The 48,491-nt window shown below is 59.3% G+C and carries 35 protein-coding genes; 20 read left to right on the forward strand and 15 right to left on the reverse strand.

Features of this window, described 5'->3' with window-relative positions:
- A partial coding sequence (locus tag BGRAMDRAFT_RS29635) for a thiamine pyrophosphate-dependent enzyme (protein WP_044021966.1) occupies nt 1-1,123 on the forward strand: 1,123 nt, incomplete at its 5' end.
- A 461-nt stretch (nt 1,124-1,584) separates the two neighbouring features.
- Here the strand turns inward: BGRAMDRAFT_RS29635 and BGRAMDRAFT_RS29640 are convergent.
- The 7 genes from BGRAMDRAFT_RS29640 to BGRAMDRAFT_RS29670 form a co-directional block, all read right to left on the reverse strand.
- Nucleotides 1,585-2,043: a VOC family protein gene (locus tag BGRAMDRAFT_RS29640; RefSeq protein WP_006052588.1), complete on the reverse strand. Its 459-nt coding sequence runs from the start codon at nt 2,041-2,043 to the stop codon at nt 1,585-1,587.
- A gap of 108 nt (nt 2,044-2,151) precedes the next feature.
- Nucleotides 2,152-3,039, reverse strand: a complete 888-nt coding sequence (locus tag BGRAMDRAFT_RS29645) for a DMT family transporter (protein WP_044021967.1) — start codon at nt 3,037-3,039, stop codon at nt 2,152-2,154.
- A gap of 171 nt (nt 3,040-3,210) precedes the next feature.
- Nucleotides 3,211-4,590: an amidase family protein gene (locus BGRAMDRAFT_RS29650; protein WP_006052590.1), complete on the reverse strand. Its 1,380-nt coding sequence runs from the start codon at nt 4,588-4,590 to the stop codon at nt 3,211-3,213.
- A 648-nt stretch (nt 4,591-5,238) separates the two neighbouring features.
- Complete coding sequence (locus BGRAMDRAFT_RS29655) at nt 5,239-6,441, reverse strand: sugar ABC transporter permease (RefSeq protein ID WP_006052592.1); 1,203 nt, start codon at nt 6,439-6,441, stop codon at nt 5,239-5,241.
- Between the two features lie 20 nt (nt 6,442-6,461).
- Nucleotides 6,462-8,063 (reverse strand): sugar ABC transporter ATP-binding protein, encoded by a 1,602-nt coding sequence (locus tag BGRAMDRAFT_RS29660; RefSeq protein WP_006052593.1) that lies wholly within the window; start codon nt 8,061-8,063, stop codon nt 6,462-6,464.
- Between the two features lie 4 nt (nt 8,064-8,067).
- Nucleotides 8,068-9,144, reverse strand: coding sequence for a sugar ABC transporter substrate-binding protein (locus tag BGRAMDRAFT_RS29665; RefSeq protein WP_006052594.1), 1,077 nt, complete (start codon nt 9,142-9,144; stop codon nt 8,068-8,070).
- A gap of 577 nt (nt 9,145-9,721) precedes the next feature.
- Nucleotides 9,722-10,924, reverse strand: coding sequence for an acyl-CoA dehydrogenase family protein (locus tag BGRAMDRAFT_RS29670; protein ID WP_006052595.1), 1,203 nt, complete (start codon nt 10,922-10,924; stop codon nt 9,722-9,724).
- Between the two features lie 629 nt (nt 10,925-11,553).
- On the opposite strand from BGRAMDRAFT_RS29670, the gene BGRAMDRAFT_RS29680 reads away from it, so the two are divergent.
- From BGRAMDRAFT_RS29680 to BGRAMDRAFT_RS29690, 3 genes are all read left to right on the forward strand, one after another.
- Nucleotides 11,554-12,762, forward strand: a complete 1,209-nt coding sequence (locus BGRAMDRAFT_RS29680; protein WP_006052596.1) for an acyl-CoA dehydrogenase family protein — start codon at nt 11,554-11,556, stop codon at nt 12,760-12,762.
- Between the two features lie 32 nt (nt 12,763-12,794).
- Nucleotides 12,795-13,334 (forward strand): flavin reductase family protein, encoded by a 540-nt coding sequence (locus tag BGRAMDRAFT_RS29685; protein ID WP_006052597.1) that lies wholly within the window; start codon nt 12,795-12,797, stop codon nt 13,332-13,334.
- Between the two features lie 528 nt (nt 13,335-13,862).
- A complete protein-coding gene (locus tag BGRAMDRAFT_RS29690) occupies nt 13,863-17,372 on the forward strand; it encodes a pyruvate carboxylase (RefSeq protein ID WP_044021972.1) in 3,510 nt (1,169 codons plus the stop codon).
- A gap of 196 nt (nt 17,373-17,568) precedes the next feature.
- Here BGRAMDRAFT_RS29690 and BGRAMDRAFT_RS29695 read toward each other — a convergent pair whose 3' ends face one another.
- A complete protein-coding gene (locus BGRAMDRAFT_RS29695) occupies nt 17,569-18,405 on the reverse strand; it encodes a TetR/AcrR family transcriptional regulator (protein ID WP_006052600.1) in 837 nt (278 codons plus the stop codon).
- A gap of 86 nt (nt 18,406-18,491) precedes the next feature.
- Between BGRAMDRAFT_RS29695 and BGRAMDRAFT_RS29700 the strand changes: the two genes are divergently transcribed.
- The 9 genes from BGRAMDRAFT_RS29700 to BGRAMDRAFT_RS29740 all read left to right on the forward strand — a co-directional run bounded on the left by BGRAMDRAFT_RS29700 (nt 18,492) and on the right by BGRAMDRAFT_RS29740 (nt 29,616).
- Nucleotides 18,492-19,292 (forward strand): enoyl-CoA hydratase/isomerase family protein, encoded by an 801-nt coding sequence (locus BGRAMDRAFT_RS29700; RefSeq protein ID WP_006052601.1) that lies wholly within the window; start codon nt 18,492-18,494, stop codon nt 19,290-19,292.
- 25 nt (nt 19,293-19,317) lie between these two features.
- Nucleotides 19,318-20,850 (forward strand): class I adenylate-forming enzyme family protein, encoded by a 1,533-nt coding sequence (locus BGRAMDRAFT_RS29705; protein WP_006052602.1) that lies wholly within the window; start codon nt 19,318-19,320, stop codon nt 20,848-20,850.
- Nucleotides 20,840-22,621, forward strand: coding sequence for a CoA-transferase (locus BGRAMDRAFT_RS29710; protein WP_006052603.1), 1,782 nt, complete (start codon nt 20,840-20,842; stop codon nt 22,619-22,621). The genes BGRAMDRAFT_RS29705 and BGRAMDRAFT_RS29710 overlap by 11 nt, the downstream gene beginning before the upstream one ends.
- A gap of 61 nt (nt 22,622-22,682) precedes the next feature.
- Nucleotides 22,683-23,486, forward strand: coding sequence for an enoyl-CoA hydratase (locus BGRAMDRAFT_RS29715; protein ID WP_006052604.1), 804 nt, complete (start codon nt 22,683-22,685; stop codon nt 23,484-23,486).
- A gap of 81 nt (nt 23,487-23,567) precedes the next feature.
- Entirely contained in the window at nt 23,568-23,882 is a 315-nt protein-coding gene (locus tag BGRAMDRAFT_RS29720; protein ID WP_006052605.1) for a DUF485 domain-containing protein, read from the forward strand.
- Nucleotides 23,879-25,558: a cation/acetate symporter ActP gene (actP, locus tag BGRAMDRAFT_RS29725; RefSeq protein ID WP_006052606.1), complete on the forward strand. Its 1,680-nt coding sequence runs from the start codon at nt 23,879-23,881 to the stop codon at nt 25,556-25,558. The genes BGRAMDRAFT_RS29720 and actP overlap by 4 nt, the downstream gene beginning before the upstream one ends.
- Nucleotides 25,559-25,637: 79 nt before the next feature.
- Nucleotides 25,638-26,588: a polysaccharide deacetylase family protein gene (locus BGRAMDRAFT_RS29730; RefSeq protein ID WP_006052607.1), complete on the forward strand. Its 951-nt coding sequence runs from the start codon at nt 25,638-25,640 to the stop codon at nt 26,586-26,588.
- A 32-nt stretch (nt 26,589-26,620) separates the two neighbouring features.
- Nucleotides 26,621-27,631: a zinc-dependent alcohol dehydrogenase family protein gene (locus tag BGRAMDRAFT_RS29735; protein ID WP_006052608.1), complete on the forward strand. Its 1,011-nt coding sequence runs from the start codon at nt 26,621-26,623 to the stop codon at nt 27,629-27,631.
- Nucleotides 27,632-28,509: 878 nt separating this feature from the next.
- Nucleotides 28,510-29,616 (forward strand): porin, encoded by a 1,107-nt coding sequence (locus tag BGRAMDRAFT_RS29740; RefSeq protein ID WP_006052610.1) that lies wholly within the window; start codon nt 28,510-28,512, stop codon nt 29,614-29,616.
- Between the two features lie 635 nt (nt 29,617-30,251).
- Here the strand turns inward: BGRAMDRAFT_RS29740 and BGRAMDRAFT_RS29745 are convergent.
- The 5 genes from BGRAMDRAFT_RS29745 to BGRAMDRAFT_RS29765 all read right to left on the reverse strand — a co-directional run bounded on the left by BGRAMDRAFT_RS29745 (nt 30,252) and on the right by BGRAMDRAFT_RS29765 (nt 37,909).
- The gene (locus BGRAMDRAFT_RS29745) at nt 30,252-31,214 is read right to left on the reverse strand and encodes a LysR family transcriptional regulator (RefSeq protein ID WP_006052611.1); all 963 of its coding nucleotides are present in this window, start codon (nt 31,212-31,214) and stop codon (nt 30,252-30,254) included.
- Between the two features lie 685 nt (nt 31,215-31,899).
- On the reverse strand, nt 31,900-33,102 hold the full coding sequence (locus BGRAMDRAFT_RS29750) for a sugar ABC transporter permease (protein WP_006052613.1): 1,203 nt from the start codon (nt 33,100-33,102) through the stop codon (nt 31,900-31,902).
- Nucleotides 33,103-33,122: 20 nt separating this feature from the next.
- Nucleotides 33,123-34,670 (reverse strand): sugar ABC transporter ATP-binding protein, encoded by a 1,548-nt coding sequence (locus tag BGRAMDRAFT_RS29755; protein ID WP_044021975.1) that lies wholly within the window; start codon nt 34,668-34,670, stop codon nt 33,123-33,125.
- A gap of 40 nt (nt 34,671-34,710) precedes the next feature.
- Nucleotides 34,711-35,787: a sugar ABC transporter substrate-binding protein gene (locus BGRAMDRAFT_RS29760; protein ID WP_006052615.1), complete on the reverse strand. Its 1,077-nt coding sequence runs from the start codon at nt 35,785-35,787 to the stop codon at nt 34,711-34,713.
- Between the two features lie 1,141 nt (nt 35,788-36,928).
- On the reverse strand, nt 36,929-37,909 hold the full coding sequence (locus BGRAMDRAFT_RS29765; protein WP_175130978.1) for a helix-turn-helix domain-containing protein: 981 nt from the start codon (nt 37,907-37,909) through the stop codon (nt 36,929-36,931).
- A 182-nt stretch (nt 37,910-38,091) separates the two neighbouring features.
- Between BGRAMDRAFT_RS29765 and BGRAMDRAFT_RS29770 the strand changes: the two genes are divergently transcribed.
- The 7 genes from BGRAMDRAFT_RS29770 (at nt 38,092) to BGRAMDRAFT_RS29800 (ending at nt 45,764) form a co-directional block, all read left to right on the forward strand.
- Complete coding sequence (locus BGRAMDRAFT_RS29770; RefSeq protein WP_006052618.1) at nt 38,092-39,060, forward strand: polysaccharide deacetylase family protein; 969 nt, start codon at nt 38,092-38,094, stop codon at nt 39,058-39,060.
- A 236-nt stretch (nt 39,061-39,296) separates the two neighbouring features.
- Complete coding sequence (locus BGRAMDRAFT_RS29775) at nt 39,297-40,928, forward strand: AMP-binding protein (RefSeq protein WP_006052619.1); 1,632 nt, start codon at nt 39,297-39,299, stop codon at nt 40,926-40,928.
- Nucleotides 40,929-41,043: 115 nt separating this feature from the next.
- The gene (locus BGRAMDRAFT_RS29780; protein ID WP_006052620.1) at nt 41,044-41,820 is read left to right on the forward strand and encodes an SDR family oxidoreductase; all 777 of its coding nucleotides are present in this window, start codon (nt 41,044-41,046) and stop codon (nt 41,818-41,820) included.
- Nucleotides 41,821-41,836: 16 nt separating this feature from the next.
- Entirely contained in the window at nt 41,837-42,328 is a 492-nt protein-coding gene (locus BGRAMDRAFT_RS29785) for a MaoC family dehydratase (RefSeq protein WP_006052621.1), read from the forward strand.
- Entirely contained in the window at nt 42,325-43,248 is a 924-nt protein-coding gene (locus BGRAMDRAFT_RS29790) for an SDR family NAD(P)-dependent oxidoreductase (protein WP_006052622.1), read from the forward strand. Before BGRAMDRAFT_RS29785 ends, BGRAMDRAFT_RS29790 begins: the two co-directional genes overlap by 4 nt.
- A gap of 15 nt (nt 43,249-43,263) precedes the next feature.
- Nucleotides 43,264-44,448, forward strand: coding sequence for an acetyl-CoA C-acyltransferase (locus BGRAMDRAFT_RS29795; RefSeq protein WP_006052623.1), 1,185 nt, complete (start codon nt 43,264-43,266; stop codon nt 44,446-44,448).
- A gap of 122 nt (nt 44,449-44,570) precedes the next feature.
- Nucleotides 44,571-45,764 (forward strand): OmpP1/FadL family transporter, encoded by a 1,194-nt coding sequence (locus BGRAMDRAFT_RS29800; protein ID WP_232292383.1) that lies wholly within the window; start codon nt 44,571-44,573, stop codon nt 45,762-45,764.
- A 497-nt stretch (nt 45,765-46,261) separates the two neighbouring features.
- Here BGRAMDRAFT_RS29800 and BGRAMDRAFT_RS29805 read toward each other — a convergent pair whose 3' ends face one another.
- Together BGRAMDRAFT_RS29805 and BGRAMDRAFT_RS29815 are read right to left on the reverse strand one after the other, a co-directional pair.
- On the reverse strand, nt 46,262-47,464 hold the full coding sequence (locus BGRAMDRAFT_RS29805) for an acyl-CoA dehydrogenase family protein (protein ID WP_006052626.1): 1,203 nt from the start codon (nt 47,462-47,464) through the stop codon (nt 46,262-46,264).
- A 58-nt stretch (nt 47,465-47,522) separates the two neighbouring features.
- A complete protein-coding gene (locus tag BGRAMDRAFT_RS29815) occupies nt 47,523-48,152 on the reverse strand; it encodes a TetR/AcrR family transcriptional regulator (protein WP_232292384.1) in 630 nt (209 codons plus the stop codon).
- Nucleotides 48,153-48,491: the final 339 nt, after the last annotated feature.

The following is a 48,491-nucleotide window of genomic DNA, read 5'->3' on the forward strand; positions in this document are numbered from 1 at the left end:
CGCTGCTGATGCGCTGGCGCGAGCAAAGCGGCCCTACATCTACGTCGGGGGCGGCGTAGTACTTGCGGACGCGGCTGATTCGTTAAGGGAGCTCGCCGAACTTCTCAAATTTCCAGTGACAACGACGCTAATGGGGCTCGGCGCCTTTCCTGGAACAGACCAGCATTATGTGGGCATGCCGGGAATGCACGGGACATTCGAAGCTAACATGGCAATGCATAACTGCGATGTTCTGCTTGCGCTCGGCGTTCGCTTCGATGACCGCGTTATTGGAAATCCAGTTGAATTTTCGAGCAGGAACCGCACGATTATTCACATCGATATCGATTCATCTTCGATCTCCAAGCGCGTGAAAGTGGACATCCCTATAGTCGGGGACTTGCGTAATGTCATTCCGCAACTGACATCTAAACTAAAACGCATTGCGACCAGTCGGGACCTTTCACATTGGTGGAATGAGATCAATGCATGGCGGGCACGCGAGTGCCTCGCTTACGACAACGCCGGTGAGAAATTGCGTCCGCAATTTGTTCTTGAGCGGCTTCGTCAACTGGTCGATGACGATACCATCATTTGCTCGGACGTCGGCCAGCATCAGATGTGGGTCGCGCAATACTATAAGTTTGGCAAGCCACGTCGCTGGATTAACTCGGGTGGTCTGGGAACAATGGGTGTAGGACTACCGTACGGGATCGGCGCCAAACTGGGGAAGCCTGAATCGGACGTCATTGTTGTCACCGGCGATGGCTCGATCCAGATGTGTATCCAGGAGTTATCGACTTGCATGCAGTACGGAATCAATGTGAAGGTGCTCTGTCTGAACAATCAAAGTCTCGGCATGGTAAGGCAGCAGCAGCACGTAGATCATCGGGGCCGCTACGCTCATTCCTACATGGAGTCGCTTCCAGATTTTGTAAAGCTGGCAGAGGCATACGGACACGTGGGGCTTCGAGTGGAGACAAAAATTGCACTCGACGAGGCGTTGCGCACGTTGTTGGAAACGCGGGACAGAACCGTATTTATGGAAGTGTTGATTGATTCCGGTGAACGTGTCTGGCCAATGATCCGGTCGGGTACGGGATTGACCCAGATGCTATTGAGCGAAAGCGACATCGATGGATGATGGCTACGAAAGCGTACGCCCGCCAGGCTGCACATCATCCTGAATCTGCGGTTAGGATGATGTCTCACGAGCTTCCCGTGCGCACCCCGTGAGTCTGTTTCCGATGAGGACGCGTGCCGCTCCCTGAAAAACTGTCCCAGAACATCGATGCGTCGTTACGCCGAAGGCATAAAGAACTGTCTGCTAATCTGGACAGCAGCGTTCGATGCCATCTCCACGAGTGCCATCGCACACGAGAAGTCACCATCGACTTCCCGATGAATCCGTTGACCAGGCGTGCTTCCCTCGGCGACGGTGTTCCAGACTCCGTGACCGGTGCCCGATTGAGGTCCAGAACACCGTCCACGCGACAATCGATGATTCTCCAGGGTTCAACGAGACGACAACGTGAGGCGATCGATAACGATGGCGCTTCGCCACCGTTTCATGCCTTACCGTTGCCGCGCTATGCCAAAGATAAATCAGGCGTCAGCTCCCTCGTTTTCATCTAGAAACGGGAAGTTCAACTCGACTACCAGACCAGACGGATCTTCCAGGAACATCTGATGCACTTTTAGAGTGGGGACGGTGCGTTCGCGGTACGGAACCCCCAGCCGGGTTAAAGTCTCACGCACCTCAAGCAGATTCACGGCGAAGAACGCGATGTGATCGACGGCGCCACTTCCATGAAGGGATTCAATATCTCTATCGCCCATGGCCTCGATAAGACCGGATGGGTCGACCGGATCGACACCGATAAGATGGACCGAACCTTGATCGCCCTCGAGGCCGTCCTTCTCGTCGAGATAAAGCCAATGGCCTGGAAAGTTGAATGGCGGCCGCCAACCGTTTCTCAACCCGATCACCTCGGTATAGAACTTCAGCGAAGCAGGAAGATCGGTCGTGCGTATTGAATAGTGAGCCAACTTTGAGATGTTCATATCGAGTCGAGTATGTGAAGGAAAGGGAAGGGACGCTATCTGCCCGCGTCGTCGGGCATGTCACAGCATGGAAAAGAAGTCCGTTGCTATACCGAGTTGATATATGAATCATGCGGCCGGAACCGGCCTCGCTCGAGACCGGTCAAATAAGACGATAGCGACGCCGCTGACGATCACGAGTACGATTCCGGAGATCGCCATGGAATTCGGCAACGTTCCAAACACCATCACGCCCGCGATCAACGCCCAGACGGTAAAAAAGTAATAGTATGGCGCGACGATCGCTGTTGGTCCGAGGCGATAAGCCGTGAAAAGCAGGTAGTGACCGGCGAACAGGAACAGGCCGGATCCCGCGAGCAGCAGAACATGCGTCGTGCTGGGCACGATCGTTTTCTCGAGCGTGAGATGTATTGCGATGGAGCCGATCAGAACGAGTACAGACGCGCCAAACGCCACGAGAATTCCAGGAACCGTTGCCGGCACCCGACGGCCCACGAGGTCGCGTATCGCTCCGAAAATTGCATTTCCCAGTGCGAGCAGCGCGAACAGAGAAAGCCCTTCCTTCGTGGGTTGTGCAACCATGATCGCGCCGACGAAGCCGATCATGATCAGCGTCATTGACATGCCGCTGAGACGCTCTCTGAAGAACAGCGCTGCGCCGACCAGTACGATCAATGGAGTGATCTGTGTGAGGGCCGCGACATTCGCAATCGGCATATTGGCGAGGGCGACGATGTAACAAAGAACGGAAGCCAACTCGATCAGGTTCCTTAGCGACACCCATCGGTTAAAGATCTTTGGAACGACATGCCATTGTCTTAGGAAGCTAAGTAGAAACATACCGCAGACCGTCGCGGAGACGCCGCGTAACAGCAGCACTTCGTACGGCGGAAGGCCAGCAGTTGCCAATTTCATAAACGTGTCACTGACGATATAAGATCCAGTTGAGCACACCATGAAAAGAGCGCCACGATACGAAGGCGTTGACGAGAACATAACTAAAAGAAACCTTTGAGTTGGATGTTTTTTAAGCGACCCGTTTCATCGGGAAGAGAGGTGCAAGGACGAGAGTTTGGCCGATCACCCCTCCAAAGATCGCCGGCGTCACAGTCAGGCTCAACCGCGAACGACATCGCGTCTTGCGCTGTGAAACCAGCGTCGATTGGATCAGCACATTTCGGGTGGCCAGCCGCTGGTTTCGATTGCCTCACCTGCGGCGAGGCACAGATCTTCCCGGAAGCGGGCCGCCACAAGTTGCACGCCCACTGGAATTCGTCCGATTCGTCCAGTCGAAACCGAGAGCGCCGGTACGCCAATCAGAGGGATAGCGACCTGCGGCAACTGGGCGTGCCACACGCGTTTGAACGACGCCTCATCCTTGAGGTCAAGATTGTCGGGAAATGGTAGTTCACCTGACACGGGCATCAGCACCACCGGATATTTGTCGAGGAAGGCGAACCATTCGCGTGCCAACATATCTCGTCTAGCCAATGCCTCGGACAGATCGAATGGATGCACCTGATCGCGGACACCTCGCAAGCAGGCGAGCGCGCCCAGATCGCCCTCGCGTTCAGCCATTTCGAGTTGAGCCTCGTAACCGTCGCCGAGCCATAGCCTGGTGAGTATTTCGGCGGCCTCCTGCATGGGCGGCGTGTCGTCGATCTGCTCAACAACCCAGCCGGCGCGTTGCAGTCGCTTGCCTGCGTCCACGACCGCGGCAATTACTTCGGGCACCGGATCAAGGCCATCGGGATTGACGCACATGGCAACCCGCTTCGGTCGAAGCGGCCCATTGAGTGAAACCGGTGCGTACCAGGGATCGTGAGCGTTGGGTGCGGACATCGCCGCCAGCGCGATTCGAAGATCATTGATGGTGCGTGCCAGGGGACCGGAGACGGCGCCGATCTGGCCACCGATCGAACGTCCGCCAAAGCTCGGATTGAAGTGGGGGACACGACCGAGACTGGGGCGCAACCCATGTACGCCGCACGCATATGCGGGATAGCGGATCGAACCTGCAATATCGCTACCGTGGGCAATGTGCCCGATTCCAGCTGCGACCGCCGCACCCGCACCACTCGACGAACCACCCGGCGTGATACCCGGATCGTGAGGATTGCGGGTATCGCCGTGAAGCAAGTTCGATGAAAACCAGCGATAAGAGACAGTAGGGCAGTTTGTCCGGCCGAGTAAAATTGCACCGGCCTTGCGTAGATTGGCGACTGCCGGGTTGTCGAATGTCGCGATGTGGTCGTGCAGCAATCTCATGCCGTCCGTGGTGGCGAAGCCGGCCTGATCCGCACCGATCTTGATCGTGACCGGAACGCCCGCCAGCAGTCCCGGCTCATCACCGCGCGCGATCGCCGCATCTATCGTTGCCGCCTGCGACAGCACGTCTTCAGGTCGGTAATCAACCACTGCGTTGATTTTCGGATTGACTGCATCAAGTCGGGCAAGGGCGGCCTGTGCCGATTCTTTCGCGGAGATTTTTTTAGATCTGATGAGGTCGGCCAGTTCAGCGGCCGATAGGCGCCAGAGTTCCTCCATGAAATGCTCTCCTGTTCCTGATTCTAAAGCGGGAAAATTGGCAATGTAATGCTCACGACTGCTTTGCGCTCACGACCTGATCTGGCTAGAAGCTCTCGAAATCGCGGGCGATGCTCGAGTCGTGCGGTGGTAAAACCCGTCGCAACGCGATACTTGCATGACCTGGCTGTTGCTCCGGCCAGACTATCAGGCCGGGATCGCCATTTAGACGCATCGAGGACAGCACGCGCCGGGCTTCTTTCACTCTTGCTGGTGTAACACCGAAGGCAACATGCAGATCCACTGTCAATGAGCCTGCTGGCGAACCCAGTAGACGTGTCCAGCAGCGGGTCGCGCGAGCCCTCTCTGGTCGCGTCTCGCTGCCTGGCCGTATTCTGAGTTCGATAGCTGATCCATACCAGACAGCGTCGCCGTCGACTCGCATTCTCGCTGGCCGGTTGTGCAGGATCAGCGTGCCTTGTGGACCTGGCTCAATGTCCCCCCACGAGGGCGGCCTGCGGATTTCAAGCGGGCCGTGGTGGACAGCCAGCCAGTCCAGTCTGAGCGCGCGTCGGGCCGCTCGCCAGCGCAGACGAACGCTGCTGGCGGCATACCCGTAGGCGAATGCCGCGGCCATTGCAGGCATGAGCAGAATGCCAGCGATAAATTTCAGGGGCGCACGAATAGCTTGCCTCCACGCTTGGAGAGGACATCGACATAAACGGCGAGCATGAGGACGATACCGCTGACGATGTTCTGGTAGGCGGTTGGCACATTGAGCAGCGAGAGGCCGTTCGAGAGACTCTGCATGAGCAGCGCGCCGAGCAGGATGCCCGGCACGGTGCCGGTGCCGCCGTAGAGACTGGCCCCGCCGATGACGACCGCCGCGATCGCGTTGAGCTCCAGGAACAGGCCCGACTCGGGCGGCGCCGATCCCAGGCGGCCCACGAACATGAGCGTGCCGAGTCCGGTCAGCACCCCGATGAGGATGAATGAGGTCATCAGGTGCCGGGTGATCGGAATGCCTGCGGAGCGGGCCGCGGCACGGTTACCGCCCACGGCATACACGTGACGCCCCCATACCGTATTGGTCAGCATCCACGAGAGGATGGCCGCGGCAACCAGCGTGATGGCCACCGGCATGGGCAGGCCGAGATAGGACAGCGTCGACCATGAGAGCAGCGCGACACTGGCGAAGCCCAGGGCAGCGCGGACCAGTGCCTGACGGCGCCGGCCGGGGTCTTTCAGCTGGCGCAGCGGCAGCAGCGAGATGAGCGCGGCAATGGCCAGAAACACCCAGAGCACGGGGCCGCTCAGAAACGCGTCGCCGAAGAAGCGGATGCCTTCCGAGATGCCCGAGATGGTGCGCCCGCCGGACAGGGCCAGCGCGATGCCGCGAAACAGCATCAGGCCACCGAGCGTCGCCACGAATGACGGCAGGCCGAAGCGCGCCACCCAGGTGCCATTCCATACCCCGACCAGCACACCCATGCCGATCGCCGCGGCCACCGTCACCCATGGGCTGACCAGATGGCTGGCCTCGAGCAGGGCGACGACGGTTACGCAAAGGCTCATGAACGAGCCCACGGACAGATCGATTTCGCCCTGCGCGACCACCACGAGCATGCCCAGGGCGACCATCGCCGTGATGGCCGTCTGTCGCATGAGGTTGGTCACGTTGCGGTCGCTGACGAATACGCCATCGGTGAGGAATGAGAAGGCGATCCAGACCAGGGCCACGGCCACCAGCAACCCGGCGGCGGAGCGGGCCACGGAGATGATCGAGCTCGCGCGGTTCGGGGCCGCGGCCTTCGCTTCCGGAGCGGGCGCCGCAATCGCGGGGGTGTTCGTTTCAGCTGTGTTCGATTTCATTGCTGTTCCAGTTTGTCCATTTATTGCAGTCCACCCGCGAGCGCAAGCAGCTCGTGCGGGTTGGTGTCTTTCGTGTCGAGCAGCGCTACCTGTTTGCCGTCGCGCAGCACCAGGATCCGGTCCGAGAGCTCCAGCGCCTCCGATTCCTCCATCGTCGCGTAGAGCACAGCGGTGCCGGTTGCGGCGACCTTGCGGATGAGCCGGTAGACGTCCTGCTTTGCGCCAAGATCGATGCCGCGCGTGGGTTCATCGAGCAGCACCAGACGCGGCTGGTTGATCAGGGCGCGCGCGAGCAGGACCTTCTGCTGGTTGCCGCCGCTCAGATTCGCTATCGGCTGGGCAGGTCCCTGCGTGCGGATGGCCAGATCGCGGATGTACTCCCGGCACAATGCTTCCGCGCTCTGCTCGTCGACCACGGGGCCTTTCCAGCGCGGCGCGCCGCGATGCCAGCCCAGCATCATGTTCTGCAGGACGGAGAGATGGGCGACGACGCCGTCGCGCTGCCGCTCGGCCGAGACATAGGCCACGCCTGCGAGGATGGAATCGCGCGGGTTGCGCGGGCGCAGCGCGGCGCCCGCGAGCTCGAGCACACCGTCGCTCAGCTCCGGCAGCAGGCCATAGAGCGACTGCAGCAGCTCGGTCTTGCCCGCGCCGAGCGGGCCATACACGGCCACGATCTCGTTGCGCGCCAGCGCAAGGTTGATCGGGGCGAGATCGCGCGGATTGTCCAGCGACTTCGAGATACGCCAGTCGCGGATCCTGACGAGCGTGCCCTGCGTCTTCAGGCGCGAGTCCTGGGCGAGCGGCGCGAGCGTGTCGCTGCGGCCATCGCCCAGCATGCCGCGTACGATCGAGGCATGATCGAGTTGCGCGCGTGGCGCGCAGACGGCGACACGGCCATCGCGCAGGATCACCACACGGTCGCAGACCTTCAGGATTTCGTCGGTCCGGTGGGAGATGAAGATGATGCCGGCGCCCTGGGCGGCGAGTTCGCGCATGCGTCGCAGCAGCACCTCGATCTCGCCGGCGCCCAGCGCAGAGGTCGACTCATCGAAGACGAACACGCGGGCGCCGCTCGCGATGGCGCGCGCAATCTCCACCTGCTCCATCAGCGCCACGCCACCTTGGCCGGCCAGTGGCTTGCGCGTATCGATGTCCAGCCCGAGTTTGCGCATGGCGGTGTCGGCCTGGGCATACAGGCCTTTCCAGTCGATGACACCGAACCGCGAAGGCTCGATCGTGAGCATCACGTTCTCACCGATCGTCAGCTGGGGGACAACGGAGCCCTCCTGGTGAACGAGAGCCACACCTGCACGATGAGCGTCACGCGAATGACTGAACGCGGCGGGACTGCCATTGCAGGTGACGGTTCCCCGGTACGAGCCGAACGCAATCTCACCGACGATGACCTTCGCCAGCGTGCTCTTGCCGGCGCCATTGGCGCCCATCAACCCGACGACCTCTCCAGGCGATACGTTAAAGCTGACATTGTCGAGGGCGCGCGTGGCTCCAAACTCGACGGTGATGCCGTCGAGGCGGAGCAGGTCGTGGGCGGGCTGGGTGGCTTGGGCGGTGTGCCCGCTCAGGGGCGACGGCGCGACGGACGCTTCCATGTTCATCATCTGTTCAGCCCTGCTTCAGACCGATATCGGCCGGCTTCAGCCAGTCGGTGCGTTTGAGGAAGTCCGGCAACGTTGTCCTGTTCACGCCGAGCGAGCCGATGCGCATTCCGGGGATCTTCCTGCCGCTCACGGTGATGCTGTCGTTGCCCGGGGGGACCTGCCCGTGGGTGAGCGCGAAGGCCGCATCGGCGGCAACGCGGCCCATCTGGATGAGGTCGGTCCAGGCACTCATGTTGATGCGCCCGGCCACGATCTCCCTGGCCACCTCGGGCCAGCAGTCCTCTCCGCAGAGCCAGACCTTGCCGGCCAGCTTCTGCTCGGCCAGAGCGCGCAGCGCGCCGAGGGCCATGCCATCCTCGTTGGAGATGACGGCCTGGATGTTGTTGTTGTGGCTCGTCAGCGCGTCCTCGACCTGCTTGAGCGCCCCCTCCGGGCTCCACGCATCGTGCCATTGATGCGACACGATCCTGATCTCGCCGGAATCGATGTGCGGCTTGAGCACCCTGAGCGCGCCTTCGGTCTTCTGGCGGGCCACATCGATGCCCTCCGGTCCGCTGACGATGACCCAGTTGCCCTTCTTCGCTTCCTGCAGGGCCTGTCTGGCCTGCAGTTCGCCGACGAAATAGTTGTCACGCCCGGCCCAGTAGTCGACGGCCGTGGAGGGGATCACGTAGTTATACGAAATGATGGGGATCTTTGCCTCGCGCTTTACACGCTCGACGATCTGCTTGCCGGCGTCGACGTTCACCGGAATGATCACGAGCGCCTTGATGCCCTGGGAGAGCATGGCGTCGACCTGGGAGTCCTGGGTGGCGACGTCCTCGTTGGCGCCCTGGATGATGTAGCGCAGCCCGAGCTCGTCGGCGCGTTTCTCGAAGTAGTGGCGGTCGTGCGGCCAGCGGAACGCATCGAAGCTGGGAAAGCTGAAGCCGATCAGCGCGCCGTTACCGGCGGCACGCGCATAGCCGCCCGCGCCAAGGGTTGCGGCCGCGGCGCCGTAGGCGGCGGCCGTCTTCATGAAGCCGCGACGGGAGACACGGCCGTCCACAAGCTGCTGGGTCAGGGAAAGCAAATCGCGCATGGGTCCCCTCCGGGGGAAAAATGGTGAACTGTTGAAGGCGGCTGGCCCGCAGTGGGGCGAAGCCTCCGATGAACATTTCTGATCAGAACTGCGGGTGCTGCCACGGTATATAGAACAACCTATCTAAAAAAAACTGTCAAGCGGGATCTCCACTAGCCGTTACAGCCTCACTCTTTTGTGCGCTGCATCGAAATAAGGGTCGTTTGTTAGCGTTGGGGTTATGGATAATGCCGTGGGCAACGCGGACACGAACGTGCCGTGTGGCGCCGGTTTCTCGGCTCGGTGCGGTGACGCGATGTCAAAGCGCCCTGATGGTCGTTGTCTCCGCTTTTTATCGTTCAAATAAGCTACTGGAACCGCTACGGTATATAGAACAACTTATCCAAATAAAGTTGTCAAGATGCCCGAGCTAAACAGACGCATTTTTTAGGCGGCCACGACGTAGACGTAATCTGTTGCGCTGCAACCAAACGACAGGCCAATAGACCAGGGCGACGGCTTGATCAACGGAAGAATGAGTTGCTTGCGAGCACGGTCCGTCGGATGCATGCAACACCCGAGAGGCGGACCGGCTGGCTTACAGCGATGGATTCGTGAGGGGCAGGCGGAGTCGGGCGCGACCGTGTTCCGTCGCATTGACTTCCCAGTTGATCGCGGTGTGGCGCGATGCCACAGCGATGTCCCGATAGTATCGCGCAATGAGATTGGTCGCGTAGGCGCCGCGGGCACCGATAAGATCCCAGACGACCTCGGCCGCGCGCCGGGCGAGCTGGCCTGCATAGGCTGCGTTCGAGCGGTAGTTTGACCGCTCCATCGGCGAATAAGCGCTGTCAGCCGCAGCGGATTCCATGATTTCCCTGCAGTCGGCGCGGATGAGCATCTCGGCTGCCTGCAGCGATGCCGATACTTCACCGACGCGCATCTGATGGGTCGGATAGCTCACTGTGTCATCGCTGGTTCTAAGCGCTTTGCGTCCGCGCGATTGCAGCAGGAAATTTTCAAACATTGCTTCGGTCATGCCGATTAGGCATGCGGCGGGAAGAATGCCGCTGATCATATGAAGAGGAGGACGGAAGAGTGCGCTCCGGTTAAGAGCCTTACCCGGGAAGTCGCCACCCTTCATGTGGTTGATCGACAAGGTGAGATGTTCGGGTACGAACAGTTTCTCGATCTTGACGTCGTGGCTACCCGAGCCGTGCAAGCCGATCGGATTCCACGTATCGAGAATCGTCACCGAAGCGGTGCGAACCAGGAAATAGCGTTCCTCGTCCGGGGCGGCGTCCTGCTCCACCATGCCGGCCAGGATGCACCAGTCGGACGCCTGCACGCCGCTCACAAAGGGCCACTGTCCCGACAGCTCGTAGCCGCCGTCGACCTGCCGGGCCGTGCCGAGACGCGGTACGAGGATGCCGCTCACGAGATTGGTCGGGTCGCTCCAGACTTCTTTTTGCGCCGTCACCGGCCATCGGGCGATCATGTAGTTGTGGAACAGGTACTGGGCCAGACACCAGGCCGTGGAGGGGCATCCGCTTGCAATCGGGATCAGCACGTCCACGAGGTGCTCGAGCGAACCCTCCGCGCCACCGAAAGATTCAGGCTGCAGCAGGCGCGCGATCCCGGTACGGCGCAGATCAAGGCTGGTTGCTTCGGGCAGGCGGCGATGGCGTTCCGCTTCCTCCTCCCGTTCTCTCAGGGTTGGGATGAGGTTGCGTGCGGTGGTAATCAGAGTGCGGCTTTGCACGCGCGCGCCCCTGAAATCGTCGGGGTAAATGACAGTCAACGATTATCCTCCCTGAGGATGGCGAAGTAGGACAGGCGACGATGCATCATCCAGCAAGGATGTTTTCGTATCACGCAATTAATTTACCGCACCTGCATTGCTTTTGCCGAGGGGGCCATCGCCTGGCGAGCGACCACCATCGGCATACAAAGCCCGAAAGCGTTACTGATGAATTTGATGGCGATATCGAACGGTTTGCCTTCGTCAACACCAGCCTCAGATCAGTCTGACAATGACTTCGGCATAGCGACAGTGAACCTTCTGCGCCTCTACCTGCGGCGCGCCGTCAAACGGCACCCTCCCGAACAGTCTTAGCAAGAGCCGCCATTCCGGGATGCCGGCGGTAGACAGACGGCTTGCAGCGTCGCTGATCGCGTCCAGTCGTTGGTCAACGGGATATGGATCACGGCATCCATTACCTGCCGACGGCGGATCGCCTCCATTCCCAATTTCGGCATTTTTCGTCCCTTTTACGCTGCATCGAAACAGTCATTCTAACTTACCAGCATTGGCGTGGTGGGGCAATCAGGACTTTCTGGCAGGGTAGATCCTCAATGTGAAAGGCTTGCATTTGTTTTTTATACAACGTATGTTCTATAAAAACGGACCCAACGGAGATCACCTTGAACATGCAAACCGCACCCAGCCCCGAACAAACGCCCGCCCTCGCGCGCGCCGGGACCGCGGACGAACTCATCGAGCGCGCCCGCGCACTCGCCCCCGCCCTGAAAGAGCGCGCCGAGGAAACCCAGGCCCTGCGCCGGCCCCCCGAGGCCACCCGGCTCGACGTCAGGCGCACCGGCATCCACCGGCTGTTCCAGCCGGCGCGCTTTGGCGGCGCCGACGCGCCGTTCCGGGCCGCGGTCGATGTCATGCGCCCGCTGGGGCAGGCCTGCGGCTCCTCCGCCTGGGCCATCGTGCAGAACATCTCGCACAACTCCATGATGTGCCGCTGGCCCGTCCAGGCCCAGGAAGATGTGTGGGCAGACAATCCCGCAGCCCTGCTCTCCGGGATCCTGATCCCGAACCTGGGGCGTGCGCGCCGGGTGGAAGGCGGCTACGTGCTCTCGGGCCGCTGGCCTTTCGTGAGCGGCGTGAGTCTGGCCGAGTGGGCGATCTTCACCGCCTTTACGCCCGGACCGGATGGCGAGGAAGAGGACCGCCATTTCCTCGTTCCCCAAAGTGATTACCAGATTCTCGATACCTGGTATTCGATCGGGCTGAAGGGCTCGGCCAGCCACGACGTCGTGCTCGACGAGGTGTTCATTCCGGAGCATCGGACCACGACAGTGGACACGATGCGTGAGCGCGAAGCGCGCTATCCCGGCGAACCGGTCAACCTGCGCGCGCCGCTTTACTGCATGTTCGGCGTCTACATCGGCGGCACGGCGCTGGGCATTGCCGAAGGGGCCGTGAATACCTATCTCGAACAGGCCCGCAGCAGGATCTCGCGCGCCTCGGGCAAGGCCGTCAGCGACTTTCCCACCCAGCAGGTGAAGATCGCCGAGGCGCTGTCCTGCATCGAGGCGGCCCGCCTGCTGATCTACGGCGCGTGCGACAGGATGACGGAGATTCTCGAGTCTGGCCGCCTGCCCAATGACGAGGAGCGCGCGCGGTGCCGCGCCGAAGCGACCTTCGCCGGACAGCTTGCAACGCGTGCCGTGAACGTTGTCTGGGATGCGGCCGGCGGCGGGGCGATCTACGAGCGGAATCCGCTCTCGCGCTACTTCTGCGACATGAGCGCGGCCAACCGGCACATCACGCAGAACTGGGACGTCAGCGCGATCTCCTACGGGCGCACCGCGCTCGGTCTGCCACTGGACAACCCGACTCTTTGAGCACCCACACTATCCAGAAGGAGACACCGGTCATGACGTCTGATGCATCGTCGCTGGCGACCAGCGATACCGGCGTGCTGCGCGATCAGTTCCTGTCGGCGATGAGCCGCGTGCCGCTCAGCGTCGCGGTCGTGGTGGCGGGCGCACCCGACGCGCGCATTGCGCTGACGGTGGGCACGTTCATCTCCGTGTCCGCGGATCCGCCGATGGTGCTGGTGGCCGTCAAGTCAGGCAGCCCTCTTTACAGCGCGGTCTCGCAGCACCGACGCTTTGTGATCAACGTGCTGTCGTGCGGGCAGGTCGAGCATTCCGAACGGTTCTCGGGACGCCCGCGCACGGGGCGCCCCTACGATCTGGCCGAAGCCCGCTGGATCCGCGCAGCGGGTGAGACGCAGCGCTTCCTCGAAGGCGCCGTGGCCGCGTTCGACTGCGAGCTCGTCGAGGCCCGCTCCATCGCTTCGCACGTATTGCTGATCGGTCGTGTGGACGAAATCGTAGCGGGCGAAGACCACCCTCTCGTCTACTGCTCGCGCGCCTACGGCACGCTCTCGCCGCTCGCCGGCGCCGTGTGATTCTGAACGCACCGGCCCGAACAGAACATCGCGGTACTCACAACCAGAATGGAGAATCAACGCATGAAAGCTGTTGGATACCAGAAGTCTTTGCCCATTGACGCAGACGGTCGGTAGTGGCGTTTTGCTTCAGTCAGTTTTTTCAATAGAGAAATCCAGCGATGAATAATGACGGACAAAACTCGACGAAGACGCAGCATGTCGAGCCACCGAAAGATGACGGTAAGACGGTAGCGATGCTGGCAACGGGCAATCGCTGCGAAGTCGCTACGAGTAGCGTCTGGACGAACTGGGCGTGGGCGAACAGACGATCGGGTTACGACTGGATGGATTCGCACTTTCTCTTCACAGACGTCGCCTGACGCGGCCGTTGCCAGCGGCGCGCTTCGTGTTCGCGCGTGTTCGCGCGCGAGAACCGCATTGATTCACATCGCTCGTGGTGGACCCGGTGACATCGCCGGAATATCACGCATCCGCGTGCGAGGCGCGTTGTGACTGCGTTCCTCGACTGTTTCGCTTCTATAGACAATGAATAATTCTCCGATCAGATCCCTGCTGATAGCCAATCGCTCGGAAATCTCCATCCGTGTCATGCGAGCCGCTGCGGAGATGAATATCCGCACCGTGGCTATCTATTCGCAGGAGGATCGCCTCGCTCTCCATCGCTTCAAGGCGGACGAAAGCTATCTGGTCGGTGAAGGCAAAAAGCCGCTCGCCGCCTATCTCGACATCGACGATATTCTGCGTATCGCAAAGCAGACGCAGGTCGACGCTATTCATCCAGGCTATGGCTTTCTCTCCGAGAATCCCGACTTTGCGCAGGCGGTCATCGACGCGGGGCTTCGCTGGATCGGTCCGTCGCCTGAAGTCATGCGCATGCTCGGCAACAAGGTCGCGGCCCGCAACGCGGCTGTCGCGGCCGGTGTGCCCGTGATGCCGGCGACCCCGCCCTTGCCCCATGATTTGCAGGAGTGCCTCCGTCTCGCAGCAGAAATCGGCTACCCGCTGATGCTCAAGGCGAGTTGGGGCGGAGGTGGCAGAGGGATGCGGGTCCTGGAGAGCGAGGCCGAGCTCGAGGCCGCACTCGCCGCGGCACGACGTGAAGCGTTGTCGGCATTTGGCAACGACGAAGTCTATGTCGAGAAGTTAGTGCGCAATGCGCGCCACGTCGAGGTCCAGATACTCGGCGATATGCACGGCGACCTCGTGCATCTCCATGAGCGTGACTGCACGGTGCAACGGCGCAATCAGAAAGTGGTGGAGCGCGCTCCCGCACCGTACCTCGATGACGCCGGACGTGCGATGCTTTGCGACTCGGCACTGCGGTTGATGAACTCCGTGGGGTACACCCATGCAGGCACGGTAGAGTTCCTGATGGATGCCGACTCTGGCCAGTTTTACTTCATCGAGGTGAATCCGCGCATCCAGGTCGAGCATACGGTCACCGAGATGATCACCGGCATCGACATAGTCAAAGCGCAGATTCGCATCACCGAAGGGGGTAGGATCGGGATGATCGAGGATACGCTCGACGAGCGTGGTGTCGTTAGCGAACTTGCAACTGGCGTGCCGGTGCAAGCGGACATTCCGCTTAATGGTCACGCAATGCAATGCCGAATAACAACTGAGGATCCCGAGAACGGTTTTCTTCCGGATTACGGCAGGCTCACCGCGTTCCGCAGCGCGTCGGGGTTCGGTGTTCGCCTCGATGCGGGCACTGCATATGGCGGAGCGGTGATCACGCCATATTACGACTCGCTGCTCGTCAAGGTGACCACGTGGGCGCCGACGGCTGCCGAGTCGATCAAACGAATGGACCGGGCGCTACGTGAGTTTCGGATTCGGGGAGTCTCGTCGAATCTCCAGTTCCTTGAAAACGTCGTCAATCATCCTGCGTTCGGGCGCGGCGATGTCACAACGCGCTTCATCGACCTGACTCCTGAACTGCTCGCGTTCACCGAAAGGCGCGACCGCGCGACCAAACTGTTGCGCTATCTCGGCGAAATAAGCGTCAACGGGCACCCCGAGATGAGCGGCCGTTCTCTGCCTTCATTACCGATGTCGCGTCCGGTGCTACCCGCTCTCGACACCGCTGCGCCGTTGTTGCCAGGGACACGCGACCGCTTGCGCGAACTCGGGCCGGAAAAGTTCGCGCGATGGATGCTCGATCAGAAGCGGGTTTTACTGACCGATACGACGATGCGCGACGCGCACCAGTCGTTATTTGCTACACGCATGCGTACGGCCGACATGCTGCCGATCGCGCCGTTTTACGCTCGTGAGCTTGCGCAACTCTTTTCGATGGAATGTTGGGGTGGCGCGACGTTTGATGTGGCGCTGCGCTTTCTCAAGGAGGATCCGTGGCAACGCCTCGCGCAATTGCGCGAGAGGGTTCCTAATATTCTGTTCCAGATGTTGTTGCGCGGTTCGAACGCTGTCGGCTATACGAACTACGCAGATAATGTCGTCCGCTTTTTCGTCAACCAGGCCGCAAACGCGGGAGTCGACCTGTTCCGCGTCTTCGATTCATTGAACTGGGTGCGCAACATGCGTGTGGCAATCGACGCAGTTCGCGAAAGCGGGGCGCTCTGCGAAGGGGCGATCTGCTATACCGGCGATCTGTTCGATGGTTCGCGCCCGAAATACAAGCTTGGTTACTACGTAGGCATTGCACGCGAGTTGCAGAATGCCGGCGTGCATATTCTGGGCATCAAGGATATGGCGGGTATTTGCCGTCCACAGGCCGCCGCTGCGCTCGTCAAAGCTCTTAAAGAAGAGACTGGCCTGCCTGTACATTTCCATACGCACGATACCAGCGGTATATCGGCCGCTTCGGCTTTGGCCGCGATCGATGCCGGTTGCGATGCGGTGGACGGCGCGCTGGACGCGATGAGCGGTCTGACGTCGCAGCCCAATCTCTCGAGCATCGTGGCAGCGCTCGCGGGCAGCGAGCGCGATCCGGGGCTTGGTCTGGAGCGGCTGCACGAAGCGTCGATGTACTGGGAGGGAGTGCGTCGTTACTACGCACCGTTCGAATCGGAGATACGGGCCGGTACAGCCGATGTCTATCGTCATGAGATGCCAGGCGGTCAGTACACCAACCTGCGCGAGCAGGCGCGCTCGCTGGGTATTGAACATCGCTGGACCGAGGTGTCGCGCGCTTATGCCGATGTGAACCGGCTATTCGGCGACATCGTCAAGGTGACGCCGACCTCCAAGGTGGTCGGCGACATGGCGCTGATGATGGTGGCCAACGACCTGAAGGTCGCCGACGTGTCCGATCCGCTCAAGGAGGTCGCGTTTCCAGAATCCGTCGTCTCGCTGTTCAAGGGGGAGCTTGGCTTTCCGCCCGATGGCTTTCCGGCGGGACTCTCACGCAAGGTGCTCAGGGGCGAACCGCCCGAGCCTTACCGGCCTGGCGACACACTTGCCGCAGTGGATCTGGACGAGGCGCGTTCGCAAGGCACGGCGATATGCGAAAAGGAACTGGACGACCAGCAACTGGCGTCATATCTCATGTACCCAAAGCAAACCGGTGACTATTTCGCTCACCTTCGTGCTTATGGCGACACTTCAACGCTGCCAACGCCGGCCTTCTTCTATGGATTGCAGACGCAGGAAGAGGCAGCGATCGACATCGAGCCGGGCAAAACCTTGCTCGTCGCCATGCAAGGCAAGCACGCCGACACCGATTCCGGCATGACCAAAGTCCAGTTCGAATTAAACGGACAGTCACGCACCGTATTGATCGAACAGCACGCCATCGAACGTGCAAGGTCGGAGCGTCATGGCCGCCCGGTGGCCGATCCGTCGAATTCGTTGCATGTCGCCGCACCCATGCCGGGTTTGATCGTGACCATTGCAGTGCATCCGGGGCAGCGGGTCGCCGCCGGTACGACGCTCGTGGCATTGGAAGCGATGAAAATGGAAACTCACATTTCGGCCGAACGCGACTGTGAGATTGCTGCCGTGCATGTCCGGGCCGGCGACCGTGTGGCCGCGAAGGATCTCATGATCGAGTTGAAGGCTGCGGACTGATCAACGAGGGCGGGACGTGTCTGACCTCTGATCGCGCACGGTGATCGGCTTGGCGACGGCACGAACCCTATGCATTGAGCCGGCTAACGCCGGGACGGGTTCTGCGTTCGAACAGCGACGGCCCGTGTGCAGGCGATGAGTATTGGGCGTTGCTGAAACAGCATCGCGGCCGGATTTGCGGACAAATCATCCGTTACTACTCCCGCGCCCGCTTAACCAATGCCTTCCTGTCAGTCTTCGCGACCACGTTGGCAGTATTTCGCCTGGCAGTGGTCTCGGACTGCAAGAGTATTTCGGCGCCGATTGCGCGCAGGAAGAACCCGGCGGCATGCGATGCAATCTGCTCGGCCGTATATTCACTGCCTTCCTTGTACCAGCCTGACATGCCTTCCGCCATGCTGAAAAGTTGCAGGCAAGCGAGTTTGACATCCTGTGACGGAATCAGTTTTGCCGCGACGGCAGCGGCGAGCGCAGCGCGTACGATCTTTTCGACGGCGTCGCGCCGGGCGATGACCCGCGAGCGATTTTCCGGTTTTAAGGACCGAAGCATCTCGGCCATCAAGCGCCACGACTCACGGCGGATTATGGCCTGAGTCGCTACGTACTTCACGATGGCAACGAGCCTGCCACCGGCATCGTCCCGAAGTTCGCGGTCGAGGCCTTCCAGTTCGCCGAGCATCTGGGACATTTCCCTGTCTTCAATCGCGAGGATGACCGCCTCTTTTGACGGGAAGTAGTTGTAGATCGCCGATGGGACGATCCCCAGGTCGGCGCAGAGTTCTCGCGTGGACGTCGCCACGTAGCCATAGCGCGCAAACCGTTTCAGCGCCGCAGTCAGAAATTCTTCCCGTCGTGGCATGCCAGTTTTAGCCATCTTTATTCCGCTTGTGTTGAGCGCCTGACGCGTTCGAGCGTCGGGCGGAAAGTATCGTTCGTACCAGGACATACCCTTGGGAGCCTGGCGTTTCCGGTCCGGCAACTGCTCCCGCTGCCGCCCGGGTAAAGGCTCGGCGTCGGAATTGGCCGCTTTCATTATAGAGCGCTCGCTCTCAAAAAACAGTTTTCAGAGCGAGCGCTCTGTCATAAGATGGCGTCAATGTTTCCATCAAGAGGCGTCTCATGAGTGAAGTTCGCACCAGAATCTACGACAGCGCAGCCGCGATCAGCGTCTCCAATCCGCCGCACGGTTACATGACGCACGAACTGGTAGGCGAGCTTTTGCGAGCTTTTCGCGCAGCGGAGCGGGACCCGTCGGTACGCACGATTATCTTTACGGGCGCGAATGCGGGCGTGTTTATCCAGCACTACGATCTTGCGGAACTTGCAACGCTAAGCCGCAAGCTGAATGCGCGTGGCGATCGTTATCCCGAGCACGCTCATACGCCCGAGCGCGAGATGGACGTTCTTTTCAGACGTATCGAGGACAGCGCGAAACCCGTCATTGCCGCGATCAACGGCAACGCGATGGGCTTCGGTTGCGAACTCGCGCTCGCTTGCGATTTTCGTATCGCCGAGAGCGGCGATCACATGTTGGGGCAGCCCGAAATTCTCGTGGGACTTGTGCCGGGCGCGGGTGGAACGCAGCGCCTGGCGCGAGTGGTCGGCACGGCGTGCGCACTTGAACTGGTTGTGTTTGGAAAGCGTTTATCGCCCGCAGAGGCTCTCGCCAAGGGGCTAGTGCACGCCGTGAGCGAGGGTTCCGCACTCGAATTGGCGCTGGAATGGGCCAGCGTGCTCGGCCGGCTTTCCGCGACGGCCGTGGCTCACGCCAAAAGACTCGTTCACGAGGCAGGCGTGACCCAGCTTCATGAAGGTCTTCAGAAGGAGCGCGCACTCTTTGTCGACACGCTGGCCTCGCCTGAGGCAAATGAATGCCTGAGCCGAGCCGTGCAAGAGGGACGCGACTTTCGCAACGTCTGACAGCTGAGCTACCGGACCATCCATCATGCTGCTAATTGACTACTTCGAGCGTACCGCCGCGAATTCCCCGGACCGTCCATTTCTGCATTTCGTTGCGGAAGACGATTCGTTCGATGTTCATCTGAGCTACGCGCAGGCGAACGAATTCGCCAGCCATCGCGCACGCGAACTGATGGCGCAGGGCGTCGGCAGGAAAGACGTTGTTGCGTTATTGATGCATAACTCGCCCGACTGGCTCGTCATGTATCTGGCGTGCCAGAAGATCGGCGCCATTTGCGTTGGATTGCATTCGGCACTGGCGCTGCCCGAGTTGCTTGGGATGCTTGAAAGCATCGGCGCGCAGCACCTCGTCAACAGTAACGAGTTCGCGGCGATTGCCGGCGAGGTGCGCGCGGCGAAGGCCGGGATCACGGTTTTCGGTGTGACGACCCTGTCGACAGATGCGCCTGTTTCGAACAGCCCGCTATTACCGCGCTGTGCGGACATCGACGAGTGGGATGGACTCGCGGCGACGTTCACATCGGGGACGACCGGCGGCGCACACAAGGCCGGCTTGCAGACAAACGGCGCGGTGGTGCGGGCGATTGCCGGATACATTGAATGTCTGAAGACCGACGGGCACGACCGGATCATGCTCGTCACGCCACTCAGCCACAGTGCCGCGCTCAACTGGGGCGTGTCGCTTGCGCTGATGTCGGCCGGTACGCTGGTGCTGGCGCGTCGATTCAGCGCGTCGCGCTTCTGGGCGCAAGCGGCGCGAGGGCGCCCGACGGTGATCTGGACAATGGCGACGATCCTCTACATTTTGCAGCAGCAGGAGGTGAGCGACGACGAGCGTCTCGCGCTCGCAGGGCTGCGGTATATGTTCGGTGTGGGATCGGCGCCGCGGCGAGCCGCGCTCGAGGCGCGCTGGGAACGACCGGTCATCGATGGCTATGGCATGACGGAAACATTCGGAACCCTGACTGATTTTTCTCATGAGAACAACCCTTATCCCAACGCCTGTATGGGACGGGCGGTGCCAGGGATCGACCTGCGTGTCGTCGACCTGGTAAGCGGACGCGAATGCCAGCCCGAGGAAATGGGCGAGATCGTCGCGCGATTCGGTCAGGGCTTCGCGGGCTATCTGAACAACGAGACCGCCACGCGCGAAGCCGTACGCGAGGGCTGGTTTCATACCGGCGATCTCGCGTTCCGGGATACGGCGGGGCGCCTGTATTTCGTCGATCGTCTCAAATCGATCATTCGCCGCGGTGGTGAAAACATTTCGAGTCTCGAAGTCGAGGAGTGTCTCGCGAAACATCCCGACGTCCAGGAGGCTATTGCGTTGGCGCAACCGCACGACGTACTCGGAGACATCGTCCTTGCCGTATTGATTCCGCGCGAGCCTGAACGCGAGTTCAGTCTCGCCGAAATTCAGGCTTTCTGCGACGGAAAGCTGTCGAAATTCAAATGGCCGGAAGCGGTGCGCACGGTGTCTTCCGACCAGATTCCCCGAACTGGCGCGGGTAAGGTTAAAAAGCCGATCTTATTGCGGAGCCTGTTCAATGCAAGCTGATATGACCACTCTGGATCTCGCCGCGCGTTGGCGCGCTCTCGCCGATGCAAGTGTCGGCAGCACGCGCTTCATGAGCCTCAAGGATGCCGTGGCGGCTCACGTGCGCGACAAGGACGTGCTTTATTTCGGTGGCTCGATGGCCCGTCCGAACGCCGCCATGTTCGAGGTGATCCGTCAATTCTGGAACCGGACGCCAGACTTTACTCTCGTGGCGCCGGCGGTAGCGAACCAGCATGCACCGATGATCGCGGGCGGCCTCGTCAAGCGCGTGATTACCTCGATTCACGCGATGACGTATCCGACGCCCGCGCCGCATCCGCTCTATGTCGAAGCGGCCCGAAGCGGTCGCGTTGTCTTCGAAAACTGGTCGCTGCTGACGCTCTCACACCGATTGATGGCTGCCGCACTCGGTCTGCCGTTCATGCCGACGCGCTCGCTGGCGGGCAGCGACATGGGCAAGAATCTGGCCGCGCTGAATGCGACGACGTCGGTGCGCAATCCGTTCGACGACGGTAATACGCAGGTGGTCGCGCCACTGTCGCCGGATATCACGTTCATACACGGACTGGCCGCGGACGACGACGGCAATATTCTGATCTGCCCGCCGCTTTACGACGGTGTATGGGCCGCGTTCTGTGCGGGAAGGGCCGTCATCGCGACTGTCGATCACATTGTCAGCCGCGAGTTTCTGCGGCGCTATCCGGAACATGTCCGGGTTCCGGCCTATGTGGTTTCCGCTGTCTGCCACGTACCGCTCGGCGGACATCCGAATTCCCTGCCGAGTGCGCCAGTGCCGGAACTCGCCGGCTATACCGACGATTACGCAATGCTGACCGATCTGCGTCGTGCCGGCAAGAAAACCGACACGTTGCTCGAATGGACGAAAGAATGGATCCTCGGCTGCCGTGACCACAACGACTATCTCGCGAAGCTCGGCGGTGAGCGCATTCAGGCGCTGCAGGGCCGTACCGCGATAGACGGGTGGCAACTGGAAGCGGTGTCCGCGCGCGCGCGCTCGCATGATAGCGCGCCCACCGAAGCGGAACGGCACGTCGTACTCGCCGCGAGAATGCTTCGCCATCGTCTGGCCGATGGCGACACCTCCGCGCTTCTGGCCGGCCTGGGTATTTCCTCGCTTGCAGCATGGATGGCCGCTATCCAGCTTGCGCAGTCAGGTAAGCATCTGCCGTTGATGGTCGAATCGGGCATGTTCGGATACGTGCCGTCTCCAGGCGATCCTTTCCTGTTCAACTATCGGAACATGGCGGGTAGCTCGATGTTGAGCGATACCCAATTCACCCTTGGCCTGCTCACGGGTGGCGCGCAAAACCGGGCCTTCGGCGTGCTGGGCGCCGCCGAAGTCGATGCACGCGGAAATCTGAACAGCAGCGAATTGCCGGGCATGCTGCTCACGGGTTCCGGCGGTGCGAACGATATCGGCAGCGGCGCACGCGAAATTCTCGTCACGATTTCCCATTCACCCAAACGCCTTGTTCGCTCCGCCGGTTTCATTACGACGCCGGGCCGCGCGGTCCTGACCGTGGTCACTCCGTGGGCGGTTTTCGAGCGCCCGGATAGCGGCGCCGATTTCGTCCTGACACGCGTTCAGGCACGCGACGGCCTTACCGCCGACGAACTCGTCGACGTGGCGTTACGTGAGTGTGCGTGGGACGTAAAAGCGGGCACGGCGCCGATCGTCGAGCCGGAACCGACTGGCGAGGAACTGGATCTGGCTCGCCATCTGGACCCCGACCGGCTCTTCCTCGGCTAGAGCGGCATTGCCGAAGCGCGTTTTATATCTACGACCGATCTTTGCAAAAAGGATGAGATTCATGAATGACATCGTCTATCAACATATTCTTTATCACGTCGACGCGGGGGTCGCGCGAATTTCGCACAACCGCCCGCAAGCTCGAAACGCCGAGAGCCAGGCGTTGCTCGACGAACTCGATTGCGCGGTGCGTCGCGCCACCGACGATCCTGCGGTGAAGGCGATCATCCTTGCCGGCGAGGGTGAACACTTCTCGGCAGGCCACGATCTCAAGGAAGCCGCGCTGAAACGCGCGGATTTTACAGTCGAGCAGCGCTGGGCCTATGAGTCCCGTTATTACTTCGACTATGCGTTGAGAATTTTCGATTGCCCCAAGCCGACGATTGCCGAGGTGCAGGGCGCCTGCGTGGCGGGCGGCTTCATGGTCGCGAACATGTGCGATCTGGTTATCGCGTCGAATGATGCATTCTTTTCTGATCCGGTGTGCCAGAGCCTGGGCACCGCCGGCGTCGAGGTGATGATTCATCCGTGGGTGATGGGGGCGCGAAAAGCGAAAGAGTTTCTCTTCACCGGCGAGAAAATGAGCGCGGACGATGCTGCTCGAGCCGGGATGGTAAATCGCGTCGTGCCGCGTGAGTCGCTGCGTGACGAAACGATGGCGCTTGCAAGGAAGATCGCGGCCGGCGACGCATTCGCCATCATGCTCGCAAAACGCTCCATCAATCGCGGACTCGACACCCAGGGTCTTCGGGCCGCCATGACCGCGCACTTCGACGCGCACCAGCTCAGCCATCTTTCCGAGTCGTTCCAGCAACGCCGGAGCGAAGGTCTGGCGCAATCCATTGCGCGCGGAAAGTCCGTGTAACAGCCGAATATCCACGGCGCCAAAAAAACACTACAGGCAGCCAGCCACCTTCGTGCCCGGCTGCCCAGGAGGAGACACATCGTGAACAATTTGGACATGGCTGAACGTGTCAGTCGACACGCGCTTTTCAAGGAACTCGTGACACGACGGGCGAGACTCGTGCGCTCGCTGATGTCGGTCGGTCTGGTCGCCTATTTCATCCTGATCGCCCTGGTCGCTTTCCGGCCGCAGATTCTGCGTATGCCGGTCGAACGGGGAGGCGCCACGACCGTCGGTGTTGTCATGGCTGTTGCGATTCTCGCACTTGGCTGGATCATTACCTGGATTTACGTACGCAGGGCGAACAGCACGTTCGACAGGCTGAGTGTTCATCTTCTCGAAGAGGTAGCACGATGAATCTGGATCAGACGAAGCGTGCGGTTGCGCTGATTGCGTCCGCCGGGCTCATGTCGCTGCCGCAGGGAGCCGCGGCAGCGCAACAAGGTGATGGCCGACCTTTGAACGTGGTCGCCATTGGCATTTTTTTCGTATTCGTGGGCATTACTTTCGCCATTACGTGGTGGGCGGCCAAACGCACGAAAACGGCGAAAGACTTCTTTTCTGCTGGCGCGGGAATTAGCGGTCTGCAGAACGGGCTTGCCGTGGCGGGCGACTATCTGTCGGCCGCCACGATGCTCGGCGTGGTCAGTCTCGTGTATGCGCGGGGTTACGACGGCTTGTTGTACTGCATTGGTTTCTTCATTGGCTGGCCGGTGATGTTGTTGCTGATGGCCGAGCGCGTGCGCAATCTGGGTCGCTATACCTACGTCGATATCATCGCCTACCGGCTCGATCATGTCGGTGTGCGTTGCATGGCGGCGCTTGGCTCACTGACCGTTGTGTTCTTCTATCTGATCGTGCAAATGGTCGGCGCTGGTGAGCTCGTTCAACTGATGTTCGGTCTGCAATACAACTACGCGATTATTTCAGTCGGCATTCTCATGATCGTTTACGTGACATTCGGAGGGATGATCGCGACGACCTGGGTGCAGTTGATAAAAGCCGTCCTTATCATGTTCGGTGCGACTTTGCTGATGGTCCTCGCACTGGCGCACTTCAATTTCGACTTTGAGAGCCTTGCGCAGAAAGCGGTTCAGGTTCATGCCGGCGGTAACGCGATCATGGGCCCCGGCGGTTTGTTCTCGGACCCGGTGTCATCGCTTTCACTGTCGCTCGCCACTGTTTTTGGGTTGTGCGGGATGCCGCACATCCTGATGCGCTTCTTCACCGTGCCCAATGCGCGGGAGGCCCGCACCAGCGTCCTCGTGGCGGCAACTTGCATCGGCTACATGTTTGTCGCGATGTTCGTAATCGGACTGGCGAGCATTGTGATCGTCAGTACCGACGGACGCTTCTTCGAGGGCGGTCATGCCGGCGGGAAACTGCTGGGCGGAAGCAACATGGTTGCGCTTCATCTGGCCACCGCGATGGGTGGCAACCTGTTCCTCGGTTTCCTCGCGGCGGTCATGTTCGCGACGATTCTGGCTGTGGTATCCGGTCTGGCCCTCGCTGGCGCGTCGTCGATTTCGCACGATATATACGTGAACGTCCTGCGCAGAAAAACGACCGTGAGCGGCGAAGCCGAAGTGCGTCTGACGCGCAAAGTGACGATTGTCATCGGTATCGTCGCGGTTCTGCTCGGCATTGTTTTCCGTGGGCAGAACGTGGCATTTCTCGTGTCTCTCGCGTTCAATGTCGCGGCATCGGCGAACTTTCCACCGTTGCTGACTTCGATGTACTGGCGCGGCGTCACGGCTCGTGGAGTGATGTGGGGCGGATTGGCGGGACTGGTGTCGTCAGTGGGCATGGTGATCCTGTCACCCGCCGTCTGGAAGACCGTGCTGGGGCATTCGCACGCCATCTTTCCCTACGATCATTCCGCGCTGTTCTCCATGCCGCTTGCGTTTCTGGTGATCTACGTGGTGTCGAAACTGGACCGCAGCCCTGCGGCCGAGCGGGCAAAACTCGCTTTCGATCTGCAGATGGTTCGCGCGCAAACCGGTCTGGGAGCAGAGGGAGCAAGCCAGCATTGACGTGCTCGTCGTGATGAGCGCCCCGGCGCGACCGGGGCGCACGAGGGTTTCTTCAAGACACTACCAGAGGATCGAAGCAATGGAGCCAATCAGACTGGCGGTTACCGTAGACGATCTGTTTCTCTGGAAGCAAACGCGATGGGCCCCGGGATTTAGCCCGGCAGTGGTGACGCGGGCATTGATCGATGCGTTTCGTCGCCATCGCATCAACGGGGTCTATGCTTTTTCCTGTACCTCGCCGTGCGTTGCGGATCCCGCGCTTTTCAGGCTGCTCGACACATGGATCGAGGCCGGGCACTTCGTCGCCAATCATACGCACTATCACGCGAGCCTGAACTGGGTGGCGGCGGAACAGTACATCGACGACATCGAACAGACCGAGTCGTTCGTCGGTCAATGGATGTCCTGTTCGCCGGCAAAATACTTTCGCTATGCCATGGACAATTGGGGCGATTCGCAACAGAAGCACGATCGCGTACATCGCTATCTGGTCAGGAAGGGCTATCAGACCGTACCGATCACATCGTGGTTCTATGACACGGAATTCCTTGCGCCGCATTACCGGGCGTCGATCAGCAACGATCGGTCGGCTATTGAACTGGTCAGGAAGCGCTTCGTCCAGACGGCTCTGCAGCAACTCAGCAGCCACGTCGCGGCGGCCAGACAGGTTTTTGCCAGAGATTTCCCGCACATCTGGTTGATACACGGGACACCCCTCGCGGCCGAGTGCTTGCCGGAGATTCTCGATCGCTTCGCCAAGGCGGGTGTGACCTTCATCTCACTGGCCGAAGCGATGCAGGACCCGGCTAACAGCGCGCCAGCGGGTGTTATAACACCACGCTTTCTGAACCAGATCCAGAAGTGGGCTCATATCGACGGTTTTACATTACCGGACTGTCCACCGGCGGTTCTGCTCAAGCTGGAAAAACTATATCCGATGCCTGGACTGTCGACTCGCGAAATGATGGGAAGCATATTCGGGAGCATCGCAGAAGAAGTCATTGGCAACTACATTCCCAAGGCCTATTAATGTAGTGAGACGACGCGGGATCAAAAGACATCATGAAAACAGTTGTCGTAACGCAATATGGCGATCCGGAAAAATACGTTCGTTGCATTGAAGTTCCGGATCCCGGCGCACCCGGCGAAGACGAAGTTTTATTCGACGTAGTGGCGTTCCCCATCAATCCAGCTGACATATCGTTCTGTTGGGGGCGGTACAGGTTACGGCCCGAGTTACCGGCTACGCCGGGTGCGGAATGTGTAGGGCGAGTGGTCGCGATTGGCCGAGCCGTCCGTCACATTGCCGTGGGCGATCTGGTGATCAACCTCGACCGCGAAAATTGGACGCAACGCCGCCTCGTCAAGGCTCACCGTGTCATCGTGGTTCCCGCAGAAATTGACGTCAAGCAAGCGGCGATGACGCGGATCAACCCACCTACAGCGCATCTGCTTCTTTCCGATGTGGTGACACTCAACCGAGGCGACTGGATTATCCAGAATGCTGCCAATTCAGCCGTTGGTCGGTTGATCATCGCTTTTGCGAAAGAACGTGGAATTAACACCGTGAACGTCGTTCGACGCGACGAGGCACGGCAGCAGCTCGCGGATCTCGGTGTGGATTTCTGTGTGACGGACAGCGAAAATCTGGCGCGGTCGGTGAGGGCGCTGACGGATAACACCGCGATCAAGCTGGGAATCGATGCCGTGGCGGGTTCGGCGACGAATCGTATCGCGTCCTGTGTGGCGGATGGAGGCGTCGTGTGCATCTACGGATCGGTATCGCGAGAAAACATCGTCCTCCCGCCTGCTCATCTCGTTTACCGTGGCCTGAAATTCACGGGTTTTCTTCTTGGGCGGTTCCTTGACCGGAAGTCCGAAGCCAACGTTGCAGGAATCTATCGGGAAATCTTTGCGCGCATCGCACACGGCCTGAGAGTTGATATTGAACGGGTATATCCAATCGAAGATATCGGCGAGGCAATTGCACACGCCGACCGTGCGAGAGATGGCGGAAAGATTCTCGTTGCGCCTAATGGGCTGGAGCGCCTACTTCCCGCGAGGCAATCCTAACGGGTGCCGAGTGTGATGTTTTGTATAGCACTGTAGGGCGAAAACCACACTCTGCGGATGATCACCTGGAAGCTAATTTTTTTCGCCCTCGTCTTCGGCGCTTTGGTTAACCGGACCGCTGTACGCAAGCGCAAACCCAGCATCCAGCGTTGCTCCTGATTCGTGAGCGGTACGAATTCGACGCTGTGGCCAGCAGCCAGACATTCGAATAGTGAAGAGCCGACACGGGCATGCGGCGCCACCTGCGGAACGACTACCGTTCCGAACCAGCTCCACTTGCCTATGTAAACGGTGGCGCCGCTATCAGGCGGCAAGCGCACACGTTGTCATCGTTCAACACGGCCCCGTCACTCTCAAGAAATTTCCCCAGCAAATTGCGGCGTTTCCGTATTGACAACACCTTCCCGGCATGGGTTTTTTGGTTATTTAACTTGCACGGAAAAATGTGTCAATACGTTGAATATTATGTATTTTACGTAAATTTTGACTAATGGCAAAGTCGCCATCAGTACCGCAGTTATGGGATTTTAACAGCACCCTGCGGACAGGAGGGGCCAAAGATTAATTTATTAAAAACGATACCTGATTAGATATGAAAAATATGAAATTTCAATCAAATGAAGGAGTTTGGGAAGTCTTTCATTTTTATTTTCGTGCGTGGCCTTCAGTGACGCGGCCGGTAGATCGAATTTTTAATGCAAAAATATAAGCGGTGATCGTAATGGAAAATTATTCCAACGAAGACCAGGATTTTTTTCGTCCAGATCTCTCCACCTCGAAATTTTACGCCTTCATAAGAATTTGCAGGTTGCAGTAAATGTGCCATTGAAATGGTTAGCTATTTTTTTAATAAACCCAGGTTATTTTTAAAGTCTGCCATGAAAAAAATTTTTGTTTCGACCATCCTGATAGGTATGGCATTGGATGCGCATGCGCAAAGCAGCGTGACTCTATACGGCCGCCTGGATGAGGCTTTGGAGTACATGACGGGCGTCCCTGCCAATCCGAATGCCTCGGGGATCGCTCAAGGTAGCACTAATCGATTCCGGGTGATGGGAGGTGACTGGCAGGGTAGCTACTGGGGAATCAAGGGCGCCGAGGACCTTGGGGGCGGGAACAGGGTTCTGTTTCACCTCGAGAGTGGCTTCAACATTACGAACGGCCAAGGTTCGAGTGACGGTCTTTTCAATCGCTGGGCAGAAATTGGCGTCGCTAACGACAGATACGGTACTTTCATGATGGGGCGGCAACTATTTATTGCGAATGATGTCTGGGATTTTGACCCATTTGGACAGTCATTCTGGTCGTCTGCCTCGTTGGTGAGAGGGCGCAACTGGCCTTTTTCCAGTAATAACATCTCGTATCAATCTCCGAAATTCGGTGGATTTGATTTCGCCGGACAATATTCGTTGTCCAATGCCACGAGCTTCAATGGCAATGGCACCACGGCACAAGGTCGTGAAGCGGGCGCGCATATCACCTATACATCTGCGCTATTCCAGGTACGCGCAATGTATGACGAGATTCGCGATCCAGCCAATGGGGGATTCGACAATCCGTTCACCGCATCGCGCGAATATTCCGCAATGGTAAATCTGTTTCTTGGGCAGTTTAAGGTTCAAGGATCGTACCAGGCGATTCGGACGTCAGGCGGAACGGCCACGGCAGGTGTCGCACCCACATCCCTCGACCACGAATGGGGCGGCGTGACGTGGCAGGCAACGCCCGCTGCCGCGCTTATCGCAGCGGTCTATCACGTGAACGCAAACAAGGGAGCGGGGAACGCAACCTTATACACAGTGGGCGGCTCTTACAACTTCTCGAAACGAACCATGCTGAACATGCAGATCGCAACGACACGCAACAGCAAGTCGGCAAACTTTGGACTGTTTCCGAACAACGCTGGCACAACGGTTTCAAGTGACAATCCCTTAACTGGGCATAGCCAGTCTGGTGTGTACGTCGGTGTGCAACACCTGTTCTGAGTCGTATCGTGGCAAACCGGGCAGAAACAGGTTAGTTCCTGAGAGATGAGTGTCGTTTCGTTCGGCGGGAAGGCAAGCACCAGCCTGGACAACACCGATGCAGCATCGACGAGCGGTGCGATGACTATCGCGCAGCCCCGATCCACGTCGACTAGGGAGGCGGATCGCACGCTCGGTATCGATATGCGCTGAGCTCCAGGCAAGGTAAGGGGAACGGACAGGTTCCAGATTCGCTGGGGCCTGTCCTGTTCGCGTCCAGCTTGTGCTGCGAATACCGTTTCCGTTGTCGTTGCATTGCGGTCACGATTCATTGATGACGATTGGTGAAGGCTTAGCCGGCAACTGATGGACGGGTTCACAGAGGCGGAAGAGCGTCTGGGTCACATCCCGACAGTCGTGGTTGAGTCTGGTAGGAGACAGAGGCGCGGCGCACTGCTATTTCTGGATTTTTTCAGGATTAGCAAACGCGATTCAGCACGACATGGCTCGAATGGTCGTTGACCGATCCGAGCCACAAAAAAGCCGTACAACACGAGGATGGTGCGGAAGCTGCTGTTGGTATTCATCAGAGCCGATACTCCAGGTCGACGCGACGTTTCTTGATCGCCGCGGATCGAGTCGATTCCGAGAATCGATCAGTCGACGTCCGAGAGCGTTCGAGCAACTTCGGGAATTGCAACAGACGTATCGTCTGAGTCAATATCGCGGAACAGATCCTTGACGATGTCGATTATCGACCTGACGAAAGCCGGTTTATGGTTGCCGTACATGTCAGCAACGATCAGCGTGGGGGCAGGCAAATCGTCGATGAGTGGACGACGGACCAGGCCTCGCCCATCCGGGGTGGAGTACTTGCCAGGCATCATATGAAGAAGTGCCACGCCGAATCCTGCCGTAACGGCGGACTTTACCGTTTCATAGGACCGCGCGCGGAAGCCAATTCGAGGCCTGGATGGCAGTACATCGAAGAGACTCGTTAAATAACTGGAAGTCTGGGGGAGATCGAGTAGCACGAGTGGTCGTGTAGCCAGTTCCGCAATTGAAACGGCGCTTTTCCCGGCGAGTGGATCGCCGCTCGGGAGGAGCGCATGTCCCGGAATTTGACAGATTCTGGTGGTGCAATCGTCCCCGAAGGTTGGTCCGATGTCGTAGGTGATGATCAACTCAACTTCACCGCTGTCCAGCCATTCTCTAAGCTGAACCTGATTGCCTTCATAAAGAAGTATCTCCACATCTCCGTACTTTGCTACAAACCGCCGAAGCACCTCGGCAACGAAAAGTGAGCCGAACGGTTCGAAGCATGCCACTCGCAATGTCTGAGGGGCGCTATTTACGAGGCCGCCAATCTGACGGTTGAATTCACCAGCGGCGGCTAATAGAGTACTTGCCGCGGTTGTGAAACGCTCTCCAGCTCTCGTTATTTGAATTCCTCGAGACGGGCGTCGATCGAAGATTCTTGCACCCAAGACGTCCTCTGCGATCGCGATGGCGGCCAGTATGGAGGACTGTGAAATATGAAGAGTTTCCGTCGCGGCCTGAATGCTGCCAAGACGCGCCACCTCGCAGACGTATCGAAGCTGTTTATGAGTCAGGTTCACATTGCCTCCTGAGCAAAAAATCGCTCGGCCAGAACAGGGTGCTGGTTCGATTGCAGGGTCCAGCATAAAAGGAGGTGGCGCGTAGCACCGAGACCTCTTTCGATCTTACGAAGTCGGCCACGCTGTTGGCCAACAGCCGCTCGATCTCCTCCATGAAATACTCTCCTGTTCCTGAATCAAAAAACGGATGAAGTGGTAAAGCAGAGCTCATGACTGCTTGGGTTCAAGATACTGTGTGTTGACAGCATGTTGTCCACGGTGCGACCGCTGGTCATCGAAACGTAACGCGTCTGGCCGCCCTCGATCTCTTGCAAGGGTGCTCCGCTTCTAGTACGACGTATCTGACTGGACGCGCTCACCGTTGCAAACGATCTCCGGGTCATACACCAGGGTCGGTCAGATAATGAGAGCTGGGTCTTCAGTCAGTCGCGACTGAGGTTGCATGCGTCGCACATCTTTTTTCTCTTTTGATGACGTAACACCGAAGGAGAATTGCGGGTCTGCAATCACTAGCGCCGTCGGGGCGGAAAACTGACTCATCCAGTGGCGGGTTGCACCTTTGGTGCCGCCACTGGTCGGGTTTCGCCGTATCGCCGTATCGCCGTATCGTCATTTTTTTTGCATTGATCCGTACAAGGCAGCGTCACCCGCGATCTTCAAGCAGGCAGAATGCCAGCGATAAATTTCAGGGGCGCACGAATAGCTTGCCTCCACGCTTGGAGAGGACATCGACATAAACGGCCAGCATGAGGACGATACCGCTGACGATGTTCTGGTAAGCGGTCGGCACATTGAGCAGCGAGAGGCCGTTCGAGAGACTCTGCATGAGCAGCGCGCCGAGCAGGATGCCCGGCACGGTGCCGGTGCCGCCGTAGAGACTGGCCCCGCCGATGACGACCGCCGCGATCGCGTTGAGCTCCAGGAACAGGCCCGACTCGGGCGGCGCCGACCCAAGGCGGCCCACGAACATGAGCGTGCCGAGTCCGGTCAGCACCCCGATGAGGATGAACGAGGTCATCAGGTGTCGGGTGATCGGAATGCCTGCCGAGCGGGCCGCGGCACGGTTGCCGCCCACGGCATACACGTGACGCCCCCATACCGTATTGGTCAGCATCCACGAGAGGATGGCCGCGGCAACCAGCGTGATGGCCACCGGCATGGGCAGGCCGAGATAGGACAGCGTCGACCATGAGAGGAGGGCGACACTGGCGAAGCCCAGGATGGCCCGGACCAGTGCCTGACGACGCCGTGCCGGGTCATTCAGGTGGCGCAGCGGCAGCAGCGAGATGAGCGCGGCAATGGCCAGAAACACCCAGAGCACGGGGCCGCTCAGAAACGCGTCGCCGAAGAAGCGGATGCCTTCCGAGATGCCCGAGATGGTGCGCCCGCCGGACAGGGCCAGCGCGATGCCGCGAAACAGCATCAGGCCACCGAGCGTCGCCACGAATGACGGCAGGCCGAAGCGCGCCACCCAGGTGCCATTCCATACCCCGACCAGCACACCCATGCCGATCGCCGCGGCCACCGTCACCCATGGGCTGACCAGATGGCTGGCCTCGAGCAGGGCGACGACGGTTACGCAAAGGCTCATGAACGAGCCCACGGACAGATCGATTTCGCCCTGCGCGACCACCACGAGCATGCCCAGGGCGACCATCGCCGTGATGGCCGTCTGTCGCATGAGGTTGGTCACGTTGCGGTCGCTGACGAATACGCCATCGGTGAGGAATGAGAAGGCGATCCAGACCAGGGCCACGGCCACCAGCAACCCGGCGGCGGAGCGGGCCACGGAGATGATCGAGCTCGCGCGGTTCGGGGCCGCGGCCTTCGCTTCCGGAGCGGGCGCCGCAATCGCGGGGGTGTTCGTTTCAGCTGTGTTCGATTTCATTGCTGTTCCAGTTTGTCCATTTATTGCAGTCCACCCGCGAGCGCAAGCAGCTCGTGCGGGTTGGTGTCTTTCGTGTCGAGCAGCGCTACCTGTTTGCCGTCGCGCAGCACCAGGATCCGGTCCGAGAGCTCCAGCGCCTCCGATTCCTCCATCGTCGCGTAGAGCACAGCGGTGCCGGTTGCGGCGACCTTGCGGATGAGCCGGTAGACGTCCTGCTTTGCGCCAAGATCGATGCCGCGCGTGGGTTCATCGAGCAGCACCAGACGCGGCTGGTTGATCAGGGCGCGCGCGAGCAGGACCTTCTGCTGGTTGCCGCCGCTCAGATTCGCTATCGGCTGGGCAGGTCCCTGCGTGCGGATGGCCAGATCGCGGATGTACTCCCGGCACAATGCTTCCGCGCTCTGCTCGTCGACCACGGGGCCTTTCCAGCGCGGCGCGCCGCGATGCCAGCCCAGCATCATGTTCTGCAGGACGGAGAGATGGGCGACGACGCCGTCGCGCTGCCGCTCGGCCGAGACATAGGCCACGCCTGCGAGGATGGAATCGCGCGGGTTGCGCGGGCGCAGCGCGGCGCCCGCGAGCTCGAGCACACCGTCGCTCAGCTCCGGCAGCAGGCCATAGAGCGACTGCAGCAGCTCGGTCTTGCCCGCGCCGAGCGGGCCATACACGGCCACGATCTCGTTGCGCGCCAGCGCAAGGTTGATCGGGGCGAGATCGCGCGGATTGTCCAGCGACTTCGAGATACGCCAGTCGCGGATCCTGACGAGCGTGCCCTGCGTCTTCAGGCGCGAGTCCTGGGCGAGCGGCGCGAGCGTGTCGCTGCGGCCATCGCCCAGCATGCCGCGTACGATCGAGGCATGATCGAGTTGCGCGCGTGGCGCGCAGACGGCGACACGGCCATCGCGCAGGATCACCACACGGTCGCAGACCTTCAGGATTTCGTCGGTCCGGTGGGAGATGAAGATGATGCCGGCGCCCTGGGCGGCGAGTTCGCGCATGCGTCGCAGCAGCACCTCGATCTCGCCGGCGCCCAGCGCAGAGGTCGACTCATCGAAGACGAACACGCGGGCGCCGCTCGCGATGGCGCGCGCAATCTCCACCTGCTCCATCAGCGCCACGCCACCTTGGCCGGCCAGTGGCTTGCGCGTATCGATGTCCAGCCCGAGTTTGCGCATGGCGGTGTCGGCCTGGGCATACAGGCCTTTCCAGTCGATGACACCGAACCGCGAAGGCTCGATCGTGAGCATCACGTTCTCACCGATCGTCAGCTGGGGGACAACGGAGCCCTCCTGGTGAACGAGAGCCACACCTGCACGATGAGCGTCACGCGAATGACTGAACGCGGCGGGACTGCCATTGCAGGTGACGGTTCCCCGGTACGAGCCGAACGCAATCTCACCGACGATGACCTTCGCCAGCGTGCTCTTGCCGGCGCCATTGGCGCCCATCAACCCGACGACCTCTCCAGGCGATACGTTAAAGCTGACATTGTCGAGGGCGCGCGTGGCTCCAAACTCGACGGTGATGCCGTCGAGCTGAAGCAGGTCGGGGGCGGTGTGGGCGCTCATGACTGACGGCGCGACAGACGCTTCCATATTCATCATCCGCTCAGCTCTTCTTCAGACCGATATCTGACGGCTTCAGCCAGTCGGTGCGCTGGAGGAAGTCCGGCAACGTGGTCTTGTTCACGCCGAGTGAACGGATGCGCGTTCCGGGGATTTTCTTGCCCGCCACCACGATGCTGTCATTGCTCTGCGGTACCTGCCCGCGGGTCAGCGCAAAGGCTGCATCGGCGGCGACCTGACCCATCTGGATGAGGTCAGTCCAGGCACTCATGGCCATGTGGCCGGCCACGATCTCCTTGGCCACCTCCGGCCAGCAGTCCTCCCCGCACAGCCAGACCTTGCCGGCGAGTTTCTGCTCGGTCAGCGCCCGCAGCGCGCCGAGCGCCATGCCGTCTTCGTTGGCGATCACGGCCTGGATGTTGTTGTTGTGGCTCGTCAGCGCATCCTCAACCTGCTTGAGCGCGCCTTCCGGGCTCCATGCATCGTGCCATTGATGCGACACGATCCTGATCTCGCCGGAGTCGATGTGCGGCTTGATCACCCGGAGTGCGCCTTCGGTCTTCTGGCGCGCCACATCGATGCCCTCCGGTCCACTGACAATGACCCAGTTACCTTTCTTCGCTTCCTGCAGGGCCTGTCTGGCCTGCAGTTCGCCGACGAAATAGTTGTCACGCCCGGCCCAGTAGTCGACGGCCGTGGAGGGGATCACGTAGTTATACGAAATGATGGGGATCTTTGCTTCGCGCTTCACACGCTCGACGATCTGTTTGCCGGCGTCGACGTTCACGGGAATGATCACGAGCGCCTTGATGCCCTGGGAGAGCATGGCGTCGACCTGGGAGTCCTGGGTGGCGACGTCCTCGTTGGCGCCCTGGATGATGTAGCGCAGCCCGAGCTCGTCGGCGCGTTTCTCGAAGTAGTGGCGGTCGTGCGGCCAGCGGAACGCATCGAAGCTGGGAAAGCTGAAGCCGATCAGCGCGCCGTTACCGGCGGCACGCGCATAGCCACCCGCGCCAAGGGTTGCGGCCGCGGCGCCGTAGGCGGCGGCCGTCTTCATGAAGCCGCGACGGGAGACACGGCCGTCCACAAGCTGCTGGGTCAGGGAAAGCAAATCGCGCATGGGTCCCCTCCGGGGGAAAAATGGTGAACTGTTGAAGGCGGCTGGCCCGCAGTGGACGAAGCCTCCGATGAACATTTCTGATCAGAACTGCGGGTGTTGTTACGGTATATAGAACAACCTATCTAAAAAAAACTGTCAAGCAGGGCAGTACTAGTCACTTGCTATGTTTATGGTGATGGGCCGCACCCAAATTGCAGGGTTTGGCAGCCGGGTGCGATAGTTTTGCAGGAAAAGCCCGGCGCGGATACGAGCGGATCCTGCCTTGTTCAACTAGGCGCATGGGCCTAAGAGCGGGCCATTTTGGGCTATCTCGCTCGTTTAAGCCGCTCTCATTTTTTCGCCAAATCACAGGTTTGTTATCCGTATATAGAACAACTTATCCATAAAGATATGTCAATGAGGGCTACCCCGAGGAGCCATTTTGCAGCTTCCAAGTCGATTTCTTTCGCGCTACATTGGTTTGGTCACGGCCCGCTGGCGCTTGCGAGGCATTTTCGGATACAAAACGTTGGTTTCGTAAAAACGGGGAAGGTAGGCGAGGAAGATATTCACTCAGCGAGTCCGTTTCCGGCTTCTAACATCCGGCGCTTCGGTCGCTGCACCCAGCGCCACGATCCCGGGTCAAGCAATGACCCTCTGGAGATCGACAGCATGGTGCTCTCCATGTTGCATCGCGCACGGTTTGTGCCATCAGGCCGTGAGTGAGGGTACGCAGCCCGACCGGGTCCGCGGTGAATTCCATGGCACTCACGAGGGCAAGGGTGTTCATCGATCAGCACGAAGCAATGCTGGAATACGGGTTGAAGCAGAGGGGTTGCAGTTTCAGGCTGTTAGTTTTTGCGGACTTTCAAACTATCGATGCTTCGGTTTCGGCCAACACTTGAGCTGCGCTGATGGACCGATGAACGTTTGAGCCCGTCTGTCCAGGCAGCCCCACGTTTTCGTTCCGTTTTCCGAGGTGAGTTTGTCGCCGGTGCCGTGCCGGGAAAGGCTGGCGGTAGTTGGCGACCGACGGCCGGGATCGCCGTGGTTCCAGCTCGAATTCGGGGTCACCGTCGACGTTGAATCGGATTGCAGAGCAGACCCGCGCGTGGTCACGCGCTGGCAAGAGCCGCTGCCGGACGCGGAGCATGAACGGTGCTCACGGTTGAAGTAATTCGTCTCGCGGTGAGTATCCGAACCTGCGCTTATAGGCCGTGCTGAAATGGCTGGCATTTGTGAAGCCAGATGAATATGCCACGCTCGCGACGGACTGCCTTGGGGGACTCTCCTTGAGTAGGGCCCTTGCTCGCATGAGCCTTGCTTCGAGAAGGTAGTCGCTTGGACTGGTCCCTTCAAGTCGAAACAACTTCTGCATATACCGCGAGGAGATGCTGTTGGCACGCGCGATGTCTTCGATGGACAAAGTGTCATCCAGCAAATGCTGATGTATGTGCTGCTTCAGGCGCCGCAACAACGCGAGTTGAGTGACATTTGCCTGTCCACGAAGATCGGTTTGACCATCCAGCATCAGCGTGACCAGATCAAGCATCTGCGCCATCGTGTAGCGGAATTGGTGGTCCTGCAACCGCTCGACGCCCTGACTCACGCCCATGACATACGCATGGAGTACCGAAGCGATAGGGTTCTCAACGGGTAGCAGAAGCCCGCAAGCACTCGAAACATCGGGCAGGCGCCCTTCGAGCAATGCTCGATTGCAAGCGATCAATGCAATGGATACCCCTTCACCATAAGTCATGGCGTGAGGCTTTGACATGTCGACCAGCAAAATGCGTCCAGGCGTTAGCAGCGCCCGATTTCCGCAATGCTGCACCACACACTCTCCGGCCACGCCGACCATAATTTCGAACCGGTGAATGGCGTCAGACGCTGCATGCGCAGCAGTTCTCGTACTCGATGCCGTGTTTCCTTCAAACTCGACGAACTGAAAGTTTGCGTCTTGTCGCGCGCGAAGCCGGCCTAGATAGCCGAGCCCATTCTTCCGCTCAAACCGGAGACTCCCGTGCAACTTAACCACTGCATCTTCCCATGCATCGAGTTGCAATCGCGGATCCAAGCCGCTCGTGGAGACCGAGAGCATTCGCGGTACATCGGCATTGCAGGAATTTGTCAGGGAATTCATCGCTCCACCCAATGGCCGTTCGATCGTCGACCGGTTCCAGAACATACATCCAAACGCGTATTCAAGACAAGCGGCTGAAGTTCGCTTGCAGAAAGCAGGTGGTTCGCTTTTGCGAAAACACCTGAGCACTCCGACGAATATGATGCCGTCAGATATATACAAAAAAGTCGGAGACACTAGCCATGGTCACTTCTGTTGAAGACGCATTGCCGTTGGAAGTTGCTATCACCGTAGACGAACTGTTGCTATGGGATGACGCGCCCATGCCTGAGGGCTACACGCGTGAAAAGGTTGTGACGTCGGTGATCGAAACACTGGCCAAACATCGGATTAATGGCGTCTACGGGTTCGCGCACACGTCGCCGCTGGATAACGATCCAGGATTGAAGGAAATTTTGCGGCATTGGGTCGATAGCGGGCACCATCTTGGGAACCACACTCATTGTCACGCCTGCCTGAATTGGGTGTCGGCAAAAAACTACTGCGAAGACATCGAGCGCTCGGAGGGCGTCATCGGCGAACTGATCGAGCGAGCTCCGGGCCGCTACTTCCGCTACTCGATGGACATGAGCGGCGACAGCGCGGCAAAGCGCGGTGAGGTCGAAGACTTCCTGGCAAGGAAAGGCTATACCAATGCGCCTATTTCCGCGTGGTTCAACGATTTCGCCTGGATCGTTCCACATACCCGATCTCACCTGAATGGTGACAAGGAATCACTGACCATGCTCAGGCAAAGCTACGTCGAGGCGGCTGTTGTTCAGTTGCGCGAAGCTGCCAGGGCGGCACGCCTGGTGTTTGGTCGTGATATTCCGCAGATCTGGCTTATTCATGGGACACCCATCGCCATGGATACTCTTGACGATATTCTCACGGCGTTCAAGCGGTTAGGCGTTCGATTCGTCAGCCTCGATCACGCGATGAAAGATGTAGCCCACCGGGCGATGCCTCAGGTAAGCCCAAAATTTGTCAATCAACTCCAACGATTTTGTCTTGGGCAAGGAATTTCGATCGACAGGATGACTCCCTCGATGCTTCACGCTGTACTTCAGGCGTCGCCGCGGGAAGGCATGGATAGCATCGCGATGTATGAGCACTTGCTTCGCGGGCTCTGCGAACGCGCAGGCGGAAAATACGAGTGGTCGTGGGCGTAATAGCCAATGCATGGCCAGCGTGCGTTTCACCAGGATTCACATATCGCAATAACTGGTTGTGCTGTCGTGGTTTGTGAATTCTTTACTACAGCTCCTTTGGGGAATCGATTGACTCAAGGGTTGAGTAAGCGAACTGCGCACGCTGTCCATACATAGAATTCCATCACTCCTCGGGCCGAGGCGCTTGGCGGTTGACCCGCCGTCGTTCCGGTGGATGCACTTACGATGAAAAGCCGATGAACAACAGACACTGGACTCAGTCCTACGGATCCGTTCCTGCGGAAATCGACCCTGATCGTTATAGATCGGTGAACGAGTTGCTGGACGGAGCGATGCGTCATTTCGCCGACAAGCCGGCGTTTCACGCCAACGGACAGACGCTGACTTACGCTGATGTGGATCTCCAGTCGACCGATTTTGCCGCCTACCTTCAACATGTGGTCGGTGTCAGGAAGGGCGACCGTGTGGCGGTAATGTTGCCCAACGTCCTGTCGTTTCCGGTTACGTTCGTTGGCATCACGAAGGTTGGCGCAATCCAGGTCAACGTCAACCCGCAGTACACCGCGCGCGAACTCGAGCATCAGCTCAACGATGCCGGCGCGCGCGTGATCGTCGTTTGCAATGGCTCAACATCGACGCTTGCCGAAGTGATCGGAAAAACCAGCGTCACGACTGTCATTACCGTGGGGCTGGGTGATTGTGGAAAAGTCGCGATTCCGGGGCCCGCCGTCGATGCATCGTTGCGCGGCTCGATCACGCTGCCCGCTGCCCTGGAAGCTGGTGGCACCCTGCAACTCACTCCGGTCTCTATCTCTGGCGACGATGTGCTCTTCCTGCAGTACACCGGAGGCACGACCGGGCTATCCAAGGGTGCCGTCCTGTCACATCGCAACCTGATTGCCAACATCGAGCAGTTCAAGGCGTTTTCGCCAAAGGTTCTGCGTGTGGGAGAGGAGGTGATAGTTACTGCAATACCGCTCTATCACGTACTAGCTCTGATGGTGAACTTCCTTAGTTATTTTTCGATTGGAGCTGAAAATTGGCTGGTAATTAATCCACGTGACGTCGGAGCGCTGATCGACGTGCTGGAAGCTGCGCGACCAACTGTCTTCATAGGTGTCAACACTCTGTATGCTGGTCTGGCGGCACATCCGCGGATGATCGATGTTGACTGGTCGCGTTTGCGCTTATCCGCTGGCGGCGGCGCTGCCGTGCTCGCCACCACCTCGGCACGCTGGAAGCAGGTCGCGGGCAGTTTTATCCGCCAAGGTTACGGCCTGTCCGAGTCACCGATCGTCTCGTTTAACCCTGACTATATCGTCGAGTTCAACTCAACCGCTGGGCTACCGCTGCCATCAACCGACATTAAATTACTGGACGAGGATGACGTTGAAGTCAATATCGGCGAGGCGGGTGAAATTTGCATCAAGGGACCGCAGGTCATGGGCGGGTACTGGGAAAATCCCGAGGCAAACGCGAAGTCTTTCACAAGCGACGGCTACTTTCGTACTGGAGACGTCGGCGTATTCGACAGAAAAGGATTCCTGAAAATAGTAGACCGTAAAAAAGATATGGTCGTTGTCTCCGGTTTTAAGGTCTATCCAAACGAAGTCGAGGCCGTTGCTACCACCTTTCCAGGCGTGGCCGAATGTGCCTGCGTCGGCATTCCCGACGAGAAAACAGGTGAAGCAGTCAAGCTGTTCGTGGTCAAGGCGCCGGCCGTGGAGATAGACGAGGCGGCGTTGATTGCCCACTGTCGCGCTGGCATGGCGGGATATAAGGTTCCAAAATTTATTGGTTTTGTTGACGCCCTGCCGAAATCCAGCGTTGGCAAGATTATGCGACGAGAAATGCGGAACCTGACCTAACTAGCAGAATTCTCTTCGGAGCCAAGGCTCGACAGCCGCTGGCACGCGGCGCGGCGATCTATCTCGCCGCGTCATGCACTCACCTTATCAACTTATCGAGCGACAAGGAATCGGTATGTCCAACTGTCAACTCTTCGACGTTAGCGGCAAAGTCGCTATCGTCACAGGTGGCACCCGCGGTATAGGCTATATGATTGCTGAAGGTTTAGTCAAAGCAGGCGTAAAGACTTATATCGCCTCGCGCAAAGCTGATGCATGCGCTGATGCGGAGCGCGAGCTCAAAAAGCACGGAGAAGCTATCGCAATCGCTGCCGACTTGTCTGCGCCAGACGCTGCCGGCGGATTTGCTGCCGAGATGTTGAAACGCGAGCCCAGCATTCACATCCTGGTGAACAACGCCGGCGCCACTTGGGGAGCACCGTTCGACGATTTCCCGGAAAGCGGTTGGGACAAGATCATGGATCTGAACGTGCGCTCGATTTTCTTTCTCACCCAGCAACTGGCGCCGGCGTTGCGGGCTGCGGGAAGCGAAGCTGATCCCGCCCGGGTCATCAATATTGGTTCCGTCGATGGCCTGACAAGCCCCGAGATGGAGAACTTTTCCTACTCCGCCAGCAAGGCCGCTCTCCATCATTTAACTCGTCACCTCGCGAAACATTTGGGACCCGCGAACATCAACGTCAACGTCATCGCGCCGGGACCTTTTGAAACGAAGATGACTGCGCAGGTGCTCAAGGAGTTTGGAGACGCGATTGTCAAAGCGATTCCGCGAGGACGTACGGGACAAGCGTCGGACGCTGTCGGAACAGCGATCTTCCTGGCGTCTGCAGCGTCGGCGTATATCACCGGCGCGGTCATTCCCCTGGATGGTGGATTCTCTACTACGCGATAAATAAAGGAGTTGCTTTATGACAACACTGCGAGTGAGTCCGGATGAACTCCGGGCGATGGTTGGGAAAGAACTTGAGCCTTCGGAATGGGAAGTGATCGACCAGGCGCGTATCGATGCGTTTGCCGAAGTGACCGGCGATCGACAATTCATCCACGTTGACCGGGAAAAGGCGAAGGATAGTCCGTTTGGTGACACTGTGGCTCATGGGCTCCTGATTCTGTCGTTACTGCCTGCCTTGATCGAAAAATCAGTGCCAATCCCGTCGGATGTTGGCGTCACGGTCAATTATGGCTACAACAAGATCCGGTTCCCATCGCCAGTGCGAAACGGAAAGCGCGTCCGCGCGAAGTTCGTGATCTCGGAGTTCAGCGTGCCGTCGCCGGGTCGCTACCAGTTGATCTTCACTGTCACGGTCGAGATCGAGGGCGAATCAAAGCCGGCGTTGGTCGCAGAATGGATTGGCATATGCCTGGTAAATGATGCCAGGGAAGAGGGGAGCCGGGTATGAGCAATCGGTTCGAAGGTCGGGTAGCTATCGTCACCGGTGCAGGAAACGGCCTGGGTCGAGCACATGCCCTTGGTTTGGCCGCTCGTGGCGTCAAGGTCATGGTGAACGATCTCGGAGGCGCGCGTGACGGACGTGATGCGAGTACATCCCCGGCTGAAGCGGTCGTCCAGGAAATTCGAGCTGCTGGCGGTGAGGCGATGGCGAATGGAGCCAATGTCGCAAGGTTCGAAGAAGTTCAAGCGATGATAGCCGCGGCACAGAACGCTTGGGGGCGCGTGGACATCCTGGTCAACAATGCCGGCATTCTGCGCGATGCGACTTTCGCCAGGTTGTCGCTGGACGATTTTTGGGCCGTGATGGACGTCCATGTGCGAGGCACAGTTAATTGCACGAAGGCGGTCTGGGATCTTATGCGTGAGCAGAAGTACGGCCGCATTGTTCTCACATCATCGGCATCCGGTATCTACGGAAACTTTGGGCAGTCGAGCTACGGAACGGCCAAGGCAGCGATGGTCGGTCTGATGAACGTGCTGCATATGGAAGGTGACAAGTACGATATCCGTGTCAATGTGCTGGCTCCAACTGCAGCGACGCGCATGACGGCCGGCTTGATCCCCGAACACGCGATGAAATTGATGGCGCCGGAGTCCGTCACGCCTGGCGTTCTCTTTCTTGTCGGCGACGATGCGCCATCGAAGGTCATTCTCGGTGCCGGCTGTGGTGTCTTTACGCGCAACTTCGTCTACGAAACCGAAGGGATCTATTTGCCAGAGAGCGAACGCACCCCGGAGGTTATCGCAGCCCGCTTTGCCGAGATATCGAACGCCGAGAGACTGACCGCGTTGGAAAGCGCAACGCACCAGACTTTGCGTTTCGTCGACAAAGCGACCGCGGCCGCCAAGACTGCTTACGATCAATGACCAGGAGCCAATTCCATGCGTGAAGCCGTTATCGTCTCCACCGCCCGTACCCCTATCGGCCGAGCTTTTCGTGGCGTCTTTAACGACACCAGATCGCCGACGCTGATGGCGCACGCGGTCCGCCACGCGGTGGAGCGTTCGGGCATTGAACCGGATGCGTTTGAGGACGTCGTAATCGGCACCGTGCTGTCGGCGGGAACGGCCGGTGGCAACCTGGCGCGTCATACAGTGTTTGCAGCGGGGCTGCCGGTCTCCGTGCCTGGGCAGACGTTGGATCGTCAATGCGCGTCCGGTCTGATGGCCGTTGCGTCCGCCGCCAGACAAATCGTCGTAGACGGTGTGGATGCATGTGTTGCGGGCGGCCAGGAAAACATCTCAGCGGTACAGAACGAATACGCTGCATGGGGCGCGAAGACTATCGATCCGCGGGTCGTAGAAATGGTCGAGCACGCGTACATGCCGATGTTGCAGACTGCCGAGTTCATGGCGAAGAAGTACGGGATTTCTCGCGAGGATCAGGACCGGTACGCTATTGAATCTCAGCGACGTACTGCCGCCGCGCAGCAAGGCGGCCGGCTGTCCGCGGAAATCGTGCCGATGCATGCCCGGATGAAGGTGCAGGATAGAGATTCCGGGGAAATTAGCTTTCGTGATGTGCTTCAGGACAAGGACGAAGGTAACAGGCCGGACACGACATTCGAAGGACTCGCAATGCTGAAGTCCGTGGTGGAGGGAGGCTGCGTTACCGGCGGCAATGCCAGTCAACTGTCCGATGGAGCATCTGCATGTGTGCTGGCAGATGCTCGGTTCGCAGAGCGCCGAGGCCTCAATCCACTGGGCGTCTATCGTGGCACAGCGGTCGTGGGCTGTCCGCCTGAAGAAATGGGAATCGGGCCGATCTATGCAATTCCAAAGCTCCTCAAGCAGCATGGCCTGAAGGTCGACGACATTGGTCTTTGGGAGCTAAACGAGGCCTTCGCTTGCCAGGTGCTCTACTGCCGGGACAAGCTTGGGATCGACCCTGAGATTTATAACGTGAATGGCGGTGGCATCTCGATCGGACATCCGTACGGTATGACCGGTTCCCGACTTACAGGCCATGCGCTGCTGGAGGGAAAGCGACGGGGCGTTAAGTACGTCGTAGTGTCAATGTGCGTCGGTGGCGGGATGGGCGCGGCGAGTCTCTTCGAGGTGGTCTGACGGGGTTGCGGGAAGAGGCGATTCCGCCAGGGAAACCCTCTCCTGCTGGTACAGAAATAGGTTGGGAGGAGTAATAACAGCTCGATTATTAAATTAGCAAAACTAAATAAATTGATGGAGACATGAACATCATGATGAATAGCATTCAACGCCAACGCACTGTTTTTTTGTTGTCCGGCATTGCTCTTGCCATTTCGACCCCGAATGCCTTTGCAACCGATGGTATTTATTTCACCGGTAACGGAGCAATTTCGTCTGGTATGGGCGGAGCGGCGATCGCGCTTCCGCAAGACGTGGCTTCGGCGGTCGACAACCCGGCGGGGCTTGCAGAATTGGGGGCGCGAGTCGATTTCTACGGGACACTAATTCCGCTTACCGCCGATTCCACATTTGGTTCTACCGGTAATCACCTCTTCTCCAGCAGAGTCATCGTGTCTCCGGGACTCGGGCTGAACTACCAGATTGCGCCACAGTGGACATTCGGCGTGGCTGTTACCGGTGCAGGTGCATCATCAAACTATGGACGTCCAGTGCTTCCCGTTCCGGGAGCTGGCGATGCCAAGGCTAGCTTGATCGTTGTCAATACAAGTCCGACGATCACCTATAAGCCCCTGCCAAGTCTGTCTATTGGCGCGTCGCTTGTGATCGGTGTCGAGCAGTTCCGGCTGGGCGGGCTCGTTGCGCCGGGGCCAGATGGCGCGCTCGAACCGGTATCGAGCCACGGCAATGAATACGCGACTGGTATCGGTGCGGGGATGGGGGTGCTTTGGACGCCGACCAGTCTGGTGTCGCTGGGGATATCGTACTTCACGAAAACATGGTTTACGGCGCTGCCCGGATATAAGGACGACGTACTTTCGCCAAGTGGTGGGCGTACCGATAGCCCGTCCAGGTACGGTATAGGCGTTGCGATTCGGCCGTTACGTGGACTGACCATTGCGTTGGATTATCTGCGAATCGAATGGTCCGGCGCAGCGGGTTACAACACACCGACAACGTGGGGATACAGCGATCAGAACGTTGGGCGAGTCGGAGTCTCGTACGATGTCAACGGGAAATGGACCCTCCGTGCCGGCTACAGTTTCGCCAATAACAACATCGATTCCAACCATACGGTGGCTAACGTGTATGGGCCAGGCATCAGCCCTCGCGCGGTAACAGTCGGCGCCACCTACGCGATAGACAGGAACAACCTGATCACAGCGGCCTTCGAGTATGACATTCCGACGACAATCGTTGGAACGGGACCTAGTCTGGGAACCAACATTCGCGCGACATACCAGGTTTATACCGCGGGGTATACACACAGGTTCTAGCGCTCCGGGCCGCCGACTCACGCGGCCCACTGATCAGAACAGGATCGCGATGCCTCAGGGGAGGGCGTACCCCGGACCTAAGGTGCGCGCTTAGCCGTGCCGTCCGCGGTTGCGCCGAACTGGTCGCCGGACAGTTGATAGGGTACAAATTCGGTATATAGAACAACGTACCCATAAAAATCTCACAGACAGCACGCAATAAGACAGCTTTATGAAAGAAATGGCGCAGCACTTGTTTGCAGATCACGGGTAAGTTCGGCTTCGAATCGGCAAATCGCTCAGCTTCGCAAATGTATATGTCGAGTGAAGTCCTGGCGATGGGCCTTCGCGGAATTGACTGCAACGAGTGCTGCGCGCTTGCCGATGAAGGTTTCATCGTCCTGCCCCCTTTCGCGCGGAGCATATACGACGCAACACAGGTGAATCCTGGAACGAGCAGGGTACGTGTTATGCCCCTGTTCCAGCTGCTCTCCGCGAAGTCGTTCTTGATAGCGCTTCTACAGCGACGGGTTTGTGAGCGGCAGGCGGAGTCGGGCGCGACCGTGTTCAGTCGCATTAACTTCCCAGTTGATCGCAGTGTGGCGCGACGCCACGGCGATATCCCGGTAGTACCTTGCGATGCAGTTGGTCGCATAGGCACCGCGTGCGCCGATCAAGTCCCATACAATTTCAGCCGCCTGCCGGGCGAGTTGCCCCGCGTACGCCGAATTGGAGCGGTAGTTTGACCGTTCCATTGGCGAATACGTGCTGTCAGCCGCGGCGAACTCCATGATTTCCCGGCAGTCAGCGCGGATGAGCATCTCGGCTGCCTGTAGCGATGCCGATACTTCACCGACGCGCATCTGGTGAGTCGGGTAGTTCACCGTGTCTTCGCTGGTCCTGAGTGCTTTGCGGCCGCGCGACTGCAGCAGAAATTGCTCGAACATCCCTTCCGTCATGCCAATCAGGCACGCGGCGGGAAGGATGCCGCTGACCATGAGCAGTGGTGGTCGGAACAGTGCGCCGCGATTCAGGACCTTACCCGGGAAGTCGCCACCCTTCATGTGCCAGATCGACAAGGTGAGATATTCGGGGACAAATATCCGGTCGACTGCAACGTCGTGGCTGCCCGAGCCATGCAGTCCAATTGGATTCCAGGTGTCGAGGATTGTCAGCGACGCGGTGGGAACCAGGAAGTAGCGCTCCTCGTCCGGGGCGGCGTCCTGCTCCACCATGCCGGCCAGGATGCACCAGTCGGACGCCTGCACGCCGCTCACAAAGGGCCACTGTCCCGACAGCTCGTAGCCGCCGTCGACCTGCCGTGCCGTGCCGAGACGCGGCACCAGAATCCCGCTGACAAGGTGGGTCGGATCGCTCCAGACTTCTCGCTGGGCCTCCACCGGCCAGTGCGCGATCATGTAGTTATGGAACAGGTACTGGGCCAGACACCAGGCCGTGGAAGGGCAACCGCTCGCAATCGGGACCAGCACGTCTACGAGGTGCTCGAGCGAAGCTTCTGCGCCACCGAAAGATTCGGGCTGCAGCAGGCGCGCAACCCCGGTACGTCGCAGATCAAGGCTGGTTGCTTCTGGCAGACGGCGATGGCGCTCCGCTTCCTCCTCCCGTTCTCTCAGGGCTGGAATGAGGTTACGCGAAGCGGTGATCAGGGTTCGGCTTTGCACGCGTTCGCCCCTGAATTCCTCGGAATAGGTGACGGTCAACTAAGCTCCCTGAAGGTGGCGAACCAAACCGGGCAAGGATGACGTCCGCATCACCCGATCAATTTACGGCTTTCGTGAGCGCTTTCTCAGACGGCGTATCGCCCAGGCTTAGACCGAGATCCTGGCTCAGCAGGTCGAGCAGCAGACGACGGCAGCGCTCGGGTGGCATCGCCTGGGGATCGGCCACCATCGGCACGCAAAGCCCGAAAGCGGCACTGATGAATTTGATGGCGATATCCCCTGGTTTGCGGCTGCAGTGGAAACTGCCTTCGTCAACACCGGCCTCGATCAGTCTGACAATGACTTCGGCATAGAGCCGGTGAACCTTCTGCACTTCCGCCTGCAGCACGCCGTCAAACGGCATGCGCCCAAACAGGCTTAACCAGAACCGCCATTCCGGGATGCCAGCGGGCGATGGCTGGCTGACGAAATCTACGAGTGAGACCAGGCGGCTCGCGGCGTCACTGCGCCGGCTTTCGAATTTGCCCAGCGCCTTGACGAACTGCAGCGTGGCGTCGTTGATCGCGTCCAGCGTTAGCGCGCGCTTGTTGCTGAAGTAATGGGTGATCACACCGGACGAAATGCCCGCGACGTCGCTGACCTCCCGGATCGTGAGGTCGCGCCAGCCATTGGTCGACAGGATATGGATCACGGCATCCATTACCTGCCGACGGCGGATCGCCTCCATTCCCAATTTCGGCATTTTTCGTCCCTTTTACGCTGCATCGAAACAGTCATTCTAACTTACCAGCATTGGCGTGGTGGGGCAATCAGGACTTTCGGGCAGGGTAGATCCTCAATGTGAAAGGCTTGCATTTGTTTTTTATACAACGTATGTTCTATAAAAACGGACCCAACGGAGATCACCTTGAACATGCAAACCGCACCCAGCCCCGAACAAACGCCCGCCCTCGCGCGCGCCGGGACCGCGGACGAACTCATCGAGCGCGCCCGCGCACTCGCCCCCGCCCTGAAAGAGCGCGCCGAGGAAACCCAGGCCCTGCGCCGGCCCCCCGAGGCCACCCGG

It is taken from the genome of Paraburkholderia graminis C4D1M, from assembly GCF_000172415.1.
Lineage (GTDB): Bacteria > Pseudomonadota > Gammaproteobacteria > Burkholderiales > Burkholderiaceae > Paraburkholderia > Paraburkholderia graminis.

Coding starts and splice junctions, on each gene's coding strand:
- BGRAMDRAFT_RS29640 (WP_006052588.1), bottom strand. CDS start 2,043: ATGAACATCTCAAAGTTGGCTCACTATTCAATACGCACGACCGATCTT.
- BGRAMDRAFT_RS29695 (WP_006052600.1), bottom strand. CDS start 18,405: ATGAAAGCGGCCAATTCCGACGCCGAGCCTTTACCCGGGCGGCAGCGG.
- actP (WP_006052606.1), top strand. CDS start 23,879: ATGAATCTGGATCAGACGAAGCGTGCGGTTGCGCTGATTGCGTCCGCC.
- BGRAMDRAFT_RS29785 (WP_006052621.1), top strand. CDS start 41,837: ATGACAACACTGCGAGTGAGTCCGGATGAACTCCGGGCGATGGTTGGG.
- BGRAMDRAFT_RS29755 (WP_044021975.1), bottom strand. CDS start 34,670: ATGAGCGCCCACACCGCCCCCGACCTGCTTCAGCTCGACGGCATCACC.
- BGRAMDRAFT_RS29740 (WP_006052610.1), top strand. CDS start 28,510: ATGAAAAAAATTTTTGTTTCGACCATCCTGATAGGTATGGCATTGGAT.
- BGRAMDRAFT_RS29645 (WP_044021967.1), bottom strand. CDS start 3,039: ATGTTCTCGTCAACGCCTTCGTATCGTGGCGCTCTTTTCATGGTGTGC.
- BGRAMDRAFT_RS29680 (WP_006052596.1), top strand. CDS start 11,554: ATGCAAACCGCACCCAGCCCCGAACAAACGCCCGCCCTCGCGCGCGCC.
- BGRAMDRAFT_RS29685 (WP_006052597.1), top strand. CDS start 12,795: ATGACGTCTGATGCATCGTCGCTGGCGACCAGCGATACCGGCGTGCTG.
- BGRAMDRAFT_RS29795 (WP_006052623.1), top strand. CDS start 43,264: ATGCGTGAAGCCGTTATCGTCTCCACCGCCCGTACCCCTATCGGCCGA.
- BGRAMDRAFT_RS29775 (WP_006052619.1), top strand. CDS start 39,297: ATGAACAACAGACACTGGACTCAGTCCTACGGATCCGTTCCTGCGGAA.
- BGRAMDRAFT_RS29700 (WP_006052601.1), top strand. CDS start 18,492: ATGAGTGAAGTTCGCACCAGAATCTACGACAGCGCAGCCGCGATCAGC.
- BGRAMDRAFT_RS29735 (WP_006052608.1), top strand. CDS start 26,621: ATGAAAACAGTTGTCGTAACGCAATATGGCGATCCGGAAAAATACGTT.
- BGRAMDRAFT_RS29800 (WP_232292383.1), top strand. CDS start 44,571: ATGAACATCATGATGAATAGCATTCAACGCCAACGCACTGTTTTTTTG.
- BGRAMDRAFT_RS29770 (WP_006052618.1), top strand. CDS start 38,092: ATGGTCACTTCTGTTGAAGACGCATTGCCGTTGGAAGTTGCTATCACC.
- BGRAMDRAFT_RS29660 (WP_006052593.1), bottom strand. CDS start 8,063: ATGATGAACATGGAAGCGTCCGTCGCGCCGTCGCCCCTGAGCGGGCAC.
- BGRAMDRAFT_RS29760 (WP_006052615.1), bottom strand. CDS start 35,787: ATGCGCGATTTGCTTTCCCTGACCCAGCAGCTTGTGGACGGCCGTGTC.
- BGRAMDRAFT_RS29690 (WP_044021972.1), top strand. CDS start 13,863: ATGAATAATTCTCCGATCAGATCCCTGCTGATAGCCAATCGCTCGGAA.
- BGRAMDRAFT_RS29750 (WP_006052613.1), bottom strand. CDS start 33,102: ATGAAATCGAACACAGCTGAAACGAACACCCCCGCGATTGCGGCGCCC.
- BGRAMDRAFT_RS29715 (WP_006052604.1), top strand. CDS start 22,683: ATGAATGACATCGTCTATCAACATATTCTTTATCACGTCGACGCGGGG.
- BGRAMDRAFT_RS29765 (WP_175130978.1), bottom strand. CDS start 37,909: ATGAATTCCCTGACAAATTCCTGCAATGCCGATGTACCGCGAATGCTC.
- BGRAMDRAFT_RS29730 (WP_006052607.1), top strand. CDS start 25,638: ATGGAGCCAATCAGACTGGCGGTTACCGTAGACGATCTGTTTCTCTGG.
- BGRAMDRAFT_RS29705 (WP_006052602.1), top strand. CDS start 19,318: ATGCTGCTAATTGACTACTTCGAGCGTACCGCCGCGAATTCCCCGGAC.
- BGRAMDRAFT_RS29815 (WP_232292384.1), bottom strand. CDS start 48,152: ATGGAGGCGATCCGCCGTCGGCAGGTAATGGATGCCGTGATCCATATC.
- BGRAMDRAFT_RS29650 (WP_006052590.1), bottom strand. CDS start 4,590: ATGGAGGAACTCTGGCGCCTATCGGCCGCTGAACTGGCCGACCTCATC.
- BGRAMDRAFT_RS29665 (WP_006052594.1), bottom strand. CDS start 9,144: ATGCGCGATTTGCTTTCCCTGACCCAGCAGCTTGTGGACGGCCGTGTC.
- BGRAMDRAFT_RS29790 (WP_006052622.1), top strand. CDS start 42,325: ATGAGCAATCGGTTCGAAGGTCGGGTAGCTATCGTCACCGGTGCAGGA.
- BGRAMDRAFT_RS29780 (WP_006052620.1), top strand. CDS start 41,044: ATGTCCAACTGTCAACTCTTCGACGTTAGCGGCAAAGTCGCTATCGTC.
- BGRAMDRAFT_RS29710 (WP_006052603.1), top strand. CDS start 20,840: ATGCAAGCTGATATGACCACTCTGGATCTCGCCGCGCGTTGGCGCGCT.
- BGRAMDRAFT_RS29655 (WP_006052592.1), bottom strand. CDS start 6,441: ATGAAATCGAACACAGCTGAAACGAACACCCCCGCGATTGCGGCGCCC.